A 55,576-nucleotide genomic window follows, 5' to 3' on the forward strand; every position below is an offset into this window, starting at 1 on the left:
CGCCGCCCGGCAGGCGACGATCCGGTCGCTGCAAAGCCGGATCGAAGCTGGGACCGAACGACTCCCAGGACTGCAGGAGCAAAGCGCCAAGGTCCAGGAGTGGCTGGGCATCGAAGACCGCACCACACGCATCTGGAACTTCCCCAGCGGTCCGGTCCCCGACAGTGAAGTCCCCGACCTACGCGACGCGCTCAAAGAATCCTTGGCCGACGCCCGCGAAAGAGTCACCCTCACACGCGACTTCCTCACGATCGCATCCGTCAACGGTGTGCCGGTGACACTCGGCTACTCGAACGTCCTCAGCGAGTACATCGTCGACATCGCAGGGGAGAAGCGCTACCTCGCCCGCGACAAGATGACCGACCTCTTCACTCTCGACAGCGCGGCCAACGGCGTCATCCAAACGCTGCGCAACCAACTGTTCTCCGTCAGCAATCGCGCCGACGCCCTAGAACATCAACTCGGCAGAGACAAAGCCAAGCTCGAAGTTGCGATCAGTGAACCGGAACTGGTGTTCACCCACGACGCCGAACTCGAAGCCGCCAAGCTCGAAGCTCACGAGCTCGGTCTCGAAGTGAACTCCCGCGAGAACTCACCCGAGGCTCTGCGGCAGGCGCGCCTGGACACCGAACGCCGCCGCGCCGACGGCCAGTACCCCGGATGGTCACTGGATCTCAACCCCACCGAAGGATGGGCATCCGAGCAGGGCATGACCCGCGAAGCGGTCATCGCGACGGTGCCGGCCAAGATGGCCGAAGCCCGTAAGGAGTGGGAGGAGAACGCGAAGGCCCGCGAAGACAACGAACGCGCGCAGCCGTGGCAGAGCATCGACGCCAGCGAAGTCGAATGGCGCTACGGATTCGATCCGAACTCCGGGATGCCCGGCGCACGTACGCACTGGCACGGCCGCCAATGGCACTGGGAAAGCTGGGACGGAACCGGCCAACACGACCGGGGCACCGCGAACAAGCGCGTCGACGCCTTCGCTCGCGCTTCGCACAGCGTCGACGCGATGGCCCGAGTACGCGACGTGCCGCGGGAAAAGATTCGCGAGGTGAACCTCGAACGAGGCGCACAAACCCGCGCAGCCGCAACCGCTGAACAAGAGCAAACGAGCCTCGTCGACATCGCGCCCGGCGATCAGAGTGCCGCCGTGGGCGTGGAACAAACGGCAGTCGATCAATCGGTGATCGACGCAATCAAGGCCGCCGGTGGGAGCCACCCACGCAAACTCCGCGACATCATCAACAACCACACATCCGACACCGAGCAAGGACTGGCATCGGACGAACCGACCTCACAGGTCGAGCGTGACTACGGACTAGACGAGGACGGCGAACGTGCAGTCTGAACACCAGCGGGCTCTGCCTGCATAAGATCCAGCCAACAGACAGGTGGGCAAGGCCGAACGTCTTGCCCCACCTTTGTCTTGACTTCCTTCGACAACAGGAGCGATGAAATGCCCGAGCGCGATCCAGGCTGGAGGACACGACTCGCATCTCCGAACCTGTGGATACCGACCATCGTCGGCGGAACAACTGGCCTCGCCGGATTTCTCCTTGGCCGCAGCCTCGAAGTTCCACTCGCATCAGACTTCTGGAAACTGGCCGGCCAACCCCTCGCCACCCTAGCGGCGGGCGCCGGCGCGATCGGTGCCGGCTGGCTCGCGCTGCACAACGGATCCAAAACGCGTGAACTCGACAGAGAACACCATCAAGACACGATGAATCGCGATCGCGAATCCAACCTGCGCGACCGATACACCACAGCAGCGCAACAGCTCAACGATGACAACTCCGCCGTCCGAGAGGCGGGCGCTTACGCGATCTCAGCCCTGATCGACGATTGGATCGGCTACGGGCAACTGACCCGACAGCCCAGCCTGGCGCACTCGCAGGCACAAGCGTGCATCAATCAACTTTGCTCGTACCTGCGAGCCAACAGACGTTCCGTCGAGTCGTACGACGAAGATCCCAAAACGACCCTCCACGGTTTCCAGCTCGAAGAAGCATTGGTTCGACACACAATCCTCAGCGTGTTCCGAGAGAACAGCGGTCGATGGTTGCGTCAACGGCGAGAAATGCAGTCTGAAGGTATTTCGCCGAGAACCTTCGATTTACGAGGCGCCCGCCTTCGCGGAGCGAATCTAGAGTTCGCGGATCTGCGTGCGGCAAATCTTCAAGGAGCCGATTTGCAAACCGCCGAACTGAGCGGAGCGACATTACGTCTGGCGAATCTCAAAGGTGCCATCTTGAGAGCGGCGGACCTCACTGGAGCAAATCTGACCGATGCCACCCTGACCGGGGCGGACCTAGGCGAAGCGAAACTGCAGGGCGCGATCCTCGTCGATGTGAATCTGCAGAAATTCGATCTTTCTCGTCTCCGTCTGGAGAAAGCCAACTTGAGTGGCGCGATTCTGTTCGAAGCCGACCTACGTAGCGCCACTTTGACCGGAGCGAACTTAGAGCGCGCGAACTTGGCTCATGCCAAGTTGTTCGAAGCGAATCTGGCTGAAGCCAATTTGACTGGCGCGTACATGTTCGGCGCGGCCCTCACCGGGGCCGTCCTGACCGACGCCACCCTCACCAAAGCAAACCTCGCGAAGACGACCCTGGCCGGCGCGCTCTTGATCAACGCAGACCTGCAAGACGCGGACCTAGAGGGCGCAGACCTTGAAGACGCAGACCTTGAAAGCGCGAAACTCAGCAACGCAAAATTACGACATGCCATCTTGGCCGGTGCCACTCTGCCGGAGGCGAATCTGACCGGTGCCGTCCTGATCGGCGCGAACCTCACGAACACGACCTTCGGCGGCGCGAACCTCAGCGGCGCGGATCTAACCGAGGCGGATCTGTCGGTCGCGGATCTAGAAGAAGCCGATCTAACCGAGGCGAATCTGACTGACGCCGTCTTGATCGGCGCGAACCTGGCCAACGCGAACTTGAGCGACGCGGATCTGGCCAATGCGAACTTGAGCGACGCGGATCTGTCTAGCGCGAACCTGACCGATGCGAACCTGAGCGGCGCGGATCTGTCTGGCGCGACCCTGACACGTGCCGTTCTGATGGGCACGATCCTGACCCGCGTGGACCTCACTGGCGCGGTACTGACGGGCTTGGACTTGGACGGCGTAGACCTCACCGACGTGAATCTGGACGACGTGAACATGGATGATGTGGACTTGTCCGGAGCGATCCTGCCCGGTACGGACACTAGCGGTATCGCCTGAAATTGGAATCGGGAGAACATCTGATGTAGCGCACACAGGACGCAAGGTTGCGAGCTGTAGGGCCGATCAGAACAACGTAGATTGACCCGGTCCTGGGTCTGTCTTTGCGCGAAAGAGCGCCTTCTCGTCGTAGCCATATCGGAGTGCTTCGCGGATGGCGACAGAGCGGTCGTAACGTGCGCGTCCACTACCGTCGAGAAGCGTGTGGCCGGACAACCTGCCCATGGCAATGGCGAATCGAACATTCTCTGCGTACGTGGACTCGACGAGATGTTTCGGTCCTACCCGCACGCAGAGCGGTTCGTTGCATTTGTGTTCGCACACCACCCCCTCGTCGAGGAGACCGTGCGTCAGCTCCACCGAGAAGCGGTGGGCGAGGACGGTGCGTTGACGATTTTTCCGTTGGTAGTTGAAGCGGCCGTATCCGTCCGGAGCGCTGATTGCGCCCACCCAATACCAACACGTCGGTGACTTCACGACCTTAGACCAGAACCGTGCGATGTCCTTCTTGGCCGGTGGCAGTGACGCGTCCACATACCGGCGCGCACGGGCCGAGTTGGAGGTTGTTTCGTCGACAGGTGTGTGGCCGTCAGATTGTTCTGACGGCCACAATCCCGGTTCCGAATTCTCGGTCACCGATCACTCTTTTGCTGGGTCACGCGGACGCGAGCGTGGGGGAGTCGGCTGGCTTCTCTGCGGCGGCTTCGCCTTCTGAGCGAGGTGCGTCGGCCGGTGCCGGATCTTCTTTTCGGTCGGCAGCAGTCGTCGCTGATTCCGCGGGCTGCTTCGCGGAGATGCCGGCCTTTTCGAGGTCCTCTGTCGACGAGGCGATCAGTTCCTTGGCAGCCTTGTTCGTGATACCGAGGACCGTCGCCAGATCGGCGTTTGATCCGCCGAAGGAGAACTGAACAACCGCTTGCGCGTATTCGAGAGCGAGCGCGTCTTCGGAGCCTTGCTGGTTCTTCTGAAGCTCTGCGAGCTTGGCCGCGGTGTCCTTCTTGGTCTGCTCGATCTTCGCGGCGGTGTCGGCTTTGAGTTTTTCGATCTTCTTGTCCAGAGCTTCCTGCAGTGACTCGATCCGGCGTTCGCCGGCAGCCTCGACGCTGCTCGACTCACGTTCGAGGCGGGCAAGTTTCTGAGAGACCGCGTTGAGCGGCTTCGCGAGGTTCTCGATGCGCTGTTGCGCCGCGAGGGCCTTTTGACGGGCTTCCTTCACGTTCTGTTCAACATTTTTGACTGTGTGTAGTCGACGGGATCGGGTTGCTGCTTCATTTGTGGACGCCATGCCACGAAGTGTATCGGCTCGCGCCGTCCGTGGCCGAGGTTCTTGCACCGTGCGATGCCTCCGGGTGGTCAAGCAAGATGCGCACCAACAGACCCCAAGCGCATCCCGAAAACCCGAAAGTCAAAGACCAAATGCCTAACACTCTCGCCGAAGGCGAGAAAGAACCGATGCCTACGGCATCGAAAAACAAGGCACTACCTGCGGTAGCCAAACAAACTTCTACACACCTCTTGCACCAGGGGTGCGAACTGGCACAATGGTCACCATGATGACCATCCACAAGCTCTCAGCTGGGGATGGCTATACCTATCTGACGAAGCACGTCGCGGCCGGTGACGCGACCGAGTCGAAGAAGAAGGATGTCGTCGATTACTACAACGCCAAGGGCACACCGCCCGGGCGTTGGTTCGGAAAAGCGACTACCCGCGCCGGTGTGGCGGTCGGCGACGAAGTCACCGAGAATGCCATGCGCGCTGCATTCGGCGCAGCGCGCAAGCCGAACGCTTTCGACACCATGCCGCCGATCACTGCACCGCAGGCTGATCGCTTGGACTGGTCCGCCTCGACTGCGCTCGGTTCGGCATTCAGCTCCTTCACCGAATCTCAGGAGTACGTGCATGAGGTCGAAGAACGCTGCAGCGACTACAAACGCGCTCACGGCGAATACCCGGAGACTGCGGCGAAGGACCTGATCAAGCACGACCTTGCTGTGAAGCATCTGACGAAAGCTCAGGCACCGAAGTCCGGCCTGATCAGCGAACAAGAGGTAATGAAATTCATTACCGACAGTTACAACAAGATGCGTCAGCCCGTCGCAGGCTACGACCTGGTGTTCACACCCGCGAAGTCAATTTCGCTCCTGTGGGGACTCGGTGATCCCCGTGTGAAGGAAGCAATCGAGGCTGCCCACAAACAAGCCGTCGACGAAGCCCTCGGCTGGATCGAAGATGAAGTCACCTACACCCGTCGCGGCAAAGCCGGCGCCCGAGTGATCAAAGCCGAAGGGCTGCTTGCGGCCCGTTTCGACCACTGGGACAACCGCGTTGGTGACCCCAATCTGCACACGCACTGCGCAGTGCTGAACCGGGTCTTCGCCGAAGACAAGTGGACCACCATCGACGGTCGCATGTTCTACCGCTCAGCGGTCGCAGCGTCCGAACGCTACAACACCCGCGTCGCGGATCTGGTCGCTCGCAAGCTCGGAGTGACCTTCGCTCCCCGCGCTGATACCCCGGTCGGTAAGCAACCGGTGTACGAGGTCGAAGGCATCCCGATCAGCCTCATCGAAGAGTTCTCCCGCCGTCAGGCCATCGTCGATCGACAGGCAGAATTGGCCCACGAGTACCTGGAGCGGCACGGCAAGAACCCGCCGAAGAAGGTCCAGTACGCACAGGCGCAACAGGCCACACTCGACACCCGAAACGCCAAGAACCCGCCGCGCAGCATGGCGGAACTTCGCGCCGAATGGGACGAGCGTGCGCGCGCCATCGTCGTCGACACATCACCTCAGGAGCTGGTCGACCTCGCCCAGACCGGCCACGACAAGCGGCCCCCCTTCGGGCCGGCCGACCTACCCGAACTGATCGCCACCGTCGAAGAAGACCTGTCCCGCAAAGTCGGCACATGGACCGTCTACAGCCTGACCGCCGAAGTGCAGCGCCAGGTCCGTGCGTTCAGTTTCGCTGACGACCTGGACCTTGACGTCTACGTGAAGGCCGCCGTCGAGACCCTGGTGAAGAACCACTGCATCCCCGTATTCACCGAGATTTACTCCGCTCCGGAGAGCTTGTCCGAACGCGTCGAAGGCGGCCTGGTGCGGCTGCACACCGTCGACCGCACCACCATGCGGTACACCTCCGAGTCCGTCCTCGCCGCCGAGAAGTACATGCGGAACAAGGCCGATGCCACCAGCGAGCTCACCGTTCCGGATCGCGTCATCCGCCGCCAGATCCGCCGCATCGAAAAGCAGACCCGCAAGGAAATCGACGTCAAGGACTTCGCCCTCGGAAACGATCAGATCGCCATGATCGAACACTTCCTGACCGCGAAGACGAAGGTCGCGGTAGCCGTCGGCGCAGCCGGCGCCGGCAAGACGACCGCCGCGAAAGTTGTCGCCCGCGCCTGGGAACAAACCAACGGCAAAGTCATCGCACTCGGACCATCCGCCAAAGCGGCCGACGTCCTCGGCGCCGAGATCGACGTCGAAGGCCGCACCATCGCCGACATCCTCACCCGCGATCAACACGGTCTGGCGACCGGAATCGAGAAGGGCGATCTGCTCCTGGTAGACGAAGCCGGAATGGCATCCGCCCGTAACCTCGCAGACCTCACCCGCATTGCCACCCAGGCCGGTGCCGTGGTGCGACTTCTCGGCGATCCGCTGCAGTTGGCATCAGTCGAATCCGGCGGTGTTCTGCGTGATCTGGCCGAACGCACCGATGCCCCGTTCCTGTCGAAGATCCACCGATTCAAGACCGTCGGCGAAGCAGCAGCCAGCTTGCAGCTGCGCGACGGCGACGAGTCCGCACTCGCCTGGTACCAAAAAGAAGACCGCATCCGCGAAGCGATGAAACACGAACTTCCGGACAAGGTGTTCGAGGCGTACGTCGCGGACGTCGAGGAAGAGAAGGTGACCTTGATGGTCGCCCCCACCAACGACCTGGTGCGTGAACTGAACCTCAAAGCCACCGCGTACTACCGCGACAAGGGCACCGTGACTGGCGACGGCATCCTTCTCGCCGACGGGCTCGAAGGATCGCTCGGTGACGTCGTGGTCACCCGTAAGAACAACAGCAAATACGTCGTCAAGGACGATCAAGGCAAGCGCACCGGCCGCGTCAACAACGGCGATCTGTGGACGATCGTCGAAGTCGGTGTCGACGGGTCTTTGCGCCTGGAGAACAACGTCAGCGGCGGCCGTGTGGTCGTCGCGGCCGACTACGTCGCCGACAACGTCCAACTCGGCTACGCCGCTACCGTGCACCGAAGCCAGGGTATGACCGTCGGTGCGTGCCACGTCCTGACCGACTCCGGCATGGACCGCCAAGGTTTCTACGTCGCGATGACTCGCGGCAAGCAGAAGAACATCGCTTACGCCGCCTCGGATGAGCTTCCCGACTGGGACTTCGAGCACCGCCCGGACGAGCATCCCGGCGCACTCGGCGTGATCGCCGGAATCATCGCCCGCGACGGATCGCAGCGCACGGCGCACCAGATGATGGAGGAAGCGCAGGCACACGCGGAGTCCTTCGAGGCGATCAAGCAGTCCTATCTCTCCGCTGTCGGTGCGCTCTACGAAGAGCACACCTCGGCGCTACTCAACGAGATCCTGCCCGACCGCCAGTTCACCTGGGTCCACACTTTCGGCGGATGGGACTCCATCGTCGAATCCGTCGCCAAGGCCGAAACATTCGGATGGCACACCCGCCGACTCCTCGTCGACGCTGCCAACGTCATGCGGGAGAAGGGCAAGGCCGGCAAGATCGACGAGCACGACAACGCTCCCGGCAAGATCATGGCCGAAGCCCTCGACTCTGCGATCAAGTCCCAAGAAACACGGCAACGATCCGACGAGGTCGCCCGGTATCGCGTCCCCGCGCTCACCGACGCCGTCGCAGCGCAGGACAAGATCCTGGGCTCCTACGCCCGCGCCAACATCGAGCAGATGCACGCCTTCGTCGATACCTACGTCGAGAAGGCGATCCGCGAGCAAGCCCCCTGGATCGTCGCCCTCGGTAACCCCGGAAACGATCCCCGCAAGCAGGCGCTGCTGCACACCGCCGCCACCGAAGTGGGACTCTCACGCGTCCTGAACAATGTCGGCGACGAGGTCACCGACCCCTACGCACATCTGAGCGAGGTCCGCGCCGACGTCGTGGGCAAGCAGGTCGAACAGATCAAGGCCAAGCCCGCGGCCGCGACCGTGTACTCGTCCTACTCGACCGGTGACCTCGCGACCGCCACCGCGTCTGCAAAGCGCCGGATCTCCGACACCCGGCAGATGCTCGGACAGGCCAAGCGCGAGCTGGCACGCGCAACCGACGACTCGTCCCTCGGCGCCGTGAACTCCGTCATCGCCGAAGTCGAAGCCGACGCCCAGAAGATCGCCGAAGTCCGACGGCTGCGCGACGCGTACGACCGCATCCAGCGCGATCCCACTGCGTCCGCTGCCCAGCGCGATCAGGCCCGTACGGCCATGACCGACGCTGAAGCGGGAGCACTAGCCGAGCAACGATGGGGAGCGATCGAAATCTCCGCCGCCGCGAACCGGGCGAACCAGGGCCGACGCGAGCGCGCCGGTAAGACCGACGACCGCGTGCTCGGAGCACTGAACACCCGCATCGCCCGCCTGGAGAAGGTCCTCGCATCCGATCGTGCGCGCCTCGAACTGCTGGAGAAAGAAAAGCTCTCCCGCCGAGGCAACCCGTCCACACACCCCGACCGGCCACGTCCACGAACCGAGGACGCCGACCTTCACCCAGAACAGGAGCCGCCCACCATCGACCGCGGAACCGACAACGGACCGGAACTGTAAAAGCAGACCCAACATCAATGTCCTCGCCCCTCACCTGGCGAGGGGGGAACGAGGAAATGATCATGGCCGACAAGAATCCGATCGACGCCGACGTCGATGCCGAACTCGCGGACTCCTCACTGGGCGAATACGCCGAGGCCGACGAAGAGAATCAACCGGCGGCGGGAGGGTGGCCCACCGAAGGTCCGCGCACCGCCAGTTCCGGCTGGTACGAAAAAATGATCCACGACGTAGCACGTACCGCGCACGAGACCCCTGCCTGGGCAGCGGACTTCGCAGAAAGCGAGAAACTGCGCGATGCGCCGTGGTTGAACGTCGCTGACCTCAAGCACGAGAAGTGGCACGCCGGCGACCGCGACTACGACGAGCCCGGCCCGCGCGAACAAGCCATTCTCGACCGGCTCAATGCGACATTCGACGGCGACTTCAACGTCGTCGATGCCGGCGACATCCTCGACTACACAGACGCGACGAATATCCTTCGTCTCATCGACGAAGACCGGGGCACGAACTTCCGCGACACGATCGCGGACTACCGAAGCGTCGATTACACAGTCAACCGGACCGGTAAGAACCCGATCCCTCTTCCCGACGGACCGAACCCCGGCGCACTCTGGAGCGGCGAGGAGATCGTGCGCCTCATCGACGTAGCCAACACAGTCCCCGGCCCCCTGGCCAACATCGTGGAAACGCACAACCTGCGCGACGCCGACTGGCTGGAGCTTCCCGGTATCGAAGGCGCTGGGTGGCTCCCCGTCGCACCGCACCCCGACGAGTACGGCCAGCAAGAAGAAGCCATGCTCGAAGCCGTCAACACCATCTCCGACCGCTCCGTCGACGCCGCGGATGCCGCGCGCCTCGTCGACTACGCCGCCGCAACCAACATCCTTCGCGAAATCGACAAAGCCCAGGGAACGAACTACCTCCATTCGGTCGAGGGTTACCGTCAGGAGGCGATTGCCCGAAACCGCTCTGCAGAAGCCGAAAGCGGCGTCTCCGCTGATTCCGCAGTTCCGGAAACCGCGCAATCCTCGGCCGAGATCGGCAACGATCCCGACTCCGGACTTCCACCCGCCGACGATCCGTTCGTTGCCCGGGAATTCCGCTTGGATCAGTTCGACCTCTCCGCGGATGATCGCGAGGTCGAACCCGAGGCCGCCGATTCCGAAAGTTCGGTCGACCTCGACAAGGAGCACGCCCGCGAGGTACCCGTCGACTCCGGCGTACGCGTCGACCCGATCACTGCTGGCACCGCCCGCCCTGGCGCACAAACGGTCGCGCAACCGGACCAACGAGTGCACGACATCGCGTCCTGGCTGCACACCGCCAACTTGCGAGCCCGCGCCGGCGAAGCCGTCAAACCACCGAAGCCGATCAAAGAGGTTCTCGGGCACTTCAAGAGCGCACCGATCGACCAGACCCGAATCCAAATCCTTGCCGCGGCCGCCGCTGCACGGACCCTCGAAGGCGAACAATCCGCCAACGCACAGCGCCTGAACAAACTCGTCGTCGAGACTCAGACACGTCTGAACGCGATCCGCGACCACGACCGCCGAACAGCCGCACTCGAGCACCGGGAGAAAGAAATACCCCGCGAGAAGATCGCCGAGTGGGATCAGAAACGGATCGACCGCGAATCCGCCAATGACCGCAACGTCTTCAACGCCGCGGCCGCAGTAGCCGCCGGCTACGTCGCCGCACGCGGACTACCGGCCCACGACCAGCTAGCGCAGCTAGCCGACGAACAACTCGGACCCGCACCGGAAGCGCCGGCCCCCGCACCCGACAAGGCCCCACAACCGGAAAAGCAAAGCGGACCGTCCAAAGCCGGACAGATCAAGAACGTCCTCGACTCCGCCGGCCGAGGACTTGCCCAGGCCGTCGGACCGGTCGCCGGCGACGACGAGGTCGCCCCGAACCTGTCCCCGGTCAACATGACTCAGGTGACCGAAGAGCTTGCGCAACTGGCGGCCTCGATCGCACCCGCGATGAAAGCCGCAATGGGCAGTCATCCGCGATCGGTCAAAGAACTGCTCAACATCGTCCAGACACCCGACGAGGAAAGCGACCTCGCGTTCGAGCAGAACACCGGCCTCGGTGTCGAAAGGGAACGCGAAACCGAACACTCGGTGTAACCGAGTAAAGCTCTACAGACACCACCAACGCCGTCCCGTAACCGGGGCGGCGTTGGCTCTTTTCAGGATGCGGCCGAAACCTGGCCGACCGGGCATCGAGGTTAACTGGCGCTCGGGTGTCGCTCACGCGTGGTTTTAAGCGCTGCAAGCCTCACGATCTCGGCCTTCGACGTCCTCTTCAACCTCTCGTCGATGATCAGTTTGGTCCGCGCTGCGTTGATTTTTGCGTCACTGACACGTAGCGCAGATGACGATGGCGAGTCGGCCACGACAGAACCTCCGTGTTTTGAAAGGTCTGACTATTTTGGCTTCTGGCTCACACCACCGCCGCCAGGGGGAGGCGTCGTCGGGGGTGGTGGGGGCGGAGGACGCGTGCGTCCACGACCAGGGATGGTCCCACCCTTCTTCTCGGTGCCGCCGGGCTCAGTGCCTCGATTGACCATCTTCATGATTTGTTGCCCGCCGAACATTCCGCTGGGAGAAAGTCGGCCGCCGTCATGGTTCATGCCGTCTTCCTGTCTCTTTTGGGAAGGTTTCCCACGCCGCCGCCGCCCTTCGGCGCCGCAGCCTTCATCCCGGCCTCGCGCGATGATTCGGTACCAGCTCGGCGCGTCGGCACGTACCCGCCGGTTCGTGGTGGCAGCCAGCCTGCAGGCTTCTTCGTATCGCTCATCGTGTTCCTCCTAGAGACCGTCGGCTTCCGGCCTGAATTCGAGTATTCACTGAAAACCTCAGCTCCGCATCTACCTAGGAGGGAGCGGGGGCTGGGGGGTCGTAGCCAATGAACTGGACCAACTGCGCATCATCGCATCGAATCCACATGCCAACCGCCGCGGGAATGGGTGCCCCGAACACCCCGTCGCTATCCAACGTCCATGGAACCTCAAGGAAAATCTCTCGTTCCTCCGGGTAGCCAGTGAAAAAGGACTGATCGCCAGCGAATCCACCGACCCATGCCCCATCCTTCGTGAGGACCCGCACGAAACCCCAATCGAGCTTCTGACTCGCAAAGTCCCAAGCAGTCGGAGTGGGGTTGTAGATCCGAAAGAGGTCACACCAGCCATGTTCCGGGTTCTGCTTCCGTGCAATCCACACATGCACGACCGCTGCTGCACCAAACGGAATGGCGAAGACCATCAGGAATGCCCACAGCGCAGACCAATGTGGATTGTCGAGATACTTGACCGGGTCGGAAATTTTCGCGGTCAACCTCTCACCCAGGACGCCCACGTACAAGAGCGCGAACATGCCGGACAGCGCTAGTGCCCGCAGGATGCGAACACCGATTTCCCGCTCATCAGGCGTCGGACCCCGAAAGTGCGCACGCGCACCCTGATAAACAAACCCCGGAACAACTGCGAGCAGGACGGTCAACGCCTGCTGCCAACCACTCAACAACATCAGACAACACTAAGCGCTACAACAGATTCTGACGGACTGCCGCCGCTGGACTCACACGCCAAGAATCCAGTACACCGCTGCGAGCCACTCCACCGGACCTGTGGTCGCCAACAAAGGCCGACCATCAGGTCCGTTCGTGTTGTGCGGAGCGCGGACCAGCGCACCGACGATTCAGTGACGGTTATCGGATGAATTAGCAGGACACCGATTCGGTCGATCTAAGGTGGGGGCATGACAAACGTAGCGGCGACCACAGGACTGGGCTCAGTCTCTGCTGCCGACCGTGCGCGCGTCCGCATACTTCAACAGTTCGTAGAGTCGCCTGAATACGCACAGATGCTCGAAGCGATCAAGCAAGTGCACTTCGACCTTCCGTTCCTCCGGATGCGTGAGTCGCGTGCAGATAGGGCCAACGACGCGTTCTTCGATTCCGTCGGATCGATCACGCCCCGGCCCCCTGGTCCTGACATCGACTTGCACTTTCTTCTTCCGCGCACCGCAATCGGCAACTGGATCGACGGACTGTCGATACCCTCCTCTGTCGAGGGCCTGCAGTACGCGCTGCGCGGATTTCGCAACGCTCTCCGAGCGCTCCTCAATATCGGCAGCTACCTTCGCCAACTCGCCAACACCCGCGATCGTCACGGTCTCGCCCCGGGCAAGGCTGTCACCATCCATCCTCAGGTCACGCGTGGCCCCAATATCCGTAGCTCGATGCGTCGATCATCTGCGGACTTGGTGAGTGTCTAACCGACACATGTAGTCCGCAGCGAAATCTCAAGCTGCAAGGGACCTACATTGTCTGCCCAACTCGCTTCTCTAACCACACTTCATCCCGCCTTCATTCTGATGTCGGTGCTGTTCGCACTACGTTTCGTCGTAATCTTGTACCTGCTGACCAGGGCAACATTCGTTGCTCTGTCGACGAGGGATCAGGCTCGCGCTGATCGAGCCTTGGGCGTTCTGGCCGCGCTCCTGGCCGCACTCTCATGGGGTCTGTTCGGACGCGGCGGTGATCGATGACTACCGCGACGTCGACCCGGCGCGGCAGGAAACGACAATGCTCCGATGACATCCTTGAGTACGTGGTGGATCTGCGTCGCGCCGGAATGAGCTTGCGTGGGATTTCCGCCAGGCTCAACGACGAGGGCGTACCGACGCCCGGAGGCGGCGCTCGATGGCATCACTCGTACGTCGACGGACTCCTCCACACGCACGGTGGGCGGACAGTGCTGAAAGCAAGGTCCGCCTTGTACCCAGTACCGCCCGCCCTCACCGACCTCACCCCACCAGGGGCACAGGAGGCATCGCACACAGAAAAGGCCGCCGCATACTGCCGATCCGAGAAAACTCTCAGACCAGGGAGGACGAAGAACTTTTCGCCCGCCGAGGCAGATGTGGCGACCTCTTTCTTGTCGCCCTCGCAGCATAGGACAACCCGCCGACACGAAACCGGCATGTCCGCCGCTGAGCTGTGTCAGCGAGGGGAACAGCTACGCGTAGTGGGCGCGCTATTCAGCTCACGCTCTGCCGGTTTGGGTATCAGTTGTCACCTTCCGTTGCATGGAGACCCCCGCATACCGCCTGGACGGCCGAGGGCTCGAACGAGAGGATCGCGATGTGACGCCCTGGTCGGCGGACAGGTCTCTCCGGCTGGTGGTGCGGGCGCGCCTCGGGGTGGGTGAGGTTGCGGACTCGGACGTTCAAGAGTCGGGCAAGTGCGACTGTTTGGCCCCAATTGGGATAGAGGCGTCCGAGTTCCCAGTTGTCGACAGCGGGTTCTTCGGCGTGACAAGCGATGTCAACTTCGGGGCCGTTATGCCGGCCGCCGTCGAGTCGGCAGGTGATGTACCAGGGAACGAGCTTGCCGGTTCGCCACAGTTCACGTTCCTCGTCGTCCGGCTCTGCAAATGGCTCCGGGGAGGGAATTCCGAACAGGATGTTGCGACACCGTTCGTGTTCGCTCTCCGAGACTGTGGACGGTCGGTCGTGGGCTGGCACCGGCAGGTAGGGCGTCGGGCGAGCGCGGTTGCGCAGGAACTTGAGCACGAGTGTCAACATCTCCTAGATGAAGGGTGGCCGGTACGAACGAAATGGGCCGGGGTCAGCCTCCGTTGCACGGAGGACCCCACAACCCGAGCTGCCGAGATTGGGCATCCGTTTGTGCGGCAACGATGTCCGCGCTCTTGCTCAGCGGCTGGGTGTAGCTCGGGTACTCCCGCGCCATTCCTTCACTCGCCGCGAGAACGCCGTAGTCGGTGCCGTCGGCAAGGGTGATGTACCGCAGCGATCGACCGAACTTGTCGACGTCGCTGGCAGCCGGATCCATGATCAGCCTGACCTGAGCGCCATCCAACATCTGGTGTGCCCACTGGCTTGCCTCCGGTCCCCAACATTGCACCGGCGCATTCGGTTTCACTGTCTCCGGAGTGTCGATACCCAGTACCCGGACCCGGATCTGCGAGCCGTCGGCGAGCTTGACGTCGGCGGTGTCGCCGTCGACGACGTGGACCACCTGCCCCGGGGCGCCCCGCTCCAGCGCCGGAGGCGCCAGACCCGACATATCGAGTTGGCAGCCAGCCAGTGCGAGCGCGGCACCGACCGCGGCTGCAGTCACCGCGGCCACCCGCGGCCGACCGGGCCGGCAATGTGCAGGTGTCTGCCCGTTTGTGGAAGTCATCGAGTGCCTTTCGGTCCGAGGGAATCGTCCTGGCCTACGGCGAGCAGTTCTTGTACGGAGTCTGCGCAGACGGTGCACGAGTCCTCTCGGTGTCGAATGCGTTCGAACTTGCCGGTAGCGCGGAACACGCCGTCGTTGTAGATGACGCGCGGGTCGCGCACCGTCCCCTCTGCAGGATCGACGATATCGACCATTGTCCTGCTGACTCCGTTTCCGGTCGGGAAAAGCCACCATGCCTTGTCCCCGGCTTTCCAGTGATCGTCCCTGAGCCAGGGGCCTTCCGAACCAAGCGCAGGGATGGCGGGTGAAGTGGTCATGGCGGTTCCTCGTCGGCTCAGAAGCGTTGGTGATCCGGATCGGTGGGTCATTCGTCCGCCGGGCAGCGACTATCTGCCCGGCGGCTGCTGCCTATCTGGTGGCCTTGCGTTTCCGGGGCTTGGTCGTGGGCGCGCGGTCGTCGAATTTGAGGGTGAAGCCGAAATTCTTGTGCCCGTTGTGAGTGCTCACCGCCAGGGCGCCCTTGGCTGTGTACTTCTTGCCGCTCTTACCCGTGGCCTCGAATTCGATGGTCTCCCCAGCTAGTAGTTGTGCCACTTCCTGCTCGGTGAAGTCCTTACCCGGCCAGTGCTCGTTGGCTCCCCAGCCCCGACCCTTGAACTGGACGTTCTTGCCCTTCCACATACCGCTGACAAGGTCCGTTCGTTCCTCGAACTGAGGTTTGAAGCCCACGAACGGGTACTTGTCTTTGCCCTTTTCCATCACTCCGGACTCGAGCGCGCCCTTGCACGTGAACGGCTTGCCGGTCTTGGGGCTGATCGCCGTGATCTCGATGACCTGACCGGCCAACAGTGCGGCCACCTCTGCGTCGGTGAATCTGTGTCCGCAGAACACCCGCTTCGCGGTGGTGACCACGGTGGCGCCGTGGGTGAAATGCAGTGCCGGCGGCAAGGTGATGTTCTCGACCGGCGCCCGTGTCACTCCGGCCTTGGCCATGCGTTCTCTGAGCTCGGCCGGCAACCTGCCCGCGTTCGTCTTCATCTTCTCGAGGTCGTGGCGCACCAGGTCTTCCACCAGCGCCAGGAAGTCGGGAGCCGCGCTCGTACCCGCCTCCACCTGGGCCATCTGCTCGAAGACCTTCTCGGTGATCGTCAGATCGCCGATGTGCGTACCGGGCAGAATCCGGTGGTTGAGTTCACCGACCGCGCTGAGCGTGATCTTGCCGCGCTGCTCGCGCATCAGAGCCTTGCCGGTGGCGTTGTTGGTGACTTCCGCGTAGGTGCTCGTCCGGGTAGCACCGGTACCCACGCTGCGTTTTTCCAGCTGCTTCATCAGCCACCCCATCGTCGGGTGCGGCGGCCGCGTCGGAAAGCCCTCGTGGACGAACGGTGTCGCGACGGTCCCGAGCGCAGTCGCACCCGACGGCGCATCGTCGTCTTCGGATTCGTCGTCTTCGGCGACGAACACGCCTTTCCAACCGAGCACGGCGGCGACGTTCAGTGAACCGACGAAACTCGGGTACTTCTCGACGTGCCCGCGATGCTGGTCGTATTCGTAGTCCGGGGCGAGCATTGTCAGGTAGTTCTTCGCCAACAGTTCGTAGATTTCCTTGCCCAGTGCGCCGAATTTCGTCTCCACCGCAGCCAAATTCGGGGGGACGTTCGGGCCGGGACGGTTGGCACCGTGGGCGCCACCGGACTTGATGTGACTCTTGCGTGGTCCGCGGTGACTGAGCGCTGCCGGATCCACCCCGACCACTCCGGCGATCTTGTCGACCAGCGGGAGCAGTTCGTTGAACTGTTCGACCGAGATGAACTTGTCCTCGGTGCGCGGATAGGACACCACCTGTGCCTCGTACATCCGCTGATACGTCTCGAGGACCTTCTTGGCTTCGAAGCCCTTCTTCGACAGCAACGACGAGAGCGCTGCCAAGTCCATCAATTTCGGTGGCCCGGTCTTCTTGCGAGTGGTCCCGTCATGGACCACCGGCGAGGACTCGAGGCCACCGGGGACGGCGCTCTTGTTCTCGAACCTGTCGATGTCGGGGTCGGTGTAGGTGACATTGTTCTCGTCACGAAAACGGTTCTCGTAGAACGCTTTCTTGACGTAGTTCTTGTGGGCGTCGAGGCCGTCGCCGACGATCACGACCATCGCCGACTTGAGTCGGCCGTTGCGCACGACGGTGCTCGAACCGGACACTTTCGTCGCCGCCCGTGTGAACTGCATCGAGAGCATGTCCCACTTCGACCGAAAGTCCGCCTTGCGGTAATCACCTTCGGACTCGATCGAGGTCACCGGCCGCCGTTTCGAGAACGCCTTCCGCAGCGATGCCGGGGTTTCGTCGAGAAACTCCATCCGCTCGAGCTTCTTGCCTTCCAAGCCCAGGTACTCCACGATTTCCCAGCCCAGCAGCGAACCCTCGCCGGTCGGATCGAGATCGGCAGCGTTGCAGACGGTCTCGCACGTCGAGAGAGTCGCTTTGAGCTCGGCGAGCAGACTCTTCGCATCGGGGTCGGTGACCATCTTCCCGCCGGAAACCTTGCGCCTGACCTCGCGCTCCCAGCGGAAGTCGCCGGCATTCCACGGCAGGTGTTCCAGATCCCAGCTCTTGTACCGCTCGGCCAGCGGGGCCGGCACCATCGTCGCCGGGTCCTTCAACTCCAACAGGTGGCCACGAGCGTTCACGATCACGTAGTCCGTGCCGTCGAACGTGCCACTCATACCGCCCAATGCAGCGGCGAAGTTGCGTGCCGCCGAGGGCTTCTCGGTGAGAATGCCGACTTTCCCCATGCTAATTCCTCTGTTCCTGATGTTCGTTGCCCTCGTTCGCCAGAGCGCGCCGGGTGTCGTTGGTGAGTTCGTCCATCCGATCGCACAGCCGCGTCACACTGGCCGGGCTGGTGAGGGCAGAGCTTTCTCTCAAATGGCGCTGCCATGCCGTCATGACCGCGCTCGCGGCCGCCGTATCGCTGCCATCGGCGCAGCGCAGAATGTTCTCCAGCTTCGTGTCATCAGCGACTTCGAGCGCAGCGCTCCGGACGATCTCAGCCAAGTAGAGCGCAGCCCACTGACAACCTGGAGTGTCCGCCAGATCCCGTAGCGACTCGATAGCCTCGTCGACCGGGCGCCTGAAACTGTCGTCGATGCCGATCACGCGAGCTCACCCCCGTCCTCGTCGAGGAGGTCGTCGAGCAGCTCCCGCGGTACGGGTTCGTACTTGAGCGCCGGGTGGCCCATCCACGAGCCGTCTGCCGTGGCGTCGGACATCGGCCCGGTGTCCCCATCGAAGATCACGCGGACATGCGCGTCGAAGTGCTGAATCCACCAGGCCGACATCGCAGAAGGCTTGTCGGACGCGCGGGCTTCCTCGTACGCGAACCAGAGCGCTTTGAGGCGAGCGGCCACCTCGGGATACAGCGCCCACCGCGGATCCCAGACGTTTCCACCGTTTCCGCCGCCTAGGCCCATCTTTCGGCGAATGACCTGCGTGAAGAACTGTTCGACGAACTCGATCACGTTCGCGAACTGCGGTTCGATCTCGGGAACGTCCTCTTCCCCGACGATCGCTGTCCCGCCGTAGAGCGCCGGATCCGAGAAGTCCGTCGGTTCCGGATCTGACGGACCGGGATCTTGTTCGTCTTCGGCGGCGGGTCCGAGGTCAGCGTCTGAATCAGGCTCAGCTGGCACGCCCCAATCCGGCTCGGGGGCATCGTTGTCGGCGCCGAGTTCGGACTCTTCGACGTCGTTCAGGTCGTAGTCCGAGGGGTTCTCGTAATTGGTGTCGTCCACGGTCGACCAGTCGTCGGCCGCCGCTGCGAAGTCCACCATCAGCTCGTTCCTTCCTCGAAGAACTCGGACTCGAAGATGTCGTCGAAGTTCGGTGTCGTCGACACTCGCGGAGCGGGCGGTGCGGCCACCGGGTGGACGGGAAGCTCGACCAGAGGTTCCTTCTCGATGACGACGCGGGGAATCGGGCCGGTGATCGCGTCGTCAGCGAGGACAGGGCGATCGGAGATGCCGAGCGGTAGTGCCTTCTGCTCGACGCGTTCGGCTTCGGTGGCGCATTCGGCGATCGAGCGTTTGATGTCGGCCGCGAAAGGCGTGTTTCCCCAGAAGTTCTTCTCCACCAACAGCGGCTTGCTGCCGCCCATCGTCACGATCGCTCTCGTGCGCGGCAGAGCCTTGAGGTCGTCGACGGTGAGGATCTTCTCCTTCTGCTGGGAGGTGGAAATCGTGGACTGTCCACCTCCCAACAGACCGGCACTTCGGCTACGTGATTCGGTATCGACGAAGTGATCACCCACCTCGTCGGACAGGGACGAGAGGAACTTGTCATCCTTGACGTTGCCGCCGTACCAAACCATGTTGCAGGCGTCGATCATGGCGTCGTATTCGGTCTCGCCCCACACCTTTTTCGCTTGGGAAGGCGACTGGAGGATGGTGATCAAGATGATGCCACGGCTGCCGAAGTGGGAGTACCACTCCGGAAGTTGTTGCAGCTTGCAGATGTTCGCGGCCTCGTCGAGGATGAACGTCGCCGGAATCGGTACACGGCCGTCGACTTGCTGGGCGCCGTACTCCTGCAATGCGTCGCCGAGGGCGCCCACCAATGCGGTGGTCAGAGCGGACGCGGAACCGGCGCCCTTCTTGCTCATCGCGTAGACGGTGTCCGTGCTGCGCACCACCTGGTCGATGTCGAGCTCGGGCAGGTCGTGGACCGCATTGCCGGGAGTGATGGTGACGTTGCCGTCACTGTCCGTGGCGATCTTGACGCGGGTGTTGGGGAGGATTGTTTCCTCGTAGCGGGGTTCGTCCAACGGTGCGAGGAACCGGCGGGCCATGTCGTAGAAGCCGTCGCGCTGCTTGGCATTGACTGCTTGCTTCGAGCGCATCGCGTTCGCCAGATCGCTGTAACCGTTCTGCGCCAGAACCTTCACCGGGATCTGCGATTGCGTCTCTCGGAGCCAATCGATGACGTGGCGGAGATCCCCGCCGGCCAACGCGGCCGCGAGCATGTAGGAGCCGAACAGATCGCGAGCTGCGCCGTCGAAGTAGGCATCGGCTTTGCCGCCGCCGTCGGTGGCGGCCGAGATGAAGTAGTCACACACCACTCGTGCCGAGGGAAGGTCGTCGACGCGGCGAAGCGGGTTGAACCAGAAGCTCGCGCGTTCGCGGCGGTTACCGGTGGTGACCCCTTCCAGGTCGAGTAGCCATACCCGGCCCATCTGCTTACGGAGGTAGAGGGTGTGGGTGTAGATGTCCGGCTTGTTGGAGGTACCGAGTGCGAAACCGAGCGCGTAGCACATCGCCGGAATCGCCAGTGTCGCAGACTTTCCCATACGCGAACCGGCGATGGCGATGGCGACCCATTCCCAGGGCATCCGAAGTTCGAGCCGACGTTTGGTGGTCAGTCCCATGACGATGCCGCGGTAACCGGGGTGGGACTCGCTCGCTGCGGGGACCAGTCGCTGCGTTTCCTTCGCTTGCGCCTTGGGATTGGTCTGTTCGACGTGGCGAGGGTCGGTCATCGTCTCGGCATACTTGTCGAGCCGCTTCTCGGTGCCCTTGTCCTTGAAACGTTCGAGGTATCCGCTCTTCTTGAGCAGATACAGCACCCCGGCCGCGAGCGCGATGAGGAAGACGACTTCACCGATCAGGACGCCGGTCGCACCGTCGGGCCACGTCCACTTCCCCATGCCGAGGTTCAGTGCCAACCCGACCGGATGCCATACCTCGTGTTCGCCTCCGCCGAGGTTGTAGGCGATCACCGGCAGGAACGATGCAGCGATGACGGCGAGCATCGCCACCAGGACAGTGCCTTCCTTGTTTCCGCTGCTCTTGGGACGATCACGGCGCATCTGAGACATGGTCAGTTCTCCTTCACTGGTAGCGGTAGTCGGTCAGACGCCAACCGTCGTCGGTGCGGGTGATGGTGGTTCGCCAGGTCTGCGCAGCGAGGTTGGTGCTCGAGCCGGCCGCGTGCAGCACCGTCTGCCGGCAACTGACGTCGATGACGACAGTGCGCATTCCCTCCGGTGCGGCAGGAGTGCTCTCCGCTTTCGTGCAGGACGCCGTCAGGGCGTCGCCCGATTCCTTCCAAGCCGACCAATCGCGGTCCGGGCGTATGCCGGTGGCGCCGCCGTTGTCGTTGTCGACGGTGGCCGCCAGGTCACCGCCCAGCCAGGGGCGAGCGCGGCGGAGAGCATCGGATTTGCTCTCGTCGACGGCGGGCTGCCACGACAAGATCGTTTCCATTGCGGTGGTGGCGGTGCCGACCTCGTCGAGGTGTGCGGGGTCGTACGGGTCGATGTGCACATGATCGTCACTGCCGCCGTGCTCACCGTCCCCGGCGTCGCCGTTGGAAGACCCACAACCCGCCAGCGCTGCCGTGGCGGCGAGCAGTCCCGCGATCACGACTTTCTTTGACATGCGCATGGTTCTGATCCCCTGTTTCCGGTGGTGAAGGTCGTGCATAGGTACAAACTCGATTCTATGTTAAACCGGTACGAAATATAGACCACTATTTGTTGATTGCTCGGTACTTCGCCTCGTTCGCGATGATCTTGTCGGCGTAGGGCCTGGTCTGAGTGATGTAGTCGCTGTACATGGTGGGGAAACCGCCTTCGCGTTGGACTGCGCCTTCACCGGCGTTGTACGCGGCCAGGTACAGCTCGGTCGGGCCGTTGGGAGCCTTGACCGATCCATCGGAGATCCAGGCGTCGATGGTCTTGGCGATGGTGCACATGTAGTCGCCTTGAGCCATGACGGCATCGGAAATCTTGTTCCTGTCACCGGAACCGGCGGGTCCGATCTTCTTTCCTTGCTCGTCGACGGCGTATCCGTACGTTGCCCAGGTGGAGTCGATGAACTGGGTGTAACCACTGGCGCCGGCCGAGTTGTAGCCGTGCTGCTGGAAGCCGGATTCCTGTTCGATCTGCGCGGCGAGCAATGACGGCTTGATCTGCGGGCAGATCGCCCCGGCGCGTTCGAGCCACGGCGCGAACTCTGGTGGAACCGAACCCGCGGCGAGACTGTCACCGAGCCCTGTCCCGGGAATGGTGCAATCGACAGCTGCTTTCGTGGCCTGTCCGGAGCCGCCGGGCAGCGATCCCCACTGCATCGAACCTTCGTCGAATCCGCCACCGCGAACGGTGATGTGGACGTGGTTCATGTGGTTTTCGTTGTCGCTACCGCGGTCGTCCATCTTGCTCGGCGCACCGCCGACCGGGTAGTACGTCTGACGCCAGATGGCGTAGTCGACGTTGAAGAACTCGGCGTTGCCCATCACGTAGTTGAGGACTTCGTCGCCGGTCGCAACGCCGGTGCCGGAACTGTAGTCCGGGATCATCGCATCGACGGCCTGGCCGCTCGGGTGGTCGGAGAAGCCGCCACCGTCTGCGCGCCAACCACCGAGGTTGTCGAGGCGATCACCGAACTTGAGGTGCAGAGCGCGGATCAGACGCTTGGTGTTGACCTGCATGTTCTGCTCGGAACCAGCAGAGGCAGGCAATGCCTGTGCCAGGTCCGCGCCTCCCGCTGCCGAAGGCGCCGACGGGGCAGGAGGTGCGCGAGGCCCGGAGGTGCTCGGCGTCGTCGAGTCAGCCTTCTTCTCCCCCGGAGCGGGTGAGGAGTCGTACTGCGGCTTCGGATCGACGGCAGCGCCGCCGGTTCGCCCACCAGGCCAGATTTCGAAGTGCAGATGAGGTCCGGTGGACTCTCCACGGTTACCGATGGTGGCAATCTGCTGACCTGCACGGACCTGTTGGCCCGCCTCGACGACGTAGGTGTCGATGTGGCCGTACACCGTCGAGGTCAGTTTCCCGTCGATGACGTGGTCGAGAACAACCCACTGCCCGAACCCGGATGCGGCACCTGCATCGGCCACCGTGCCGTCGGCGGCCGCGTAAATCGGCGTGCCGATCGGCCCCGCGAGGTCGATGCCCTTGTGCTGGGTTCCCCACCGCTCACCGAACGGTGAGGTGAACTCGACCAAGGCCGGATCGACAGGCTTGATGAACGAGCCAGGCGGGGCGATCATGTCGCCGCTGACAGCCGACGTCCCCGTACCTCCGAGGCAGTCCGTCGCCGCCTGTTGTTCTTCCTCGTCTTGGAAGAGGATCGCCAAACCCACAATCAGGAACATCGGGATCGCGACGAGCAAGGCGATCACGATCATCAGCAGTGATTTGTTCTCCGACTCCATTACTTCGCCGAACCCGCCCGCTGACCGCCGACGCCCAAACGAGCTTCGCGTCGACGATTCAGCTCAGTGGCGGCCGCCAACTCGAGTTCGAGTCTGCGCACCACTTCCCACGACGGTTGCGGGCGAAGTCCGGAGGCATTGACCCATCCACGGACCGTGGTCGCGGAAACGTCGAGGACGTCGGCTACGGCCGCGCACGCGGCGGTGAACGAATCTCCCGCTTCGATGCATCGCACGGCCGTAGCGATCGCGTCACTCTTGGTGTCTTCGTCGACGATCCGGTAGCGGCGACGTTCAGTGTTCATGCGGCGAACCCCTGGTTGCGGTCCTTCGTCGCTGCTTCGAGGCGTTCGTCGGTGTTGTGGATTCCCGACGCACGTTCGGCCGGCGTCACCCACACCTTGAACGGCGCACCGGGACGGTTTCCCTCGCCGAGCTTGAGCAGGAATTGCCCGGTACCTGCGGCGAGAGGACCAGCGATCACCAGTTGTTTGTCCGTCGAGACAACACCGGCCTTTTCCGCCGCTTCGCGAATCTTTGCCGCAGCCCGCCGGATCCGGGCATTCTTCTGATCGATCGGCGAATTCAAATCTGCGTCGTTGCTCCAGTTGGTCAGCATCGACTTCTCGGTCTGCGAGAAGTTCATGACCTTTTCCAAACGGCCGATCTCCACATCGGGGACCGGGCCGATGATGCGGGCGCGGCACCGCTCGAACAGTCCCAATGCGCCGGCCTTTTCGAGATCCTCGATCGAGTGCGTGACGAAGGTGATCGCTACACCGACCACACGCTGCAGGCGCAGCAATGCGTCGATACGGCCTGCCATCATCGGACGCTGGAGCACCTGCCACAGCTCGTCCATCAGCACGTGGAAAGCGAGGTTCGGACCCAGACCCGCGTCGGCGAGCACGTGCGCCGCCTCGATCGTGGCGAACGCTTCGTTCCATCCCGACAACAGGACCGAAGAACGCATCATCTCGTCGTCCTGCGGGACGCTGGACATGTCCAGGCACATCGACGGCTTGTTGACGTCCAAGCGGACGGTGGACTGACCGTTGAAGACCTCCCCAAAGCGGCCCTTGACCATCGCCCGCAGCGTGCGCCGCAAGCCTTGAATCGCCGCCAGATACTCCTGCTCGTCGTCGACGACTGCGTCGTCCATCAATTCCTGGTTGTTCGAGACGAGCAAGGCGATCAGGTTGTCCAGGATTGCCGGGTTCGTGGGGCTGAATCCCGCCCCGCCCTCGTCGTGAGGTGTGTAGAGCAGCCGGATCGCGGAGGCGAGCACCGTCAGTTCGAAGTCTTCGAGCCGCTTTCCGCGCACGATCTCGCACAACGCGCCCGTGATGTTTTCCTGCCGCGCGTGCAGCGCGTACTGCGTCTGTTGACGGCGAAGCTCCTGAACAGCGATTTCCTCGTCGATCTCGGCGAGAATCTCGGCGTCGTGCTCGAACCTCGCACGAGTACGCAGATCGTCGATGTGGCGACCGAGGTCGTCGATCGCGGCACCGATCGGACCCGGATCGAGTGGATTGATCCGTCCGATGCCGCCGTAGCCGACTTCGGTGACCTGACCGTCGACTGCTTCGGTGAGCTTGCGGCCGTCAGGCTTGACGTCACCTGGCCACAGCACCCGCACTCCGGCCGCGATGTCGCCCAATGCGATACGGCGGAGCAGTGTCGACTTACCGAACCCGTTGAGCGCGATGATCATGCAGGCCGGAGCGCTGATCGCTTTCGCTTCCTTGGCTGAGAGAGGGTCGAAGCACACCGGTGCCCCAGTGGCGAGATGTGGACCGAGCGGAGTGCCGAGCACCGGAGCGTTGGCGCCGACGATCCACGGATACAGGCCGGCGATCTGAACATTGGTTCCGCGGTATTCCACCGGCGGCATGACTGTGGACATCCGGCCACCGCCCGGCCCGGAAAACCCACGCGCGTCGAGCCCGAACACCTGTCGGTCCGACGAATCCTCCCGCGCCCGTTCGGATGCGGTGATCGTCGCCCGGCGGCTGTACTGCCGACGCACGAGCGTCGACAGCCATGCCTTCTGGATCGGGTTCGTCGCCGCAGCTTCCCGCGCTTCGAGCTTGGACAGGTCCTCGTCGGAGAGAACGCTGATCTTGGGCGGTTGGGACGACTTCGAGAGGTTCTTGTGCTTTGCCATGACGACCCCCTACACGCTGACAAACGACGGAATGGACGTGTGCTCAGGCGCGATGACACCGATCCCCATCGACACCCAATAGGCCGGGGACTGCCAGCAGAACGAGCGACGGATCGAGAGCTGACTCTGAATGGACAGGTCTCGCACCAGGTGATCGATCCGAGGAACATCCGAACTGCCGGCAGGCTGAGTGACCGTGATCAGAATCCCGAACCGTGTCAGACCATGCCCGCGAGCAACTTCCATCCGGGACTGCTCCGTCGCAGCGACCTCGAGCTTGGCCTTCGCCGTCACGATTCCGCGTCCGGTGTTCATCGCCGACGTCGCGTCGCGGTGATCGCGATTGACGATGTCGGTTGCATCAGCAGCCGAATGAGGTCGGTAGACGATCGCGACCCGCTTGAGAGGAACCGCAGGATTCACATCGCACAGACGCTTGAGAACACTCTCGTGAATCGCTGACTTCGGTGCCTCACGCATCTCCCACGTCACCGACACCGCACCGTCGTGCGTGAGCCGGTCCTTGCCCGCGATCTGAGTACGCGGACCGCAATCAGCCCAGGTCAGGCCGGTTCCTTCGCCGGAAAACAGAGCCTGTTCGATATTTTCCAGCGATGCCGGATCTACCGTGCGCCGGACCATACCGATGATTTCGTCGGCACTCATCGGCGTGCACGGCACGCCAGCGCGAGCGCCGGCCGCGGTGATCTGCGGCAGGCGCCGCGCGATCTCCACAGCCTGCTCGGAGGGGTCCTTCTTGCGGTCCGCGGTCTGCGCCTTGAACGTGATCGAAATACGGGCGCCGAGACGGATACCGCCCGTGGTCAACCCCTGCGAGAGCTGGTACATCGAATCGCGAGCCAACTGAGGAGCGTCGGCCCGGACCTTCTGGGAGACCGTCTCGCGCAGCTCGATTCCCGTGTTCGGCAAGGTCTCCACGACCGCGACCAGGGCCATGATGTCGGAAGTCTCGCCCATCATGGTCAACATCTGAGACCAGTTGCCCACCGCCTGATCGAGCACCGCCTGATCGAAGTTCTCACTGCCCTGCGGGTGCGCGTCCAACACCACGGTGTAGCCGTCGACCTGCGGCATGTGAAGCATCCCGAAGGGGCGATTGTTCGCATCGATCTGCTGGTACAGCTCGGTATCGGCGAGCACTCCCGGCGGCCGGTACTTCCCGCCGGGGATCCTCGAGAACGTGCCCGAGCTGTAGACATGCTCCCCGCGCTTAACCGAACGTCTCCACTGCCACATCAGAATTGCCCTTTCATATCCGCTTCGTCCGTCCCTCTCGATCAGCAACGGCACGAACGCAATTGCGAACACCACCGCAAAACCCATCGCCCACAGAAAGCCGATGATCAAGCTCGACAACAGGAGGACAACCACCGCGACGATGCCGATGATCGTTGTTCCGAACGTCGCGCCCGCCATGCCCGTCGAGCGGGGACGACGCCAGTTCCCGTACATCCGGTACTCGGTCATCGTTCGAACCCTCCGTTATTGGCTGGTGCGGCCCCGACCAGCGAGTCGTTCGCCGAATCGTGATCACGGGAACCTTCATCCGCACCGCCGGCACCCGACGACATTCCTTGACTCGTCGGTGTTCCGTCAGCCCCGCCCTGCACACCACTGCTCTGCGACGTGCCCTGACTGGTGGGTGTACCTTCGTTGCCGCCCTGCGCATTTCCCTGGCCGGGCGTGTCGCCGCCCGCTGTGCCGAAGTTCGCGGGCGCGCCCACATTGGCCCCGCCAGGAGGGCCTTGAGCCCCACTCGCGCCGCTCGTTGCTGCGGCAGTGCCTCCGCTTGCGCCCGCGGAAGCTCCGCCGGTGGCGATCATTCCGCCGACCTTCGCCCCGACCGCAGCAGCGCCTGCAGCAGCAGCCATACCGCTGCCGCCGCCGCCCATCGCTCCGACAGCCGGTGTGACCAAGCGCATCAAGGACGGGAGAACCAACGCTGCAGAGCACAGCAGCAGTGCGCCGATCAGCGCGGTCATCGCTCCGCCATTTTCGTCGCGAGAGGGTGCGGATTGCATGAAAAGCATTGCCGCGACGCCGATCACGAACGATCCGACGGGCTTGAACAGCAGGAATGCCAGTGTCCAGGCGATCATCTTCTCGTACGCCTGCGATCCGATCTTCGTGCCACCAGCGGCCCCGGCAATCGGGATTGCAGCGCAGATGACGACCAGCAGTCCCATCCGCATCAGCAGCAGAAACGCCATCACCAAACCACCGAGAATGCCGATGAAGCCGATGACGTACAGCAACGCCGAACCGCCCGGAGTGACGTAGACGCCGATCTGAATCATCGCGTCCACCAGTGCGTCCGGGTCGGATCCGACTGTGCCGTCGATGAACCACCTCGACACGTTGTCCGAAACGCGAGTGCCCAAAACGACGAAGAACCCGATCGACCCGGACAGAATCGTCGCCCGCGCCAATTGCTGAACACCTTCGGTAGATATGTCGCGGATAGTGCCGGATCTGGCCATCATCAACCGGATACCGAGGAACATCACCGACACCGTCAAAAACGCGATTTGGATGTAGTACGTGTACTCGGTGATCCGTCCGAGGGTCTCCATGAACGAAGATTCGTCCTGGCCGGGAATGGTGATCCACCAGCCCAACGCGAATTTCAGTACCGAGGCACCCGCCTCACCAAAACTCAGACCTGCAGTCTCGAAGGCCCCAGTCGCAGCCTTCTTGATCAGTGTCTGCGGCGCAGTTACTACCGCCTCGACGCCCTCCCCACAACTTGGTGTTTCTACGCCTGTAACGGCGCCGAGCACCTGGAGGCCCGCGTCGAATCCGGGAATCATGGCCGTGACCGCGCACGATCCAATGTCGACAGCAGTTCCACCCAAAGAGGGGTCCTCATCCTGGGCGAATGCAGCGGACGAAGATCCGAGCGCTGCAGCGAATGCCACGAGAACTACCAAGAGCACACGTTTCGCGGTGGAAACCGTACGAGTCACCACCATGACGTCCACCCGCCCGAGAAGTCGGGAAGGGCTTGCATGTCAGCACGACCCTTGGGTGGGATGACGGCGACCCAGCCGGTTCCATCACGCCACACCAGGTCGAGCCACAGATCCCGGTTTTCCGTACGGCCCGAATCGAGCTGCACGGTTGCCCCGAAGTGGACCCTCGCAAGATCTTCGTTGTAGTCGACCTTGATCATCTGAAATACCCGAGACGGGAACTTGTCCGGGGCTGCCCCGGGCTGGCCCGGTGCATTGGACTTGATGAGCTCAGGAAGGGTGTTGTTTGGATCGGACACAACACCGGCGTCCTGCATCATCTTCACCCGGGTATTTCCCGTGATCAGGTAGCTGAAGTAGTGGACTCCCGCCAGTCCCGCGCCTTGGGCCGTCCGGGAGAAGCCTGTGGCCACGCCACTGTCGCTGAAACCGGTTGGGCCATCGGAGGTTGAGAACGGAAGATGCATGTTCTCGTGGACCTGCTGGAGCATGACTCCGGACGGCGCAGTCGTCGCTGCACGTCCTGTCGCTGGTGAGGATTGCCGCAGGATGACCCCGTTCGTGTTCAACGGGGTGTAGACCACGCGGCCCTTCTCGTCGAAAAACGGATCTGGCGCGAACTGATCCTGTTCGACGGCCGCCGTCGGGCCATTGCCCTGATCGCCTGCCGGCACCAATGGTTCGTCACCGCCACGCACCGCGATGACAATCGAGAAGATCAGGCCGGCTACGAGAATCACGACGAGGATCGAGCCTCCCATCAGCCAACGGAGCGAAAGGTCTCGTCCGGAATCGGAGCCCGAATCCGTCGGCGCCGGCTCTTTCGGCGGTGCCTCGGTGGGTTGTTCACTCATCGACTCGTCCGTTCTTGATAGGAGGGGTACTAAATAGAATAGCGTGTTGCGGCACTATTTCCGCGTTCCTTCCAAATCGACCATGTCGGAAGGAATTTCCGTCAGCTCTTTTGCGCCTACCGCGTTCTCTGGGGTGGGGAGATCGAGCTTCCAATCGGTCTCGACCCAAACCACGTTCGTACGGGTGGAAGCCAACGAATCGTCAGGGAAACGCTGGACGACATCGACGGCAGCGTTGCTCTCGCTGTAGTTCTCGAACCGGTAGCCGAGAATCGACGGCGCCACCGAAGGGTCGATCGACCCCGTCGCCGTGATCAACGCCCGGTTGACGGCGAATGCGTCGCGGCCTTCACCAGCGGCAGCGACAACGGGAAGAACCTTGGGCCAGGACGTATCCGACGCTGTAGACAGCTGCACCGACTGACCGATCGCAGCGAGAGCAGCGCCCTGCGGTGTGTGGGAGAACCCGGTGAGTGGTTCCCAGATGCCGCTTCGGGGGCCATCCGCGACACCGACCGGCACCAAGATCCCGTTCAGACTCGACCACGACGAAATCTCCGGCGCTGCAGTCAAAGACACCTCCGGTACGTCGTTCTCCTCCGGTGAGCTGCCACACCCCGCCAGCGCCAATGCCGCCACGGCGACCGATGCACACGCAAGAACTCGCATTACTTCTCCTCTTCTAGCGGGGGGTATTTCTGCTGAATCTCGTCGACCAGACTCGGTTTCTCCGGTGGAGGGCCCGAGTTCTCCGGGATACGGCCCGCGTCGATGAGGACGACCGCGAGACCGATCGCGGCGGCGCTCGCAAGCACCCATCCGGTAAGTGCGGCCGCGAATTCCGCGATCGTCGGAGACTCCAGGCCTGCAGTGTGCTTGTGGTCCCACGCCATACGGGCGCCGACGAACATGATCTTTGCGATGCAGACCGCCGCCGCGATTCCCGCGATCCATCCGAATGCCGTGCTGATGTCTTTGGTGACCTCTTCGGGCAGTTCGACTGCCGCCAGGACAGCCACTGACGCGCTCATGGAAAAACCACCTGCAAAATCCACAGGGTGGCACCGGACATCAGAGCGCCAGTACCGAAGCCGACCGCCAGTTTGACGTTGCGGCCCGGAACGTGGCGGTCCTTCTCGTGCAGAATCCGGCGACCTGCTGTGGTGGCAAGCATGCCGAGCATGACTGCCATGACCGCCACCGAGAGGCCGAGCCACCCCCAGAGAACCCAGGGAAGGATATTGAGGAACTTCACAGGAGTCACGGGAGGTAGGCAGCCCAGGCAGTCCGGGGCGGCGGTCATGGCGGACATCAGGCGGTGACCGCGTTCAGGATCGTGGTCGCGGATCCGGCGATCACTGCGCCAGCGAGGGAACCGATCAGCATCTTCACGGCGTCACTTTCGCCGCGGGACCACTTCTCCCAGGCAAACTTTCCGCCGGAAACGATCACGGCCGCAACGCAACCGAACAGAACGATCCACAGGACCCAGTTCAGGATGCGGAGGAAGCCGTTCGCTCCGGGGGGTAGTTCGGCGTTGACGTTGAAGTCCACCGCGAGGATCGCGGTGTCGTAAATGGTGTGAACCATGGGTTTTCCTTTCGGGGTGGGAGTTCAGTGCCCGGAACGCAGGTCGGGAAGTGAACGCTGAATTTCTGTGAGGATGCCGATGCCGGCAGCGATCACATCCGTAGGAACTGCATTGGTTCCCTTGGTCTGTTCGGGCAGCCCGTCGAGCGGATGCCAGCGAGGGAGAGCTGTGAGAGCGGCGGCCGCGAGGAACTTGTGCCATTCGATCCGCCAGTGCGCTCCTGCTGCAGCGGAAACGATGTCGCGGTACTGGCGCACGCTCTTGTCGAGCGTTGGCGACGCCGCAACCGTGACCAGACCTAACAGCCGGGAGGACAGTTCGCGTTCCTTGTGACGGACGATCAGCTCGTGTGCTGCCTTGAGCCCGTCGCTGGTCTCGCGGGCGACGATCACCACGTACGGCGACTCCGCCTCCACGTCGGTGCCGCACGGCCACTGACGGTCACTGTCGCCGGTGAAGCTGAGCCACTGTGCCAGCGTGGACACTCCGGCACCGCCTTTGGAGCCCATCAGCCACACCGCAGGACCGGGACGGTCGACCGACATCGGAGCTTCGAGAACATCGCCTGCGCTCATGCCATGCGTCCTTTCTGATCGGAGTTCTCGGCTGTAGCAGGGGCTTTGAGGCTGCCGAGAACATCGAGCGCGTCCGTCCACGCATCGAGGGTCGAGGCAGCGAGTTCGCGGTGGTCGATCACTCCCGGACGAGCGAGAGCCGGATCGAACGGGACCTCGACGAACCCTGCGATCTGCGGAGTCAGGGCCGCCCGGATCGGAGCCAGCTCGACCGGTGACCTCGGCATCTGGTGGGAGATGACGACGATGGTGTCTTCGAGGGTGTCGGCGCCGTACGTGGTCATCAGCCACTTCATCGCTTCGCGCATCCGGCTCAGCGGTTCTGCCCGGGCCGGTGCCACGACGACGAGAGCGGCACCGGAGTTGATCAGCGGCGCCAGTCGCTGGGAGCGAAGCGCTGTGCCCACGTCGTAGACGCGGGCAGTGTCGCGGCTCTGGAGCAGCATGTCCACCAGCGCGGGATCTTGGCCCTGACTGACCGGGGAGCGGCCCACGACGAGCATCCCAGAGCTGGTCTCAGCCATGTGTGAGCCGAAGACGTCGATCGAGCGGGAGGCGTTGACTGCGCGGAAACGGCTGCGATCGAGCAGGTTTCCGCCATCGCTGGTCGAGTCGACAGCGGTGACGTCATTGCCGGTGCCCAAGCGTAGGGCGGTCGCCAGGCCGAACGTGGTCGTGGTGGTCGATGCGCCACCGGACCCGGCGACAACCATCGCCGATACCTTCTCCGGCTCAGCGACTTTCGGTGCGCGTCTGATAGGGACGACGTTGCTCATGCGGGGATCTCCTCGAGTGTGGCGATTTTCAGACCTGAACCGGCATCGGCGACGGTGATGCGCTGTTTGGTGCTGCCTTCGGTGCCTGCTTCGGTGCGCAGGAGCAGCTGAACGTCGAACACGTTCGGGGTCGGTGTGGCAGAGATGGTCAGGCAGTGTTCGGTGCCCAGAGCGGCAGCAGCGTCGATCGACGCCTGCAGGGGCGGGAGCGGTTGCGGGGTGACGTACATCGACGACACCTTCGCCGCGTCACGCTGGACGTAGTACGCGTAGTCGAATGCCTGGATCAGCCCAGGTCCGGAGGTTTGATCACCGGCTCCGTTGCCGACGACCTTGCCGCCTGCCGACGAAGGAGAGCACCAAGCCGGGGCTTCGGCGATCGTGGGGCCGGCAGTCTTCGACGAGGACGGAAGCGGCGGCGCCGCAACCTCACCCCCGTCATCGGACCCGCCGAAGACCACGGCTGCACCGCCGATCACAACGGCAATGACCGCAGCAGCGGCACCGCCGAGCAGCCACGGACTACGCGAGCTGTCCGACGAGTCGCGCACCGTCTTGACCTTCGGAGGCTTGCGCACCTTCGGAGCTTTCGGTTCCGGAGCGATCTGCTCGGTGGGCAGCTCAGCCGTCTCGACTGTCGTCCGTGCAGGTCGTCGCGGGATGCGGCCGGAAATGCCGCGACGCGTGGACTCCGGAGCGGTGAGCGGTCCGCGAGGAATGTGTGCGCGAACCCAATCCGGTGCCCCGGCATACGGATCGTCCTCGTCGCCGCCGAGAGCGGCGGCACTGTCCTCATCGAAGGTTGCTTCTGTGGTGGTGTCCTCCGCTGCGCCGTAATGCTCGACGACCGGATCCACCGCCGCGTCAGGGACGTACACCGGAAGAACCGTGGTGACGTCCTGATCGACGGGGAAGTCCCTGACCTGCGAAGGTTCGCTCTCGTACTCGATCGGTTCGGTGTCGATCCCGACGAGCGGAAGCATGACATCGTCGTCGCCGGCATCGTCATCGGTCGTGTAGTCGGTCTCGTAGTTTTCCTGCGGCACAGGGAAATCCACGTCACCGCGCATCCCGATGTCGTCATTCCCGTAGTGCTCGAGCACATCAGGGAACAGTTCGTTGTCCGTGCGATTGTCCGTCGCCATTTTTCCTCCGAAGTAGGTCGGCGAGGGCAGGATCAAGTCCTGCCCTCGCCAGTGGCTCACGCCGGGATACCGGCACCGATGGCGTCGGCGATCATTCCGAGCGGCAGGCCGGGGACGGCCGTGTTCGCCTGGAAATCGGTCACTGCCTGGTCGAATGCAGCCACAGCACCAGCGCCGCCGGGCACCGAGGTGACCGCGTCGCGGATCTGCTGATCGACAACCGGTGCCGAAGCGACGGTGTTGCGGACCGTGTCAGCGGCCGCGGTGCCGACCGGCGGGCTGGCCGACCACTGATCGAGCACGGTTTCGGTCTGCTCCGTGATCGCAGGCTGATCGACATCAGGGATCTCGAAGTCAATCGGCTGACCCAGATCGCCTGCACCGTAAGCAGATGCAGCGAGAGCGCCACTCGCGCCGCCGACCACTGCGCCACCGATCGCGGCAGGCACACCGAGCACAGCAGCGCCGATACCCGCGCCGGTCGCGGTTCCGACGACGCCTGCGGGCACAAGGCCGATCGGGCTCAAGATCGGTGTGAACAGGCCGACAGCCGAAGTGCCGCCGATGGTTCCACCGACCAACGCGCCGACAGTGGCCGCGGGAACACCCGCCGCTGCGGCACCTGTAAGAGCACCAGCGGCAGCACCACCAACCTGCGCGGCGGCGAGACGTTCCGCCTCATCGGCGTCGATGCCGGTCGAACGCCAGAAGTCGGTCACCTGAGCTTCGATGACTGCGGTCTGACCGTTGGTCTTGTCTGCGGTGTCCTTGGTGATCCAGTTCGGGCGATCAGCGAGGTAGCGGCCGAAACGGATCTTGTCCTCGGGTGCCTGAATCGGCGCGGTGAAGGTCTCGAGCTGCGTCGGAAGGTGGATCGAGCTGTAGTCGATCGGTGCAACGTAGTTGTCGTTGTTGCTGTAGGTCGGCGCGACGTACTCGTTGGTGTTGTAGTCCCAGTTGTCGAGCGGCCGCGTCGGCTGCTGGGTGTACTCGACCGGCGCCGGAACCCAGGTCTGAACCGGAGCAGGAGCCGGTGCGGTGGTCGTGACGCCGCCCTGCGTGGGAGGAGCCGTTGTGGTCACGCCGCCCTGTGTGGGAGGAGCTGTCGTGACGCCGCCCTGCGTGGGTGCAGCGTTCGCGACGCCGCCGAATCCGGCAACCATGACTGCAGCGGTGATCGCCGTAGTTCCGGCGACCCTCACGATCCGGCCCTGTTTAGTGTGCTTACCCATGATTTTCTTTCCCTTCGGTGGATGAATCTGTAGTCAGGCCGGTCTGTGGTTCCGTCGACGTGGCGACGGTGGTGGAGGTCGCTGCCGACGGCGTCGAGGTGGAGCTCGACGATGTAGCGGCGGTCCGAGAGGTTGTCGGTGTGGCCGGCGGCGTGGTGGTTCGAGTGGTGCTCGTCGAGGACGTGGTCGACGACGTCTTCGAGCTGGAAGAGGAAGAACCGCCGGTCTTGAGGTCAGCGGCCGCAGCGGCGAACAGCTTCGCCACGTAGTCGGTCGGAGCAAGGCCGGTCGAGGTCGCCGACGCCGATCCGTACGAGCCGTGAGCGGCCTGAACATTGGAATACTTCGTCAGCGCGGCCAGGTCGAACAGATCCTTGTTCGCGTTCACTTCGCCCTTGACCAGGTCAAAGGTCTGCTTGACCACACGCTGCGTAGTGGCCGGCGGAATGAGGTTGACCACCGCATTGACCGTCTTCGCAGCGATGATGCCGAACGCCGCCGCCGGATTCGCCAGACCCACAGCAGCGACTGCCGCGATCGTTTCCGGCGTGATGACCTTCTTTGCGACCGTGACCACGGCATTGACCGCAACCAGGCCGACCTTCATCAACGCCGAGATCGCTTCCTTCCCGGTCGGTGGGGTGGCCCGCGGATCGGAGCTTTCCGCCAATCGCTGCGAGAGGGTCTTCTTCGGTGTGATCGACAGGTTCTCGATCGAGTTCTTCGGAACCGAGATGTCCTCGTTGATGACATCGACGGCCGTGTTGAACGCAGTCGACGCGAGCGCCAGTCCGATGCTCTGCACCGCGACGAACGGGTCGCCGCCGACCTCTGCCTGACCTGCGACATTCGCGACGGCGCGAGCGATCGGAGCATTCGGCGGTGCATCACAGGCGAGGTCGCCGGTCTCGCACCACATCGACACCCGACCGCTCAGCGAGCCGAAGCTGGCGGCGGTATCAGCTGTCGGACCGATACCGCCACCTGTCGCCGTCGTGACCGTGACCGCTGGCAAAGCCTTCACCGCTGCGCCCGACGTACCGGGAACCGGTGATGGCGTGGTCTGCGAGGTACCGGGGAAAACACCGGAGCCCTCCGAGCGGGTCGGCGACCCGAACAACGCGCCTGCAGCGATCTTCGCCGCTGGTACAGAGCTGATCTCGCCCTTGCCGACCTTCTCGAGGAAATCCGAGGCAGCGTGTGCGCCCTGGCTGTAGCCGACCACCGCGAGCTTGGTCGAGCCGCACGCACTGATGACCTTCTCTGCAGCGGCCTTGAGGTTGTCCTCCGCCGTACCGACGGACACGGCGTAGGACTCTTTGCCGCCGGGTACCGCGCCGCCGAACCCAGCCGGGTACGGAACGTACGCACGATCGACGGAAGCGCCGAGCTGGCGCGCTTCCTCCATCAGCGGGGACATGACGTTCGAGAGCATCCCGGTATCAGCCTTTACAGGAGCATCCGGCGACGACTGCCCGGTGCCCTGCATGCCGAGGACGTACAGCTCGGGGCAATTCGAGACCAACTGATCGAGCCAGCTGGTCTCTGCCTGTGCGGGAACGACATTCGCACCCACACCCACGGCGACTGTGACCGCGCAAACGAGCGCGGACGCAGCCACGCGGCCGAGAGGCCGGCGGGCGCTCACCGTTGGTGAACTCTGATCCTTCTTCATCCGAAACCTTCTAATCTGGTTGTGGGCCAAGGTCTTTACCTCGAGATTTGGGGTGCTCGTCAGTCGGGCAGGCGCCCTTTCACGAAGTGACGAAAGATGGTGGAGGAAGTGGGAAGTTGTGTGTGGCCGACGGCGCACACACGGAAGAATCCGGAAACCGGCACGCTGACACAGACATGTCCGGGCTTGCGGCCAGGACAACTAACGACGCTGGCGAACAACGGAATACAGCGTTTGGAGGTGGGGGCACCCGCCCGCTCTCCGGGCAGGGAGAGCGAGGCGGATGCTTCACGGACCGCATCATCAGGCAGCGCATGGGTCGCTGGACGATGGGCCGAGTTCGAAGCGGCGGAGCCGCCTTCAGACATGGCGAGACGCCCGACATCCTGGTCAGTGGAAGCGGGATCGACCTTGTACTGAGTTATATGGGTGGAGCAGGTGTTTTGCGCAGAGTTGTTCCCCACGACTGCCTCCGGCTGGTTGCGGTTTCAACCAGATCGCTTAAGCTCGAAGGCCTGCGGTCTGGGCGCCCTTGTGCGTGCTGCACTGCGGGCTGAAAGGGATCCCAGAGGCGGAACGCGACGCCAATCACAAGTCCGCTTCTGGGGTTTTCTGCACGACAAGGACCGGCGCGATTCAAATCGGGCCGGTATTCGTCGTGAAGTCGAGTGTCACGAGCAGGCCGAATGCCGCTCTGTGCATGAAAAATAGTCAAGACGCCTGCCCCTGCCCGGGAGAAATTGGGCACGCCTGAATACAGGTGTGCCACTCGCGTGGTGCTGCATCTGGAACCGACCTCGACAAGATCCAGGAAACCCCCGGGAGGGAGCGCAGGTGAATCGTAGACCGCGCGGTTTGTAATCGGCAACCCGTACGAAGCGCTCACGATGTCCTCCTCCCTTGTCATAAGCCCCTTGACCTCGACTCTTGCTTGGTACTCTTTTATGAATTACCAATATAACACCCTATTATTCTAAACACTAGTGTGTAGAAGCGAGACGAAGGGGCGACACAATGACTCACGGGGATGGATCTCGAGAGCTTGGAGTTGGAGTGTCGCGAAGTGCTGTTCGAGGCTTTAGTGCTGCCAGGTTGCGGCGCTATCGGCAGGCACGCAAAGCGACGATCGAGGATCTTGCGGATGCAGCAGGGGTCTCGGCGCAGACGGTTTCAGCATGGGAAACAGGCCGAGCAGCACCGACTCCCGAGCTACTGGCCAAGGTTGCGGCAGAATTGCGTCTCACGGTTGCAGACCTGGTTCCCATACCAAGCGATCAGCTTGGCCTGAGTGATCTGCGTGTTCAAGCAGGCATGACCCAGGGGCGGGCCGCGGAAGCTCTCGGAATCTCCGCGACGCTCCTTGGTCGGATCGAAAAGGGACGGAAGGAATTCGACGACAGCAGGGCGCAGCAGCTTGCGGACCTCTACAACGTCGCAAAAGCGCTGGTCGGAGAAGCCTGGCAGCGCGACCGCGATAGCCGCCAGGCGCGAGCGACACGCTTTCGGGATTCCTAAAAATTCTCCCTATAATTTCGTCGAAAGAATAAACCGCAGATCCCGTACGGCGTGTCATCCCACCGATTCCGTGATGCGGGCGCAGGATGAACGTGAACCTGGCGCAGCATCGTCAGGTGGAGTGGTCCGGAATCGAAAGGAGAAGTCTGATGCCTACACCTAGCAAGGGTGACCGCACTCGCGTATCCACCCGTGTACCCAAGGCAGTGGACGACGTACTTGAGCGTCGATGGAGAGGCGCGGGAGCGAGCTCCAAGAGTCAGTTCCTCGCGGATCTTCTCGCGATCTACGCGGGCCACGAAGAGCTTGTTGTCGAACTTAAGCAGGAGGTATTGCCGCTGACTGCGTAACGAAAACTCTTCTCCGGCAGGAGAATACGAGATAATTTCACACGCTTTGCAGTTGCACGAAACCCCCTAGAAATCGAAAATCCCCCGGCGGGCAGGCCGAGGGTTTCGAAGTGGGTGAGATTCGAGTTGGTCGCTCTTATCTCGGTCGTGCGATTGCGCTTCCCCGAAGGGACTGTCTTGCTGGACAGGTCTCAGGGTACATCGCACCCTGTTGCAGATTCAATAACTGACTTTTCGCGTGTCTTGGTGATGGAGCACGCGCCCACATCCGTACAACGCCCGTACTGCGGGAGCAGTCCCACCCGGCGTCGATACGGCACAGCCCGCGCACCCCGCACCGTCCGCGGGCACGTACGTGGGCATCAGTGCCGCTCGCTCACGCCCATGTTCATCAAGGCCCTTGGCGGTCCGAAGGAAGCATGCCGGCGGTACTGCCAGATGCGGCTCGACCTTGGCGACGGTGCGTACAACGGCATCCCCATCTGGCAGGGCGCTCAGCACTGGGTCGAAATCGTGGTCCGCGAGGCATATACGGCCGAGTACAAGAACATTCGTCCCGCCCTGGTCGAGACGACAGGCGGCGGAATCAGCCTTAAAACTCTCCTTGCCGTTGCAACAGTCATGGCGTCTGTCGCAGAGTTCGACACCGGACGCGAATCGCGACTCTCGCTCGACAAGACCATCGAACGCACCGGCAAGAAGAAGCGAACCGTTCAGCGAGCCCGTCAGGCCCTCAAACTGCTGCGAGTAGCCACCGAAGTCTTCCGCGGCCGACTGCGCCGGAAGAAGGGCGAACGGCAGGGCTCGTATCGAGTGGGCGACAAGGGCCGCGGATGGGCATCAGTCTGGGCACTTCACCCCCGCAAGCCTGTGGATAAAACCCGCGTCTACGTGGACGGATCTATAAAGATGGCACCCCATCCCCGTAGGGGTCATCTTTTGTCTCCTACCTCTCGTAGAGAGGTTCTTAATACAAAACGATCTGTGGATAAACGAGCCGCTTCGCGGCGCAAGGAATCCAAGGCGGAGGTCGAGAAGGCCGAAGGCGTCCGGAAAGGCCTGTTGCTCGCATCCAGGTGGCTCAGCAACCCTCGAACTCCCGTTTGGGCGAGGCGACACACCCCCCGGGGTTGGGCTCCTGCACTGGCCGCCTCTGCGGCACATGGCTGGACCGCGGCTGACTTGAACGACACGATCGACGCCTGGGCGAAGGCCCAGAACATGGTTGCGGACCCGAAGCATCCGATCGCGTTCATCCGTTGGCTCATGAAGCAGCAGGATCTCGCTTTTGCCCCCCACGTACTTGCTCAAATTGCCGCTGACCAGGAGAAGAACGAACGTGAACGCCAAGCAGCGGTGTTCGAAGCGGAACGCGGCCGCTACGCGTTGGCTGCGTCCGAGGACTCGATGGGTCGGCAGTCTGCTCGTTTCGTCGCTCGCCGGGCGACCGACATCGCCCGCCGCCGCAAGCTCGAATCCTCGGCGCGCGAAAATGCAACGCAACCTGTGTGGATCACGCACCGACAGATCAGCGATTGAAGTGATACCACTGATCGGCCGATGCGACCGGTGCTGCGAAGACGCAACAAGCGGGGACGCGACCCCTGGTTCAGCCCTGGTCTGCGGCCGGTGTGATCTGGACGAGCGTCAATTCAGCGTGTGGCGGGCGGTCCTTCAACTGGAACGGGCGCACGATGACCGACGACTTGACCCACTCACCATCGAAACCCTGCAGGCGCACGACGCCGGCAGTTTGAGGTGGCTCACCGTTGTTGACGCGCTGTCCGATGGCTTGCAACTGAGGAAGGTCTTCCGGGTGTACAAACGGCCCGTTCAGGTGCGCGTACTGCCACGACAACCACTCCGGAGCGCGACCAATCCACAGCACAACAGAACCGCGCTGAGCCTCGAACAATGCGATATGCACGTTCGATCCTTCCAGGCCCTCCTGCAGTCCCATCTCTGCAAGCGAAGGCATCGAAGGCTGATACACGTCAGAAAAGTCGTGATAGAGAATCCTCACCCCCGTGCAATCCGGCGTGGGGCGCAGTACGGCCTGCCACTGCATAGCGTGCCCGTCATCGTGTCTGACCGAAAACCACGTGCTGAGCACCATGTCAGGCTTCGGTGTCAGCGTGATCTCGAGGAATTCTTGCTCTTTGTCGAACTTGATAGCTCGGTTGATGTAATCGGAGGACAGCGCCGTCGGCACCCAGTCCTCCAAGCGAGAACCCGACATCGCGCCCGACTCCCACGTCTGATGGATCAACCATTCGGTCGTCGACCAGTACACGCCCGAGGTCAGTCGACGTTGAGGAATGCTCTCGTCGGGGTCTCCGATCCACAGGTGAACGCCGTGCACGTCGCCGAATGGACCGATAACCGGCCAAGCATAGAACCGCCACGACTGGTTCACCTTCTTCGAACGAAGCACACGGTCGAAAGGCTCACGCGTCTGACGAACGTGCTCGACGATAGGTTCGATGAGGATATCGACTGCTGGTGAGACATTTCGGCGGATAGACACCAGTCCTTTGGCCTCATCGCCGGACGCAACCAATGTCGCGACGCCCTCTGCCAGAGTTTCGATCAGGTGCCACTTACCCATGAGCCTGCCCATCCACGTCGTGTGAGAGAAAGCCGGAGTCTATCGAATCGGACAATCGTGGTGTTACACCTCGATTACGTCCGCATTCGCGGTCGCAACTCCAGACGAAGATTCTCGGGCCGAACCGTCAGCAGCTCCTCGACCGACAGTTCGTAACCCGGCGTGGGAATGATGTCGAAACGAGTCACGATCTGCGACAGCGCCAACACAGCCTCATGCAGCGCGAACTGTCGGCCGATGCATGCTCGGGCGCCCACCCCGAACGGTTTGTACGCGTGCGCTGGACGCGCCCGCACAGCCTCGGGAAGGAAGCGATCGGGATCGAACCGGTCCGCGTCGTCCCCCCACAGTTTCGGATCGCGGTGCAGTGCGAGCAGGACTACGAGGATGGTGCCGCCCTTGCCGATCGGGTAGCCCGAGAGCGAGGTGTCCTGTCGAGCTTTACGGAAGAACGCGGGACCAGATGGCCATAGACGCAGAGTCTCATCGAGGACACGTCTGGTGTAGCGCAGCTTCGCGACCTGCTCGAAGCGGATAGGCCCATCCCCGGCTTCTAGGACCGATTCGACTTCGGTCCTGACCTTTTCAGCCATCTCTGGATTGATCGAGAGGTAGTGCAGCGCAAACGACAGAAGCCCCGCAGTCGTTTCATGACCCGCGATGAGGAACGTCAGAACTTGATTGCGGATGCTCTGATCCGACATCAACTCTCCAGTATCAGGGTCCGGATTTTCGAGCATTCGTTGCAGCAGATCATCTTGAGGCGGTGAGTCCCCGCGGCGACGAGCTGCAATCACTTCGTCGACGGTGCGCTTCATGAGTGCGATGTCCTTGGGATTTTGGCGCATAGCCTTCCATCCGAGGATTTCGCGGACGACCGGAATGTCATTGGCTGTCTGGGACACATACGACAGGGCACGTGTCATTGACTCGACGAATGGATGACGACCTGCTGCGAATGAGTCGAAGCTGAACCCGAACCCTGTGCGCCCGATGACCTCGAGGGTCAAGCGGTTCATATCGGATGAGACATCCACGGATCCTTGGCCGTTCTGGGACGTCCAGTAGTCACACAGCTGGTCGACGCATTCGGCCATTGTGTCGTGATAGCTGCGCATCGAAGACTGGCTGAACGCCGGCATCAACACGTTGTGTGCCTGCGCCCAAGCAGGTTCGCTGTTGAAGGCCGTGAACAATCCATCGCCGGCCAGTTCTCGGAGGTTACTGACAGGTGGCACGACCGCCTTGGCGAATCGAGCTTCGTCGAATACCTCGCCCGCTGCATCCCCTCCCCCGACCACTACAACCTTGCGGCCAAGGATGCTGATCTCGAAAACATCTCCCAGCTCGCGCACAAAACGCGCCTCCCGCTGAACCGGCCGCTGAGGGTCCAGTCGCAACACGTCTCCGAGCAACGGAAGCCGCCAGCCGGGATGAGGCATTTGTTGCACAGCCCCGGTACGGGTCTCCTCGCCGGCCAAACGGGCACTCCCTTTTGAAGTCATGCTTGTGAGTGTGCCTGACGGTTACACCGACTGCGGCGACCGAAGAAGGATCATGTCCTGCGTCTGTCGTCGACGAACCCTGTTCGAGTACGGAAGAAGCAGCTGGCAAACGTAGGTTGTAGGTGATCACCCCTACTGAGCTCGATCGTTCCACCAGCGGCAGATCATGTGAAAAGAATACGAAGGGAACTCGTTATGGGGCAGCCGAGTAAAGGCGATCTTGGGTTGCGTTTCGCGCGCATCGTTGCCCGACGGCGTCTCCAACTCAACCTGACCCTTGATCAGCTACATGCCGCGGGAGGCCCATCCGATGTGACTACTGGCAAGATCGAGCGAGCACAGATCGAGCAACCGAGCGCCAACACATTCAAGAAGTTAGATGCCGGATTGCAATGGATCGCAGGGTCCGCAGCTCGGGTATTCACCGGCCAAGACCCCGTTCTTTGCGAAGAGATCTCTAACGATCAAACGCGAGGGCACGGGACGGATGCGGTCACAGTGCCGATCAGCGTCGTCAACGCACTGTCGAAAATCGCATTCAGCTACGCCAGAATCGCGGAAGCATGTCCCGATACCGATTCAAACGCGGCTCTACGCACCGTCAACAGCGAATTAAGCCAGGTCGTGGACAGAATCTCCCGCAGATGGCTTATCACCCAAATTGAGCAAAGAATGTCACACCGCCCGCCGCTGCCATTGGAACCAATGGTCGAAATCCTCCTGCACAACTACCTCGATGCAGTCAGCGAACCAACTACCTCGGAGGACTCCCAGGAGCTGAGATACTTGGAGTCACTCTCTGGACGGGTCGGTTGACGTCCACGTGCCCCCGATAAAACGCCGGCCACTCACCCCCTGTCAGACGCTCCCCCAGATACACGAGCGTTTGCGGACAGGCGCAAAAACGATCGTGATCGACCACCACAGCGACGAACCCCTCCAACTCACCGACGCCGAGCTGCCCGACGGCATCACCATCCGCATTGTCGGGGTCTCCCGCGTCATCATCACCCGACTGACACCCGAAACCAAGCGCAGCGCCCAGATCGTCGCGACGGACGCCGCACGAGCCCAAATCTTCGGGAACACGACGCTCTTCGCATATGGAAATGCCCATACCGACGCATTTGACGCCACCCGCGTCCGCGCCACCAACCGAGCCACAAGCAGCCTCGTCGATGACTCCTACGGTGAAGTCGGCGAGGACACCACTACTTTTGCCTACGACAACGCCACCGTGCACTCCTACGACCAAGCGGCCGTGCACGCAACAGACCGAGTCTCGCTGGTTCACCACAGCTCGACGCCGGCCGAGGTGGAGCACGGCGTGACAGTCTTCGGACCGGCGCGACGCAACATTCGCTTGCGGTCGAAGGACACGCGAGTCGAATGAGCGGCCATGTTCGCCTCGACGTCACCAGAGGTGGGTGTGTGTAGTGCGAACTTTGCCGCCTGGACGCAAAGCCATCCACCATGGATAGCGGATTTCCAGAAGGTCATCCACCATGGATGGCGCCACCGTGAACCAGTCCAGCGGAGCAGACAACGAGGACTCCAACCGGCACTCAATGGTCGCCCGACAACCCCTCCCCTTGAGCATTACAACGCTCTGAACTGGCTTTTTGCACATTTTGTCAACCGTATTGCTGGTAATCCAGTTAAACGGCAATACGGCAAACTGTATTTACTGTTAGCCGGTAAGCTGTGAAACCGTATAGACAGGTATCCGGTTAAACGGTATGCTGCACATACAGGTAAGCGGGAAAACTGCAAACCTGCTAGCTGTCAAAATGGCTAAATGTCTACCCGGCTAGGCGGCAACCTGTGAACCTGTATTACAGGTTGCTGTTTTTACAGCTTTCCGGCTAGCTGGAAACTGTAAAACCGGCAAGCCAGGAACTGTAAAACCGGCAAGCTGTAAACGAGCGAAAGGGCGCTTCTCGATGATCATCAGCCTGGTCAACACCAAAGGCGGGACGGCCAAGACGACGAGCGCGATCTACCTTGCGCTCGCCTTCCACAACCGGGGGAGGAAGGTTGTCGTCCTCGACCTGGACAAGCAGGGTTCAGCGACTGACTGGGCTGACCGCGCCACCGAAGCTGGAGATCCGCTCCCATTTCCGGTGCACGTCGTGAACATGAAACGGCTGGGGAAGTACGCCACCGACGGCGACGAACAGGTGGTCATCATCGACACCCCGCCTGGTGACGGGCAGGTCATCGACGCTGCGATCGGGGCGTCCAACTTCGTCATAATGCCCACCGCAGCTACAGGGCTCGACACCGCCCGAGTCTGGGAGACATTGCCTTCGGTTCAGGGGCGCCTGCCATACGGAATCCTCATCACGTCCGCACGGCTCGGAACGAACCTGCTCGAAGACGCTAAAGCCGCATTCGACAGCAACGACGCCGCCCGATTCGACACCGTCATCCCCATGCGCGAGCGCATCCGGTCAACATTCGGCACTACCCCCAAGCACGACGAAGGGTATTCCGACGTCGTCGACGAAATCACAGAGGCGCTGACAGCATGAGCATCCCCAAGGCAAAGACGACACCAACCCTCGGACCTCGCAAGTCCGCCCCACCGATCGCAACACCATCGGTGACTTCCAGCTTCGTCGAGCCGGACGCAGACCGCACGAAACTCACCGTCCAAATCGATGCTGAACTGCACAGACGCTTCAAAGCGGCCGTTGCAGGAAGCGGCAAGAAAATGCGCGACGTCGTCGAGGAAATGATCGAACAGTGGACCGACGCCAACAGCAGCCACTCATAACCTCGTGACCTTGCCGCGCAAGCAAAGGGAGCCCCGCCGGTTGCACCCGACGAGGCTCCAGACCGGGAAACCACACGAAGGAAAGAACCCAGTCATGACCGACTTTAGCCTCCGGGCAGCCCGTGTTCAGCTAGGTGCATTGCTCGCCGCACTCGGACTCGCGATCGTCATTGCGCTCGGTATCACCACCGGCGCTTTCGTGCTGTCCTTCGCCGTGCAACGAGACCTCGCCAGACAAGCGCTGATCCCCGAACACCTGACCTGGATCTTCCCGGCGATCGTCGACAGCGCAATCCTCGGCGCCACAATCGCCATCGTCATCATCAGCAAGCTCAACATGAACAAACGCGACAGAGGCTTCTACATCGCCCTCGCCGTCAGCGTCGTCGTGATCAGCATCCTCGGAAACGCGTACCACGCCTATCACGCGGCAGTCGCCGCACGGGAGTTCATCGACGGTGGGGGAGACCTCGGGTTCAACCCCCTCGCGCCCGCCATCGCCGCAGCAATCGCGATCATTCCGCCGGCACTGGTCTTGGCATTCACGCACGGAATCACCGTGCTGGTCAAGGCAGTCGGCATGGCGTATGCCGCCTACCGCGAGATCGTCGAAACCGGAACCGCTACAGATGACGCAATGGACACTGCCTTCGACCTGACCGCTGATCGGGACCCGATGCAACCTGACCTCCGCGACAGCGTCACGCGCAATATCGCCGAGCAACTGGAAAAGGAACACGCCACAGACGCCACCGTGGATGCCTCACACACCAACCATCCAGCCGCTGTTGCGGACTTTGCACAACCATCCTCCGGCCGCAAAACGATCGCCGACAGCAGTATCGACGACCTCATAGCGTTCATCGACCAGTCGGACCTCACCGAGACCGTCAAAGACACCGCGATCCGCAAACTCGAAAACCCCAGCTTCACATGGGAGAGGATTGCGCAGGATTCACAGCCGCCGGTCGTTGTGTCCACCGCATGGCGCAGATACGAGAAGTTCGATAGCGCAGCCCGCGCAGCAGGATTCGACAGCCCTCCGCTGCCGGATCTACGCGCCGCCGAGAACGCCGTCGACTGGTCCGAGGACGAAACCGAGACTTCCAACGGTGGCCCTATGGATCTGGAGACAGCGAACTCCACCGTTCTCGAGCATTCACGCAGGCAGTGGCAGGGTCTCGCAGCCACCATGCGTGCACGTCAGCTCACCACACGATCAACCGATGAAGTGGCCGACATGCTGCGCATGCGGTTCGACGACAAGAAAGCCCTGCGGGCGATCGGAGAACACTTCAACGTCACGCACTCGACCGTCAGCAACATCGTCCAGAAGGCCGAAGCCGTCATGAACGACGCACCGGCCGACCATGACTGGACCGATGCACTCATTCCGACGTACGCCTGACCCATCCAAAAAGGTGACCCTGACAGTGCTCCAACACCGCCAGGGTCGATGACCACAGACAGGACCTGTGACCATGAACGATCCTATCGACCGCACGCCTGACCTCCACCAGGAACCAACAGGACGGCCTCTGACACAGCGGCGAGCGAAGGCCACCCGCGAGGGAATCCTCGAAGCAGCCGCCATCCAGTTCAGCCGAACCGGATACGCAGGCACCAGCATCAGCGACATCCAGCGCATCGCCAACAGCACCAAAGGCGCGATGTACTTCCATTTCGCGAGCAAGGAAGCCATCGCCCATCAATTGCTCTACCGCTGGTCCGAGGCAGTAGCTGAAACCATCGCCAAAGCCGAAGCAACCGGCCAACCCGCCGACCGGCAGATCCTGATCGTCTACCGAGAACTGGCCCGCAGGGTCGAAACCGAAGCAATCACCCGCGCCGGCCTCGTTCTCAGTCTCGATTCGACGATCACCGGCGCCTACATCACCTACGAAGACTGGACCGAGTCCCTCACGCCGCTGGTGATCGACGCAATCCGCTCAGGGGCACTCGACTGCGCCGAAAGCCTGTCCCGTCTCGCAGAGAGTCTGTGCGCCGGTTTCATCGGCGCCGTTCAGGTCGCAGCCTGCCTCGACGAACCGCACACCATCCGTCGTCGCGTCGATGATCTACTCCTGATGTGGTGCGGTACCGACCCGGTCACCGTCCGCAAGATCGAAGGAGCGACGCTGTGAACACTCCAACCACTCCCCAACAGGCCCGGCCTGCCTCGTACACCGAATACCTGCACCGGCAGTTGTTCTCCGATTTTCAAGAGCCGCCCGTGGCCCTGACCGAGCACCGTCCCCGCCGTTAGATGCCTCCACACGTGCGCCGTCCAGCGAATCCCGTTGACGGCGCACGTGTTAGGTAGCCAGCGATACCCTGCTCGCACTGCGCGCCGAGAGTGAAGAAGACGATGACCATGCCTGAGACAGACACCGCACGTACCTGGGTCCTCGAACGGACCCGATACCCCCAACGATCCGCCCGCACCACCGCCGTCCTGGACTGGAGCGCGGTCAGTCCGTCGACGCAATCCGCCGTCGCAGCGCTCTCGACCACCATCGTCGACCCGAACGAACTCCTCGCCACGCCGAGCTGGTGGCGCGCCCTCACCGGAAAACCCCGCGGCTACGCCCAACTGACCACCGAGCAACGCGAGGAGCTCAGGCAGGCGTACTCGGCGTTGCATTGGCCGCTACTCGAAGTAGGGACGGAGACCCGGCTCGTCGTGATCGCGGAAAATCTTGTCGCACGCATCATCTCCGACCCAGCCTGGGCGCACCCCCTGCTCGACGGACACCGCTCCGTTCTCGGTTTCACCATCGAGCTGCACATGATCGCGGCCGCGGCACACGAACTCCTGCGCCTGCGGTCCACGACACCGACGCTGCCGGCAGACGACGGCACCGACCAACTCGCCAAAGCGAGGGCAGAGTGGGACCGCCGTCACGTCGTCGCCGCACTCGTCGAAGACGCACTCGTGGACCGGGTCGCCGCGCTACGCGCCTACGAACAAGCCCTCACCCCGATCGGGGTCGCCCTGAACAATCTGCAGTCAGTGACCGAGCTGGCAGCCGGAGCCGCGGACGTGGACCGGATCTTCGGGCAGATCATCGGATCCGACTACGCCGCCGGCCACACCAATGCCATGCGAGAGGACATCGACGACGTCCGCGCCGGTCTCGACGCCCAGGTCGCCTACCTCGACAGTCTCATCGGCCCACACCGCAACGCCTGAAGACACGACACAGCGAACAGCGCACAAACGATCTGCCGCGACACCACTGCGTGATGCCTTGCCCTCCAAGGGATTCTGGTTGCGTCAGTCAGTGGTCGGGAGGTGGCTCAGGTGAGGATCGAAGGGTTCTCTCACGTGCGAGGTACTGGTAGACCGCAGGTTGAGAAAGAGAAAAGCGTTTCATCAATTCGGGGACGGACGATTCATGCCGCTCGTACAGGTCGAACATCTTTGCTTGCTGCTCCGGAGTGAGTTTCGGCTTACGTCCCTTGAACGCACCCGAGGCTTTCCGCTGGGCAACGCTCTCGTGCAGCCGCAACCGCAGTAGACCGGACTCGAACTGCGCGAACGTTGTCGACAGCATCGAGAACACCGTCTCGCCGATCGGGTCCTTCGGGTCGTGCACGACACCGTCGAACATCAACAACACGTCACGTCGCGACAAATCAGACGTGATATCCGAAAGATCCGGCACCGAACGCGCCAACCGGTCGAGCGAGGTGACCACCAACGTGTCACGCGCAGACACCGCGCCGAGTGCCGCTGCAAGTGCCGGCCGCGGCCGATCAATACCGCTCAGACCATGGTCGACATGAATCTGACCTGGTTCGACTCCGAGTTTCAGGAGTTGGTCACGCTCGACCTGCTCATCGTCACCAGACGATGCGCACCGTGCGTAACCAATCAACATCACACCATCGTATTCTACGAAGAACCCCAATCAAGTGTAGACGTCGACAGTGGCGGGCATCCGCTACATTGAACGCGGTTTTACCAGGACGTAGGCGATCGCCGCAGCATCGTGAAAGGAGCTGACGATGTCCGTAGTCCCACGCAAAGTCATCCGCAAGAAGCTCCTGCACACCGCCGTCCTCGACAAAATCGAACGCGAACACCTCAACCTCGACACCGATCAGGCCCACCACAGCCTGCACCGACTGCGCCAGCACGTCACCGGCGCCTCACTGACCCGATGCCTCGACCAGTGGGAACACATCGTGCGCAACAACGACATCGACGCCGTCCGCGAGATCGACGCCTCCGACACCGAGACTGCCCGCGAAATGCGCAACCTCTCACCCCTGTCGGTTCTCCTCAGCGAACCGGAACGACTGCACGTGATCGACGACCTTCGCACCTGCGAGTCGACGAACGGCTGCTGATGCGGCGCACACCTGATCCGGCTACCGCCCGCATGATCGAAGGAACAGCACTATGACCAGCCCCATCGAATCGCCGAACACACCGGAAGACACCACCGCGCGAACCCGCCCCCGGATCGGCCGTGCCCCCGGCAGCAAGAACGCGGCGCCCCAGGCTCGCGCAGTGCGAACACGGGACGCGATCATCGCCGTTGCGGCCCGTCACTTCGACACCGACGGGTACGGCCACACCAGTATGAACACCATCACCCGCACTGGAAAATTCGCCAAAGGCGCGATGTACTACCACTTTCCATCCAAAGACGCGATCGGCAACCAACTCCTCTCGGACTGGAAGCGCACCGTCGACGAAACCGTCACTGACGCAACGGCCGGTTCGGGCAGTACAGCAGCAGAGAAACTGACAGCGATCTTTACCTCCCTCGCACGACAGATCACCGAGGACATCAACCTGCGTGCCGGCATGAAGCTCACTCTCGAGCCATCCATCGACGACGTCGACGGCTTTGCGCACTGGGTGGACGCCATCAGCGAGCTCGTCGACACCGCCATCAGCACGGGCGAAATCCTCGACAGTTCCACCACACATCGACTCGCCTGGAACTTGTGCGCCGGCACCGTCGGAGCGGCCCACGCCGCAGCCTTCTTGGGCGAAGACATCGACCTCGTCACCCGTATCGGCGACACCGTCGCAGCCCATATCAAGTCCGTGAGCGCATGAGATGATCGACGCCATCAGGACCACCAGCTAGCTCGGCGGCACATCCATATCGTCGCGAAACAGACAGGACAGGAGACGAAATGCCGTTCTTCGACAGATGGTCCAGGCGTGAGGACGAGGAACTGCTCGCCTTGGCTATCAAGAACACCCCGTACAACCGTGAACTCGGGCGATTCGACCCGGACGCCGCCGAACACATCGCCCCGCTGTGGATCGCAATCCGAGAGACCCCGCGGTGGCGCAATGCCGGTCTCACGCTCGAGAACGCCGTCGAGAAGCTGACCGGGTCCATGTTGGGGGAGCGCTACAACGAGGCGGGCGAGAAGATCCTCTCCCGCTCAACGCGGCGCAGTTTCAAGCGTATCGCCGCCGACGCGCGCAAAGACGGACACCACGAGGGCGCAGCACAACTCGAGAAGCTGGCCGAAGCAGGCGTCATCCCGAGGGAAGAAACCGTCTAGCCCCACTCTTGTCGGTGCAGTATGTGAGACTGCAAGGCTCGAAACGATCGGGCGAAAGAAATCACTCACGAGGAGCCCGACATGCCTATATCCACAGTCGCCGCAACAGTCCTGCTCTTTCTCGGAGCCGGAGCGTTGGCCCTACGCCAAGTCCTACTTGCAAAATTTCTGTGGGTTCTGGCCGCAGTGGCCGTGATCGCTTTCGCAGTCAACGGAATCCAGGCACGAAACATCATCGCGATCTGCGCGGCCGTCGTGATCCTTGGCGCAATCGCCGTCATCCTGTTCGTGATACCGAACAAGATCGAACGATCCTGACTTTGCGGGTGAGGCGCCCGACCTCGATCAGGTCGGGCACCCCCTCACACTGGGAGAACACTCATCTATCGAGCAACACGCATTCGGTTGTAGTCACCAGAACACCCAGACGAGACCGACCGCAGCAATCGAACCACCCACCAACAGAACATTGCCTGCCCTCCCCGCTCCTTCGCTCCTCTCGACGACAACACTGAACGCCGCAACAGCGACACCGACAACGAACAAAAGAACCGCATACCAATTCATGCCGCGAATGAAAGCAGAAACCGCCTCGCCATCACAACGGGGTGTGTGCACTGCAGAACCCGCAGTTCAGGCAACACGCCGCAGGTCCGCGGCGCGCACTCTGTCACTGCTCCGCAGTACGGTCGGCATCGTGCTCATACCTCTCTCCGACGCCGTAGATCGCTTCAAGCGTGAGTCAGGCGCACCGAGCAACTCCTACGACTGGTACCGGAAAGATGCCACCCGCGACGGAACAGTCTTGCTCGGCGATCACCGCGTCGCCGCGGTCAAACAAGGCCGGCGGTGGATGGTCGATGAGGCCGATCTGGAGGATGCGCTGATCAAGCACAGTGAGCGTCGAGCCCACGTCAACCGGATGACAGCTGACTACGAATCGCGGGTCCTCCACCCAGATACCGTCACCATCAACGGTGGTGGGTACTCGGTGAAAGGCGACTTCCACTTGCTCTGGAACGATATGGCCATTGCTCAGCATCGAAGTGGCGGCTTCTGGCGCTGCAACACGTGCTGGACCGACGCTGCAGCCGAGCGCAACCGCGAGGAGTGCCACCGCTGCCGAGACTGGACACCGTGTGGCGAGGACTGCACACTCAGCCGGATCTACTGCCCTACCTGCGGTGCGTCCCAGTCGATATAGCGTCAGTCGCTCGACGAGCAGGACAAACGCTCACTCCGCACTTGGGTGCAGCGGGCGGCGCGTAGGTCGCGGTCGCCGTCAGGATCTAGGCATCTTTCTTGCGAGCAAAATGCTTGCGCCACTTGATGATGGCGTCGGCGGCGATGGAGATGTATCCGATCACGATGACAACGAGGACTGCCCAGTTCCATACCGAGGGATTTTCGACAGCCTTGTCCACGCGATCCGATAGAAGAAGTATGGGCAGCAAAATCGTGGCGATCGTTGCTGCCCACCGCTGAACGACCTCACTGTCGAGTACCTGCAGGATTCTCGCCATCCCACCCCCTGTGATCTCCGACAGCATCGACGAGTGCTGAGCGATTACGCATGAGCGTACGGGGCGCTATCGGTGGCCCCACGCAGCACGGACTTGATCCCTGACCTGGTCCCTCGACCCAGCCGGCGTCCGCAGCGCGCGAGAGTTGTCAATGGTCAGGGCCATGCCGCAATCCTGCCATCGGACAACAACTTCGCCAGGCGCGCTCTAAGGATCGAGCCAAATGGCTTCGGGTCAGGTCCGCTCGCGGCGCGCGATCTCATCGGATGTACCCACGACAGTGCCCAGAATCAGTTTGGTTCCTCAGAGGCTCGCAGCGACGGAGGTGTCGGTGGGCGCGGATATAGTCGGCGGCGTGTCTGTGCAAATTGGTGTCCACGTGGAAATCTCCGGGTTGCGCGACGACCGGGAGCAGGTTGGCATGACGATGCTGCTGACCAAGGTCATGCGGGAACATCGAATGGATGACGAAGTATTCGTCAGCATGCGGGGCAAGGGGGCGGACCTGTCCGTGCACGCCGATTCCGGCGATCACAAGCTGATCTTCAGCGGGTTCTACCGCTGGGCGCCCGACTTCGAGAAAATGCTGACGGCGCGGGCTACCCAGCTGGTGTCGCACGCGCAGGTGCACTACGGCTGGGAGTACGAAGATGAGTTCTGATTTGCGTTTCTCCGGACCGTGGGACGACCGTCTGCCGGATCCGGTGCCTGTCATCCACCGCAATCTCGACGTGAGTGTGGGCGGCCTAGAGCTGACGACACTGACCCGTGAGCACCTCGAGTACTGGGTGCGTTGCATCGAACTGCAGCGGGGTAACACCTTCATGGTCGTGGCCCGAGCTGACGAACCCGGTCACATCCAGACCTATCGCAACAGCGCCACCGACTTCTACCTCGAATGGTCCGACGCGCCGCCGCCAGCTCCGAGCAGGCAGGCTGTCGTCAACGACGAAGCACAGATCGTGGCCCTGCTGTGGGCCTGGCTCGAAGGCGATTGCACCGAGCTTGACGCACTGGATTGGGAGTCGGTCGACCGCAACTGACAAGCCACGTGATCGTGCAGAGTCATTGAAGTACGGATGTGGGAAGGCGGATTAGGACCGAATGCGTCTCTGAGGTACCGACGGCAGTGCCTCAGAATCGATGTTTTCCGACAAGGCTTTCCACCGTTCGTGTGCGGTTTGCCGGGTCACCCCAGCTGCCCTGCCGATGTCTGCCCAGGATGCGCCGCCAGCGCGAGCGGCGGCAACGGCACGGTCGAGTCTCTCCTGGCTCATACGGTGGTCCTCGGCTGATTGCCGGATCGCCGCCAAAGTTTCCTCGGGGCGAATGTGCTCGAGCCATTCGGCGCGGCAAACGTCCGAGACTTCCTGTGGCGCAGGCCCGCCTTCCGTGTCGAATACCTGCCAACGCTCGAGTGCGGCAGAGGGATCGGTGACGCGCTCGAACATCAGGGGCGCTTTCCATCCACAGGTGCACTGCGTCCGCCAACCCAGCGTTTCAGAATCGGCTACGCATGTTCCGTCTTTCAGTACCATCCCCTCGGTGACGTAGGAAACCGCTTCGCGGCCGCTCGTGACAATCGTTGCGGCGTAACCTTCATGCCCGTCGTAATCCCAGGACATCGCTGCCCTCCTGTCAGCCGATCAATGAGCGTCAGGGTTTCCTGACACTCAGTCAGCCTGTCAGGAAACCCTGACAGCGGCAAGGGGTCGGCCCGCAGCGGCCGTCGCTGAGTTGGCGTGTCCGGCAATCGATCGTTTCTCGGACACGAAACAGACGACGGCGATCAGACGAAGCGACCAGCCAGGGGAGTGTTGCAAAAACCTGTCCCATTGCTTTTGTCCCGAAACATCGCCTGTCGGTGAGTTCTGCAACACTGTGCCCTTGTGAGCGACTTTTTGGGCTACTCCAGGGTTTCAACCACCGACCAGAACCCGGAATTACAGCAGGACGCGTTGAAAGCGGCCGGTTGTTTTCGCATATGGACCGACAAAGCATCAGGAGCGAAGACGGATCGCCCCGAGCTGGCCGCCGTTATGGACGCACTGCGCCCCGGCGACACACTCGTCGTGTGGCGCCTCGATCGCCTCGGCCGCTCGCTCCCTCACCTGATCGAAACAGTTACCGAACTCGAAGCGCGAGGGGTGGCGTTCAAATCGCTGACAGAAGAGATCAATACGACCACGCCGGGCGGCAAGCTGATCTTCCATATCTTCGGCGCCCTAGCAGAATTCGAGCGCAACCTCATCCGTGAACGAACGATGGCTGGGTTGTCGGCGGCGCGTGATCGCGGCAGAGTCGGTGGCCGGCCATCCTCGCTGACGCCCGCGAAGAAACGACAGGCGACCAAGATGAAGGGCGATGGCGTATCCATGACCGAAATCGCGGAAGTGTTGAACGTCGCCCGCAGCACCTTGTACCGAAATCTGTAGAAGCAAAAGCGAATTCGCTACGTCATTGGAAATGTTGCGTCGAGAAGCGGCAAGGTGAATGCGGGAAGCGGTTGGGAGGAGGGTGCTGGCGGGAGTTGAAGCCACGCACCTGGGGCGCCGACACGGTTGTTGTCACGCAGTAGGAGTCGGCCGCGTTGCAGGCCAGCCGTTTTCGAGTTCACGCTGACTTTGATCGGTCCGATCCCCAGCGGTTGATTGTTGAGCAGGAACACAGTCAGATGCTGCTCTTCGAGGCGACGTTCTCGGGCGCGATCGAGTTTGTCCTGGATGACGGGGTCGGTGGTTGACGTTTCGTACGCAGCGGATCCGTCGTAGCGAGCGCAGGCGAGCACGGAGTGCCATTGGGCTACATTCCCCGACTCCACGAGTCCGATGATGCTGGGAGTGGTCCAGCCGATGAAGTGACCCGATTGTGTGGGGCACATGTAGACATTCGCGTAGTCGAGGTCATCGGCGCCCAGTTCATCGTCGATGGGCACTGCAGCGGCGAGTGTCGGGATCATGGATCGACGGGCGTCGCGCAGCGTTTGGTGTGACCACAGCAAGCCGGTCGAGCAGACCGCGTCGGGTCTGGGAAGCAGGCCGCGGCGCTGGTAGCTGTCGATTGCGCCACGGGAGAGGCCGTAAAAATCGCGGAGGTCGGACCGGAGTAAATACCTGGGCAGGGAAGAAGTTGTCATGCAGTAACCGTGCCCGATGAAATCGCATATGTCAACAGGTGCACATATGCGTGCGATCGCTAATGCGTGTCGATCAACTGCACCCGCTGCCGGCGTCGCCGCCGCTCGACGAGCAATCAGAAGTGCTTGTTGCTCCGCCGCCATCTGCGG

60 protein-coding genes and 1 pseudogene (1 of these 61 cut by a window edge) are annotated in these 55,576 nt (G+C 62.3%); 25 read left to right on the forward strand and 36 right to left on the reverse strand.

Annotated elements, in window-relative coordinates:
- Positions 1–1,351, forward strand: a pseudogene (locus ABH939_RS28730) (helicase); the annotation flags it as partial.
- A gap of 729 nt (positions 1,352–2,080) precedes the next feature.
- A complete protein-coding gene (locus tag ABH939_RS28735) occupies positions 2,081–3,229 on the forward strand; it encodes a pentapeptide repeat-containing protein (protein WP_404650581.1) in 1,149 nt (382 codons plus the stop codon).
- Between the two features lie 66 nt (positions 3,230–3,295).
- On the opposite strand, the gene ABH939_RS28740 is transcribed toward ABH939_RS28735, so the two are convergent.
- A complete protein-coding gene (locus ABH939_RS28740) occupies positions 3,296–3,865 on the reverse strand; it encodes a hypothetical protein (protein WP_404650487.1) in 570 nt (189 codons plus the stop codon).
- Positions 3,866–3,884: 19 nt separating this feature from the next.
- Positions 3,885–4,445: a hypothetical protein gene (locus ABH939_RS28745; protein ID WP_404650488.1), complete on the reverse strand. Its 561-nt coding sequence runs from the start codon at positions 4,443–4,445 to the stop codon at positions 3,885–3,887.
- 325 nt (positions 4,446–4,770) lie between these two features.
- Here ABH939_RS28745 and mobF point away from each other — a divergent pair, with 325 nt between their 5' ends.
- Together mobF and ABH939_RS28755 are read left to right on the forward strand one after the other, a co-directional pair.
- Positions 4,771–9,048: a MobF family relaxase gene (gene mobF / locus ABH939_RS28750; protein ID WP_404650489.1), complete on the forward strand. Its 4,278-nt coding sequence runs from the start codon at positions 4,771–4,773 to the stop codon at positions 9,046–9,048.
- A 62-nt stretch (positions 9,049–9,110) separates the two neighbouring features.
- Entirely contained in the window at positions 9,111–11,183 is a 2,073-nt protein-coding gene (locus ABH939_RS28755) for a hypothetical protein (RefSeq protein ID WP_404650490.1), read from the forward strand.
- A 101-nt stretch (positions 11,184–11,284) separates the two neighbouring features.
- Here the strand turns inward: ABH939_RS28755 and ABH939_RS28760 are convergent, their stop codons facing one another.
- The 3 genes from ABH939_RS28760 to ABH939_RS28770 form a co-directional block, all read right to left on the reverse strand.
- Positions 11,285–11,452 carry a hypothetical protein gene (locus ABH939_RS28760; protein WP_404650491.1) on the reverse strand — a complete coding sequence of 56 codons (168 nt, stop codon included), beginning with the start codon at positions 11,450–11,452 and terminating at the stop codon, positions 11,285–11,287.
- Between the two features lie 233 nt (positions 11,453–11,685).
- The gene (locus ABH939_RS28765; protein WP_404650492.1) at positions 11,686–11,856 is read right to left on the reverse strand and encodes a hypothetical protein; all 171 of its coding nucleotides are present in this window, start codon (positions 11,854–11,856) and stop codon (positions 11,686–11,688) included.
- A gap of 74 nt (positions 11,857–11,930) precedes the next feature.
- Entirely contained in the window at positions 11,931–12,584 is a 654-nt protein-coding gene (locus ABH939_RS28770) for a DUF6338 family protein (RefSeq protein ID WP_404650493.1), read from the reverse strand.
- A gap of 231 nt (positions 12,585–12,815) precedes the next feature.
- Between ABH939_RS28770 and ABH939_RS28775 the strand changes: the two genes are divergently transcribed.
- Positions 12,816–13,334, forward strand: coding sequence for a hypothetical protein (locus ABH939_RS28775; protein WP_404650494.1), 519 nt, complete (start codon positions 12,816–12,818; stop codon positions 13,332–13,334).
- Positions 13,335–13,382: 48 nt separating this feature from the next.
- The gene (locus ABH939_RS28780; protein WP_404650495.1) at positions 13,383–13,607 is read left to right on the forward strand and encodes a hypothetical protein; all 225 of its coding nucleotides are present in this window, start codon (positions 13,383–13,385) and stop codon (positions 13,605–13,607) included.
- A 519-nt stretch (positions 13,608–14,126) separates the two neighbouring features.
- On the opposite strand, the gene ABH939_RS28785 is transcribed toward ABH939_RS28780, so the two are convergent.
- The 23 genes from ABH939_RS28785 to ABH939_RS28895 all read right to left on the reverse strand — a co-directional run bounded on the left by ABH939_RS28785 (position 14,127) and on the right by ABH939_RS28895 (position 36,472).
- Positions 14,127–14,645 carry a hypothetical protein gene (locus tag ABH939_RS28785; protein WP_404650496.1) on the reverse strand — a complete coding sequence of 173 codons (519 nt, stop codon included), beginning with the start codon at positions 14,643–14,645 and terminating at the stop codon, positions 14,127–14,129.
- Positions 14,646–14,688: 43 nt separating this feature from the next.
- Complete coding sequence (locus tag ABH939_RS28790; RefSeq protein ID WP_404650497.1) at positions 14,689–15,201, reverse strand: thermonuclease family protein; 513 nt, start codon at positions 15,199–15,201, stop codon at positions 14,689–14,691.
- Between the two features lie 59 nt (positions 15,202–15,260).
- The gene (locus tag ABH939_RS28795) at positions 15,261–15,581 is read right to left on the reverse strand and encodes a hypothetical protein (RefSeq protein WP_404650498.1); all 321 of its coding nucleotides are present in this window, start codon (positions 15,579–15,581) and stop codon (positions 15,261–15,263) included.
- Positions 15,582–15,672: 91 nt separating this feature from the next.
- On the reverse strand, positions 15,673–18,051 hold the full coding sequence (locus tag ABH939_RS28800) for a DNA topoisomerase (protein WP_404650499.1): 2,379 nt from the start codon (positions 18,049–18,051) through the stop codon (positions 15,673–15,675).
- Position 18,052: 1 nt separating this feature from the next.
- Positions 18,053–18,415, reverse strand: coding sequence for a hypothetical protein (locus ABH939_RS28805; RefSeq protein ID WP_404650500.1), 363 nt, complete (start codon positions 18,413–18,415; stop codon positions 18,053–18,055).
- Positions 18,412–19,089, reverse strand: a complete 678-nt coding sequence (locus ABH939_RS28810) for a DUF4913 domain-containing protein (RefSeq protein WP_404650501.1) — start codon at positions 19,087–19,089, stop codon at positions 18,412–18,414. Before ABH939_RS28810 ends, ABH939_RS28805 begins: the two co-directional genes overlap by 4 nt.
- Positions 19,089–21,128: a type IV secretory system conjugative DNA transfer family protein gene (locus ABH939_RS28815; protein WP_404650502.1), complete on the reverse strand. Its 2,040-nt coding sequence runs from the start codon at positions 21,126–21,128 to the stop codon at positions 19,089–19,091. The genes ABH939_RS28810 and ABH939_RS28815 overlap by 1 nt, the downstream gene beginning before the upstream one ends.
- 13 nt (positions 21,129–21,141) lie before the next feature.
- Positions 21,142–21,696, reverse strand: a complete 555-nt coding sequence (locus ABH939_RS28820; protein WP_404650503.1) for a hypothetical protein — start codon at positions 21,694–21,696, stop codon at positions 21,142–21,144.
- Positions 21,697–21,781: 85 nt separating this feature from the next.
- On the reverse strand, positions 21,782–23,464 hold the full coding sequence (locus tag ABH939_RS28825; protein ID WP_404650504.1) for a peptidoglycan DD-metalloendopeptidase family protein: 1,683 nt from the start codon (positions 23,462–23,464) through the stop codon (positions 21,782–21,784).
- Positions 23,464–23,769: a hypothetical protein gene (locus ABH939_RS28830; RefSeq protein WP_404650505.1), complete on the reverse strand. Its 306-nt coding sequence runs from the start codon at positions 23,767–23,769 to the stop codon at positions 23,464–23,466. The genes ABH939_RS28825 and ABH939_RS28830 overlap by 1 nt, the downstream gene beginning before the upstream one ends.
- Positions 23,766–25,631 (reverse strand): ATP-binding protein, encoded by a 1,866-nt coding sequence (locus ABH939_RS28835; protein WP_404650506.1) that lies wholly within the window; start codon positions 25,629–25,631, stop codon positions 23,766–23,768. The genes ABH939_RS28830 and ABH939_RS28835 overlap by 4 nt, the downstream gene beginning before the upstream one ends.
- Positions 25,632–25,640: 9 nt before the next feature.
- The gene (locus tag ABH939_RS28840; RefSeq protein ID WP_404650508.1) at positions 25,641–27,119 is read right to left on the reverse strand and encodes an SCO6880 family protein; all 1,479 of its coding nucleotides are present in this window, start codon (positions 27,117–27,119) and stop codon (positions 25,641–25,643) included.
- Entirely contained in the window at positions 27,116–28,624 is a 1,509-nt protein-coding gene (locus ABH939_RS28845; RefSeq protein WP_404650509.1) for a hypothetical protein, read from the reverse strand. Before ABH939_RS28845 ends, ABH939_RS28840 begins: the two co-directional genes overlap by 4 nt.
- Positions 28,615–29,478 carry a hypothetical protein gene (locus tag ABH939_RS28850; RefSeq protein ID WP_404650510.1) on the reverse strand — a complete coding sequence of 288 codons (864 nt, stop codon included), beginning with the start codon at positions 29,476–29,478 and terminating at the stop codon, positions 28,615–28,617. Before ABH939_RS28850 ends, ABH939_RS28845 begins: the two co-directional genes overlap by 10 nt.
- A gap of 54 nt (positions 29,479–29,532) precedes the next feature.
- A complete protein-coding gene (locus tag ABH939_RS28855) occupies positions 29,533–30,147 on the reverse strand; it encodes a hypothetical protein (RefSeq protein ID WP_404650511.1) in 615 nt (204 codons plus the stop codon).
- Positions 30,147–30,509, reverse strand: a complete 363-nt coding sequence (locus ABH939_RS28860) for a hypothetical protein (protein ID WP_404650512.1) — start codon at positions 30,507–30,509, stop codon at positions 30,147–30,149. Before ABH939_RS28860 ends, ABH939_RS28855 begins: the two co-directional genes overlap by 1 nt.
- The gene (locus ABH939_RS28865) at positions 30,506–30,790 is read right to left on the reverse strand and encodes a hypothetical protein (RefSeq protein WP_404650513.1); all 285 of its coding nucleotides are present in this window, start codon (positions 30,788–30,790) and stop codon (positions 30,506–30,508) included. The genes ABH939_RS28860 and ABH939_RS28865 overlap by 4 nt, the downstream gene beginning before the upstream one ends.
- Positions 30,790–31,068, reverse strand: a complete 279-nt coding sequence (locus tag ABH939_RS28870; RefSeq protein WP_011331190.1) for a hypothetical protein — start codon at positions 31,066–31,068, stop codon at positions 30,790–30,792. The genes ABH939_RS28865 and ABH939_RS28870 overlap by 1 nt, the downstream gene beginning before the upstream one ends.
- A 24-nt stretch (positions 31,069–31,092) precedes the next feature.
- The gene (locus ABH939_RS28875; RefSeq protein ID WP_404650514.1) at positions 31,093–31,644 is read right to left on the reverse strand and encodes a hypothetical protein; all 552 of its coding nucleotides are present in this window, start codon (positions 31,642–31,644) and stop codon (positions 31,093–31,095) included.
- Positions 31,641–32,420 (reverse strand): hypothetical protein, encoded by a 780-nt coding sequence (locus tag ABH939_RS28880; protein ID WP_404650515.1) that lies wholly within the window; start codon positions 32,418–32,420, stop codon positions 31,641–31,643. Before ABH939_RS28880 ends, ABH939_RS28875 begins: the two co-directional genes overlap by 4 nt.
- Complete coding sequence (locus ABH939_RS28885) at positions 32,417–33,565, reverse strand: hypothetical protein (protein WP_404650516.1); 1,149 nt, start codon at positions 33,563–33,565, stop codon at positions 32,417–32,419. The genes ABH939_RS28880 and ABH939_RS28885 overlap by 4 nt, the downstream gene beginning before the upstream one ends.
- A gap of 56 nt (positions 33,566–33,621) precedes the next feature.
- The gene (locus ABH939_RS28890; RefSeq protein ID WP_404650517.1) at positions 33,622–34,797 is read right to left on the reverse strand and encodes an insoluble domain protein; all 1,176 of its coding nucleotides are present in this window, start codon (positions 34,795–34,797) and stop codon (positions 33,622–33,624) included.
- A complete protein-coding gene (locus ABH939_RS28895; protein WP_404650518.1) occupies positions 34,790–36,472 on the reverse strand; it encodes a cutinase family protein in 1,683 nt (560 codons plus the stop codon). The genes ABH939_RS28890 and ABH939_RS28895 overlap by 8 nt, the downstream gene beginning before the upstream one ends.
- Before the next feature lie 1,053 nt (positions 36,473–37,525).
- Between ABH939_RS28895 and ABH939_RS28900 the strand changes: the two genes are divergently transcribed.
- The 3 genes from ABH939_RS28900 (at position 37,526) to ABH939_RS28910 (ending at position 39,876) form a co-directional block, all read left to right on the forward strand.
- On the forward strand, positions 37,526–37,987 hold the full coding sequence (locus ABH939_RS28900) for a helix-turn-helix domain-containing protein (RefSeq protein ID WP_404650519.1): 462 nt from the start codon (positions 37,526–37,528) through the stop codon (positions 37,985–37,987).
- Positions 37,988–38,136: 149 nt separating this feature from the next.
- A complete protein-coding gene (locus tag ABH939_RS28905) occupies positions 38,137–38,337 on the forward strand; it encodes a toxin-antitoxin system (protein WP_404650520.1) in 201 nt (66 codons plus the stop codon).
- A 438-nt stretch (positions 38,338–38,775) separates the two neighbouring features.
- Positions 38,776–39,876 carry a replication protein gene (locus ABH939_RS28910; protein ID WP_404650521.1) on the forward strand — a complete coding sequence of 367 codons (1,101 nt, stop codon included), beginning with the start codon at positions 38,776–38,778 and terminating at the stop codon, positions 39,874–39,876.
- Between the two features lie 70 nt (positions 39,877–39,946).
- Here ABH939_RS28910 and ABH939_RS28915 read toward each other — a convergent pair whose 3' ends face one another.
- Entirely contained in the window at positions 39,947–40,945 is a 999-nt protein-coding gene (locus ABH939_RS28915; RefSeq protein WP_404650523.1) for a GAF domain-containing protein, read from the reverse strand.
- Positions 40,946–41,019: 74 nt separating this feature from the next.
- Entirely contained in the window at positions 41,020–42,387 is a 1,368-nt protein-coding gene (locus ABH939_RS28920; protein ID WP_404650582.1) for a cytochrome P450, read from the reverse strand.
- Positions 42,388–42,645: 258 nt separating this feature from the next.
- On the opposite strand from ABH939_RS28920, the gene ABH939_RS28925 reads away from it, so the two are divergent.
- From ABH939_RS28925 to ABH939_RS28960, 8 genes are all read left to right on the forward strand, one after another.
- On the forward strand, positions 42,646–43,266 hold the full coding sequence (locus ABH939_RS28925) for a hypothetical protein (RefSeq protein ID WP_404650524.1): 621 nt from the start codon (positions 42,646–42,648) through the stop codon (positions 43,264–43,266).
- Between the two features lie 94 nt (positions 43,267–43,360).
- Positions 43,361–43,843, forward strand: coding sequence for a hypothetical protein (locus ABH939_RS28930; RefSeq protein WP_404650525.1), 483 nt, complete (start codon positions 43,361–43,363; stop codon positions 43,841–43,843).
- A gap of 550 nt (positions 43,844–44,393) precedes the next feature.
- Positions 44,394–44,984 carry an AAA family ATPase gene (locus tag ABH939_RS28935; protein ID WP_404650526.1) on the forward strand — a complete coding sequence of 197 codons (591 nt, stop codon included), beginning with the start codon at positions 44,394–44,396 and terminating at the stop codon, positions 44,982–44,984.
- On the forward strand, positions 44,981–45,229 hold the full coding sequence (locus tag ABH939_RS28940; RefSeq protein ID WP_404650527.1) for a plasmid partition protein ParG: 249 nt from the start codon (positions 44,981–44,983) through the stop codon (positions 45,227–45,229). Before ABH939_RS28935 ends, ABH939_RS28940 begins: the two co-directional genes overlap by 4 nt.
- 94 nt (positions 45,230–45,323) lie before the next feature.
- Positions 45,324–46,637, forward strand: coding sequence for a DUF2637 domain-containing protein (locus ABH939_RS28945; protein ID WP_404650528.1), 1,314 nt, complete (start codon positions 45,324–45,326; stop codon positions 46,635–46,637).
- A 73-nt stretch (positions 46,638–46,710) separates the two neighbouring features.
- Positions 46,711–47,373: a TetR family transcriptional regulator gene (locus tag ABH939_RS28950; protein WP_404650529.1), complete on the forward strand. Its 663-nt coding sequence runs from the start codon at positions 46,711–46,713 to the stop codon at positions 47,371–47,373.
- Complete coding sequence (locus ABH939_RS28955) at positions 47,370–47,495, forward strand: hypothetical protein (protein WP_404650530.1); 126 nt, start codon at positions 47,370–47,372, stop codon at positions 47,493–47,495. The genes ABH939_RS28950 and ABH939_RS28955 overlap by 4 nt, the downstream gene beginning before the upstream one ends.
- Positions 47,496–47,603: 108 nt before the next feature.
- Complete coding sequence (locus ABH939_RS28960) at positions 47,604–48,422, forward strand: hypothetical protein (RefSeq protein WP_404650531.1); 819 nt, start codon at positions 47,604–47,606, stop codon at positions 48,420–48,422.
- 88 nt (positions 48,423–48,510) lie between these two features.
- On the opposite strand, the gene ABH939_RS28965 is transcribed toward ABH939_RS28960, so the two are convergent.
- Positions 48,511–49,113: a recombinase family protein gene (locus tag ABH939_RS28965; RefSeq protein WP_404650532.1), complete on the reverse strand. Its 603-nt coding sequence runs from the start codon at positions 49,111–49,113 to the stop codon at positions 48,511–48,513.
- Positions 49,114–49,240: 127 nt separating this feature from the next.
- On the opposite strand from ABH939_RS28965, the gene ABH939_RS28970 reads away from it, so the two are divergent.
- From ABH939_RS28970 to ABH939_RS28985, 4 genes are all read left to right on the forward strand, one after another.
- A complete protein-coding gene (locus ABH939_RS28970) occupies positions 49,241–49,585 on the forward strand; it encodes a hypothetical protein (protein ID WP_404650533.1) in 345 nt (114 codons plus the stop codon).
- Positions 49,586–49,637: 52 nt separating this feature from the next.
- Positions 49,638–50,306 carry a TetR family transcriptional regulator gene (locus ABH939_RS28975; protein WP_404650534.1) on the forward strand — a complete coding sequence of 223 codons (669 nt, stop codon included), beginning with the start codon at positions 49,638–49,640 and terminating at the stop codon, positions 50,304–50,306.
- 80 nt (positions 50,307–50,386) lie between these two features.
- Positions 50,387–50,767 (forward strand): hypothetical protein, encoded by a 381-nt coding sequence (locus tag ABH939_RS28980; RefSeq protein WP_404650535.1) that lies wholly within the window; start codon positions 50,387–50,389, stop codon positions 50,765–50,767.
- 81 nt (positions 50,768–50,848) lie between these two features.
- Positions 50,849–51,085, forward strand: a complete 237-nt coding sequence (locus tag ABH939_RS28985; RefSeq protein WP_404650536.1) for a hypothetical protein — start codon at positions 50,849–50,851, stop codon at positions 51,083–51,085.
- Positions 51,086–51,178: 93 nt separating this feature from the next.
- Here the strand turns inward: ABH939_RS28985 and ABH939_RS28990 are convergent, their stop codons facing one another.
- Positions 51,179–51,334, reverse strand: coding sequence for a hypothetical protein (locus ABH939_RS28990; protein ID WP_404650538.1), 156 nt, complete (start codon positions 51,332–51,334; stop codon positions 51,179–51,181).
- Between the two features lie 130 nt (positions 51,335–51,464).
- Here ABH939_RS28990 and ABH939_RS28995 point away from each other — a divergent pair, with 130 nt between their 5' ends.
- Entirely contained in the window at positions 51,465–51,971 is a 507-nt protein-coding gene (locus tag ABH939_RS28995) for a hypothetical protein (protein ID WP_404650539.1), read from the forward strand.
- 85 nt (positions 51,972–52,056) lie between these two features.
- On the opposite strand, the gene ABH939_RS29000 is transcribed toward ABH939_RS28995, so the two are convergent.
- Positions 52,057–52,290, reverse strand: coding sequence for a hypothetical protein (locus tag ABH939_RS29000; RefSeq protein ID WP_404650540.1), 234 nt, complete (start codon positions 52,288–52,290; stop codon positions 52,057–52,059).
- A gap of 355 nt (positions 52,291–52,645) precedes the next feature.
- Between ABH939_RS29000 and ABH939_RS29005 the strand changes: the two genes are divergently transcribed.
- On the forward strand, positions 52,646–52,951 hold the full coding sequence (locus tag ABH939_RS29005; RefSeq protein ID WP_144440173.1) for a hypothetical protein: 306 nt from the start codon (positions 52,646–52,648) through the stop codon (positions 52,949–52,951).
- The gene (locus tag ABH939_RS29010) at positions 52,941–53,333 is read left to right on the forward strand and encodes a hypothetical protein (protein ID WP_404650541.1); all 393 of its coding nucleotides are present in this window, start codon (positions 52,941–52,943) and stop codon (positions 53,331–53,333) included. The genes ABH939_RS29005 and ABH939_RS29010 overlap by 11 nt, the downstream gene beginning before the upstream one ends.
- A gap of 51 nt (positions 53,334–53,384) precedes the next feature.
- Here ABH939_RS29010 and ABH939_RS29015 read toward each other — a convergent pair whose 3' ends face one another.
- Positions 53,385–53,915, reverse strand: coding sequence for an AsnC family protein (locus ABH939_RS29015; protein ID WP_404650542.1), 531 nt, complete (start codon positions 53,913–53,915; stop codon positions 53,385–53,387).
- Between the two features lie 264 nt (positions 53,916–54,179).
- On the opposite strand from ABH939_RS29015, the gene ABH939_RS29020 reads away from it, so the two are divergent.
- A complete protein-coding gene (locus ABH939_RS29020) occupies positions 54,180–54,725 on the forward strand; it encodes a recombinase family protein (protein ID WP_404650543.1) in 546 nt (181 codons plus the stop codon).
- A 17-nt stretch (positions 54,726–54,742) separates the two neighbouring features.
- On the opposite strand, the gene ABH939_RS29025 is transcribed toward ABH939_RS29020, so the two are convergent.
- Positions 54,743–55,426, reverse strand: a complete 684-nt coding sequence (locus tag ABH939_RS29025; protein WP_404650544.1) for a hypothetical protein — start codon at positions 55,424–55,426, stop codon at positions 54,743–54,745.
- A 73-nt stretch (positions 55,427–55,499) separates the two neighbouring features.
- Positions 55,500–55,576: the 3' portion of a hypothetical protein gene (locus ABH939_RS29030; protein WP_404650545.1), read on the reverse strand. 220 nt of this gene lie beyond the right edge of the window; 77 of the gene's 297 nt are visible here — the last part of the coding sequence; its start codon lies off the right edge, out of view; the stop codon is at positions 55,500–55,502.

It is taken from the genome of Rhodococcus sp. 27YEA6 (genome assembly GCF_044908235.1).
Lineage (GTDB): Bacteria > Actinomycetota > Actinomycetes > Mycobacteriales > Mycobacteriaceae > Rhodococcus_F > Rhodococcus_F qingshengii.

Bases quoted from the DNA above. Each gene is read 5' to 3' on its own strand.
- ABH939_RS29015 (WP_404650542.1), bottom strand. From the start codon at position 53,915: ATGTCCTGGGATTACGACGGGCATGAAGGTTACGCCGCAACGATTGTC.
- ABH939_RS28875 (WP_404650514.1), bottom strand. From the start codon at position 31,644: ATGAGCGCAGGCGATGTTCTCGAAGCTCCGATGTCGGTCGACCGTCCC.
- ABH939_RS28815 (WP_404650502.1), bottom strand. From the start codon at position 21,128: ATGTCTCAGATGCGCCGTGATCGTCCCAAGAGCAGCGGAAACAAGGAA.
- ABH939_RS28820 (WP_404650503.1), bottom strand. From the start codon at position 21,696: ATGCGCATGTCAAAGAAAGTCGTGATCGCGGGACTGCTCGCCGCCACG.
- ABH939_RS28835 (WP_404650506.1), bottom strand. From the start codon at position 25,631: ATGGCAAAGCACAAGAACCTCTCGAAGTCGTCCCAACCGCCCAAGATC.
- ABH939_RS28865 (WP_404650513.1), bottom strand. From the start codon at position 30,790: ATGTCCGCCATGACCGCCGCCCCGGACTGCCTGGGCTGCCTACCTCCC.
- ABH939_RS28920 (WP_404650582.1), bottom strand. From the start codon at position 42,387: ATGCCTCATCCCGGCTGGCGGCTTCCGTTGCTCGGAGACGTGTTGCGA.
- ABH939_RS28770 (WP_404650493.1), bottom strand. From the start codon at position 12,584: ATGTTGTTGAGTGGTTGGCAGCAGGCGTTGACCGTCCTGCTCGCAGTT.
- ABH939_RS28895 (WP_404650518.1), bottom strand. From the start codon at position 36,472: ATGAAGAAGGATCAGAGTTCACCAACGGTGAGCGCCCGCCGGCCTCTC.
- ABH939_RS28975 (WP_404650534.1), top strand. From the start codon at position 49,638: ATGACCAGCCCCATCGAATCGCCGAACACACCGGAAGACACCACCGCG.
- ABH939_RS28870 (WP_011331190.1), bottom strand. From the start codon at position 31,068: ATGGTTCACACCATTTACGACACCGCGATCCTCGCGGTGGACTTCAAC.
- ABH939_RS28940 (WP_404650527.1), top strand. From the start codon at position 44,981: ATGAGCATCCCCAAGGCAAAGACGACACCAACCCTCGGACCTCGCAAG.
- ABH939_RS28800 (WP_404650499.1), bottom strand. From the start codon at position 18,051: ATGGGGAAAGTCGGCATTCTCACCGAGAAGCCCTCGGCGGCACGCAAC.
- ABH939_RS28850 (WP_404650510.1), bottom strand. From the start codon at position 29,478: ATGAGTGAACAACCCACCGAGGCACCGCCGAAAGAGCCGGCGCCGACG.
- ABH939_RS28845 (WP_404650509.1), bottom strand. From the start codon at position 28,624: ATGGTGGTGACTCGTACGGTTTCCACCGCGAAACGTGTGCTCTTGGTA.
- ABH939_RS28795 (WP_404650498.1), bottom strand. From the start codon at position 15,581: ATGACCACTTCACCCGCCATCCCTGCGCTTGGTTCGGAAGGCCCCTGG.
- ABH939_RS28905 (WP_404650520.1), top strand. From the start codon at position 38,137: ATGCCTACACCTAGCAAGGGTGACCGCACTCGCGTATCCACCCGTGTA.
- ABH939_RS28980 (WP_404650535.1), top strand. From the start codon at position 50,387: ATGCCGTTCTTCGACAGATGGTCCAGGCGTGAGGACGAGGAACTGCTC.
- ABH939_RS28830 (WP_404650505.1), bottom strand. From the start codon at position 23,769: ATGAACACTGAACGTCGCCGCTACCGGATCGTCGACGAAGACACCAAG.
- ABH939_RS28950 (WP_404650529.1), top strand. From the start codon at position 46,711: ATGAACGATCCTATCGACCGCACGCCTGACCTCCACCAGGAACCAACA.
- ABH939_RS28915 (WP_404650523.1), bottom strand. From the start codon at position 40,945: ATGGGTAAGTGGCACCTGATCGAAACTCTGGCAGAGGGCGTCGCGACA.
- ABH939_RS28825 (WP_404650504.1), bottom strand. From the start codon at position 23,464: ATGGAGTCGGAGAACAAATCACTGCTGATGATCGTGATCGCCTTGCTC.
- ABH939_RS28840 (WP_404650508.1), bottom strand. From the start codon at position 27,119: ATGACCGAGTACCGGATGTACGGGAACTGGCGTCGTCCCCGCTCGACG.
- ABH939_RS28775 (WP_404650494.1), top strand. From the start codon at position 12,816: ATGACAAACGTAGCGGCGACCACAGGACTGGGCTCAGTCTCTGCTGCC.
- ABH939_RS28910 (WP_404650521.1), top strand. From the start codon at position 38,776: ATGCGGCTCGACCTTGGCGACGGTGCGTACAACGGCATCCCCATCTGG.
- ABH939_RS28925 (WP_404650524.1), top strand. From the start codon at position 42,646: ATGGGGCAGCCGAGTAAAGGCGATCTTGGGTTGCGTTTCGCGCGCATC.
- ABH939_RS28855 (WP_404650511.1), bottom strand. From the start codon at position 30,147: ATGCGAGTTCTTGCGTGTGCATCGGTCGCCGTGGCGGCATTGGCGCTG.
- ABH939_RS28885 (WP_404650516.1), bottom strand. From the start codon at position 33,565: ATGGCGACGGACAATCGCACGGACAACGAACTGTTCCCTGATGTGCTC.
- ABH939_RS28890 (WP_404650517.1), bottom strand. From the start codon at position 34,797: ATGGGTAAGCACACTAAACAGGGCCGGATCGTGAGGGTCGCCGGAACT.
- ABH939_RS28785 (WP_404650496.1), bottom strand. From the start codon at position 14,645: ATGTTGACACTCGTGCTCAAGTTCCTGCGCAACCGCGCTCGCCCGACG.
- ABH939_RS28960 (WP_404650531.1), top strand. From the start codon at position 47,604: ATGCCTGAGACAGACACCGCACGTACCTGGGTCCTCGAACGGACCCGA.
- ABH939_RS28945 (WP_404650528.1), top strand. From the start codon at position 45,324: ATGACCGACTTTAGCCTCCGGGCAGCCCGTGTTCAGCTAGGTGCATTG.
- ABH939_RS28860 (WP_404650512.1), bottom strand. From the start codon at position 30,509: ATGAGCGCGTCAGTGGCTGTCCTGGCGGCAGTCGAACTGCCCGAAGAG.
- ABH939_RS28755 (WP_404650490.1), top strand. From the start codon at position 9,111: ATGGCCGACAAGAATCCGATCGACGCCGACGTCGATGCCGAACTCGCG.
- ABH939_RS29025 (WP_404650544.1), bottom strand. From the start codon at position 55,426: ATGACAACTTCTTCCCTGCCCAGGTATTTACTCCGGTCCGACCTCCGC.
- ABH939_RS28810 (WP_404650501.1), bottom strand. From the start codon at position 19,089: ATGGTGGACTTCGCAGCGGCGGCCGACGACTGGTCGACCGTGGACGAC.
- ABH939_RS28990 (WP_404650538.1), bottom strand. From the start codon at position 51,334: ATGAATTGGTATGCGGTTCTTTTGTTCGTTGTCGGTGTCGCTGTTGCG.
- ABH939_RS28965 (WP_404650532.1), bottom strand. From the start codon at position 49,113: ATGTTGATTGGTTACGCACGGTGCGCATCGTCTGGTGACGATGAGCAG.
- ABH939_RS28735 (WP_404650581.1), top strand. From the start codon at position 2,081: ATGCAGTCTGAAGGTATTTCGCCGAGAACCTTCGATTTACGAGGCGCC.
- mobF (WP_404650489.1), top strand. From the start codon at position 4,771: ATGGTCACCATGATGACCATCCACAAGCTCTCAGCTGGGGATGGCTAT.
- ABH939_RS28935 (WP_404650526.1), top strand. From the start codon at position 44,394: ATGATCATCAGCCTGGTCAACACCAAAGGCGGGACGGCCAAGACGACG.
- ABH939_RS28765 (WP_404650492.1), bottom strand. From the start codon at position 11,856: ATGAGCGATACGAAGAAGCCTGCAGGCTGGCTGCCACCACGAACCGGC.
- ABH939_RS29000 (WP_404650540.1), bottom strand. From the start codon at position 52,290: ATGGCGAGAATCCTGCAGGTACTCGACAGTGAGGTCGTTCAGCGGTGG.
- ABH939_RS29010 (WP_404650541.1), top strand. From the start codon at position 52,941: ATGAGTTCTGATTTGCGTTTCTCCGGACCGTGGGACGACCGTCTGCCG.
- ABH939_RS28985 (WP_404650536.1), top strand. From the start codon at position 50,849: ATGCCTATATCCACAGTCGCCGCAACAGTCCTGCTCTTTCTCGGAGCC.
- ABH939_RS28880 (WP_404650515.1), bottom strand. From the start codon at position 32,420: ATGAGCAACGTCGTCCCTATCAGACGCGCACCGAAAGTCGCTGAGCCG.
- ABH939_RS28970 (WP_404650533.1), top strand. From the start codon at position 49,241: ATGTCCGTAGTCCCACGCAAAGTCATCCGCAAGAAGCTCCTGCACACC.